Here is a 57,501-nt window from a genome sequence, read left to right as displayed (position 1 = left end):
GCTGAAACGGAACCTGAAGGCTACCATTAAGGAGATGAACGACCAGTTGATGGACACCATAGCGGCTTGTGGCGACGTAAACCGTAATGTGATGAGCCACGCCAATCCGGCACAGTCGCCGTTTCATGCTGAAGTAATTGAAACAGCTAAAAAGATCAGTGCGCATCTTTTGCCAAAAACAAGTGCCTACCACGAAATCTGGCTGGAAAAAAAACTGGTGGCCGACAGTAAAGAGGAAGTGGAGCCGTTGTACGGAAATCGTTACCTGCCACGTAAATTTAAAATTGGCATTGTAATTCCGCCGCATAACGATTGCGATGTTTTTTCGCAGGATTTGGGTTTTATAGCTATTATTGAAAACGAAAAAATTGTTGGCTACAATGTAGCTGTTGGCGGTGGCTTGGGTACTACGTTTGGCAAACCTGAAACCTACCCGAGAACCGGAACTGTGATTGGCTTTTGTACGCCCGATCAGATTGTTGACGTGGCTGAAAAAGTAGTTGCGGTACAACGCGACAACGGCAACCGCAAAGACCGGAAACAAGCCCGATTGAAATACACCATCGACAGAATGGGCGTAGAGGAATTTGTGGCAGAACTGACCAAATATTTGGGTTATGAACTGGAGCCGGAACGCGCATACACTTTAGAGCGAAACGGTGATGATTTTGGCTGGATAAAAGGCAGCGACAAAAAGTGGCACCTCACTTATTTTGTTGAAGGTGGCCGCGTGCTCGACCGGGGTGAATTCAAACTGAAAACGGCTCTTCGGGAAATTGCAAAAGTGATCGACGGTGATATTATCCTTACCGGGAACCAAAACCTGATCATCTCGGGAGTGAGCACCAAAGTGAAAACCCAGGTTGACGCTTTGCTAAAAACTTACGGGGTATCTCCTGAAGACATTTCGGGCTTGCGTAAGAATTCGATTGCCTGTGTGGCTTTGCCGACTTGTCCGCTGGCTTTTGCTGAGGCCGAACGTTACCTGCCTGATTTGGTGTCGAAAATTGAAACGATTCTGAATGAATACCAGTTGGGTAAAGAAGAAATTGTAATTCGTATGACCGGCTGTCCGAATGGTTGCGGACGCCCTTACCTGGCCGAAATTGGCCTGATCGGTAAATCGCCGGGCTACTACAATTTATACCTTGGTGGAAGTTTTAACGGATCAAGATTGAACACGTTGTACAAACAAACCATCAACGAGGAAGAGATACTGAACGAGCTGTGTCCGATAATTGCTGATTTTGCAGCAAACCGCAAGGACGGTGAGCGTTTTGGCGACTTTGTCATCCGCAAAAACTATGTGGAGGAAATTAAAGAAGGCAAGAATTTTAAACACTAATTTGATTGATATTGGATCTTTGGAGCTTTTCTTTCCGTCATTCCGAATTTATTTCGGAATCTAAAAGGTGAAGATGCTGAAACAAGTTCAGCATGACGAGATATCAGAGATAGAGTGATGTTATTAGTATTCGTCCGGAAATGTCGGGCAAGGCAGAAATTATAACTTAAAAAGCAAGAGAACATGAGAAGAACAGTATCGATATTAGGTTGCGGATGGCTGGGAACGGCGTTGGGACGATCACTGCTCCGAAAAGGCTGGAAAGTAAAAGGCTCGGTGGCATCAACGCAAAGTTACAACCGGCTTGAGGTAAGTGGGATTAGTGCATTTTATGTAAAAGCAAAAGCCCAGTCGCTTACCGTGGATTACAATAGTTTTTTTAATACCGATGTGCTTATTATCAGCATTCCGCCAACGCGAACCGATTGTGTGGAGGATTCATTTCCGAAGAAAATTGAGCAGGTAATTGAGAAAGTGCAGGAGCTCAGCATTAAAAAAGTTCTTTTCATTTCTTCAACGTCGGTGTACGAATCGAAAAACACGGAAGTGAAAGAAGGCGATGAGGGAACACCTGAGAAAGCAAGCGGCAGGGCTTTGCTGAAAGCTGAGAAACTGTTGCTGGAGAATCCGGCCTTTCAAACTACCGTAATTCGTTTTGGCGGATTAATTGGTTACGACCGCAATCCGGCACGTTTTGTTCAGCACCGAAATGCCCCGGTTTTTGATTCGCCTGTGAATTTGATTCACCGCGACGATTGTGTAAATATCATCTCGCAAATTATTGAAAAGGATATTTGGGGCGAGGTGTTCAATGCATCGAGTCCGGAGCATCCCGGGCGAAATGAGTTTTATGCGAAGGCGGCAAAGATCAGTGATCTGCCAATTCCGGTGTTTTCAAAAGATAAAGGAAGTTTCAAGGTGATTAACAGCGATAAACTTATTGGGGCATTGGAGTATAAGTTCGTTTATCAAAGTCCGATGGACTATTTAAAAGAAGTGGAAGAGTGGGCCTACAGAATTTAGCGATGGAAAAGTTGGGGAAAGTATATATTGTAGGAGCAGGACCCGGACCGGCAGATTTGCTTACCGTAAAGGCGCATAGTTGTATTAAAAATGCAGATGTGATTTTATACGATGCGTTGATATCGAAGGATGTTCGGGCGCTTTTCCCTGAAAATGCAGAACTTATTTTTGTGGGTAAACGTGCCGGCGATGGCGTTGATGTAACCGAGCGGCAAAGCTCCATCCACCAAAAAATTGAAAAGCACGCCAAACAGGGAAAAGTGGTGGTGCGCGTGAAATCGGGCGATCCGATGATTTTTAGCCGGGGAGCGGAAGAAACCTCATTTCTGCTGGAGAAGAATATCCCTTTTGAAGTGGTGCCCGGCATTTCGGCGTTTAATGCGGCATCGGCTGAATTTGGCGTTCCGTTAACCGACCGGCGTGGAAGTAACTCGCTGCACCTGCTTTCGGGGCGCGATGTGGCCCGAAAACTACTCAGCGTAAAACAATTGGTAAGTATTGTTGAGAACCGGGGAACAGCTGTAATTTACATGGGTACGAAAGTACTGGAAGAAATCTACGAAGCGCTGGATACTGTTCACCGCGAGTGTATTCAGACTACGATTGTGTCGCGCTCCGGCCGGTGGGACGCGCAAAAGTTTAAAGGAACATTGGAAGAAATGGTTTCATTAAATAGTGAAACGCCTGTAAAAACCCCGGCTTTGATTTATCTCCGGATGGAATGTTAAGCGTAAATCGATAACAGCGAAATAGCAATTAGAACAACCGCTATAGAATAGTAGATTAAAACCTTCTTAAACCGACTCTGGCTTTTTTCTGTGAGGAATGAAGATATCAATCCGAGGTTGGCAATAAAAAGGGCAAACAACATAAGAACAATGTGTTCCACGGGCCATAATCTTTTTGCAACCATATTATTGCTTTCATCGGGGATGTACTGAAAATCGAAACCTGATCCCAGGTTGGTAAACATGATCAGCCCTAAAATAAGTTGCAGGTACAACGCCACAATAAAAGCAATGGCCACATACTTATCGGTTTTGGCGTAGGGGAGGTGGTTTTTTATACCTCGAACCGAGCGGTAAATCAAGGTTACCGCCAAAAGTAAAAATGATACACTGACAATGTCGTGTATAATCTTTACAAAGTCGGATGTGATTATGGCACTCAGATTCGTCATTTTTTTAGATTGGAGTAGTTAGTAATGAGTATTTAGATCTGGCGTACTGAATACTTTTCAGTCATTTACCATAATTTCTCACTACTCACTACTATATACTTATTACTAATTGCTCATCTTATCTGTTCCAGTTTGCACTTTTTATCCAATCGACAACGAATTTAGCATTTTCAACCGGAATGCCGGGAACAAATCCATGCCCCACGTTAAAAATCCATTTGTCATGTTCGGCTCCAAACGAAAGGTATTCCTGCAACTTTGCTTCAATTACTTCCTGATTGGCAAACAAAATCCGCGGATCAAGATTTCCCTGAACCCCCATGTCTGCCGGAATCATTTCGCGTGCTTCTTTAATTGGTACCTGCCAATCGACACTGATAAAGTCGGCATCACCGGGTTGCAACTGTTTTAATCCGGTTCCCAATCCTTTTGGTAAGAAAATAGTTGGAGTGCCGGTTTTCATTACTGCCGTTGATATTTTCCGCACAAACGGCATAATCAATTCCATATATAAATCAGCAGGAATAAGTCCGGCGTGCGTTTCAAAAATCTGAAAAGCTGCCACGCCATGTTTTACCTGGTTCAGCGCATATTCGATCGAGAGTTCGGTAATGGCACCTAGCAGTTGTTTTGCCAGTTTCTTGTCTTTATACAGCAGCGAAACTGCATCCGGGAAAGTGTGGTTTGTTCCCAAACCCTGTACCATGTAACAAAGTGTAGTAAATGGCGCTCCGCAGAAACCGATCAATGGAAAATCTGCAGGTTTGGTTTCCTGTATTTTGTCGATTACATCGTAAATGTATTCCAGTTTTGTGGCGTCTGGGTTGATAAGCGTCATCGGATCATCAAGGTCTTTCAACGCCGTGGCAAACCGTGGCCCTGAATCGGTGAAGGTCAACTCCATGCCCATTGCCTCGGGAATTACAAGGATATCGGAAAAAAGAATAGCTGCGTCAACGCCCAAATCGTAAACCGGTAGCAGTGTAACTTTAGCTGCCAGCTCCGGATCACGCATCAGTTCTTTAAAGCTGTATTGCTTTCTCATTTCAAGGTACGAGGGCAAAACTCTTCCCGCCTGACGCATAAACCACACCGGTGGCCGTTCTGTTTTCTCGCCTTTCAGTGTTTTTATAAAGATTCCTTTTTCCATCTATTTTTTGTATTTCTTTCTTATCAACAATGTTTGTGAAACTGTCTGCAAAATATTTTCAACTGGTTTTAAATTGAAAGGATTGAAGGGATTGAAGAGAGATTGAGCCAATCTCCATCAATCTTGAATCAATCTGTTTTCAATCTCGTATCAATCTTTTAGTTCCTTTAACGCGTTTAAATTAGCGTTGATGATGTTGTCGATGTCTTCGTCGGTGTGTGCATACGAAACAAACAAACACTCAAACTGCGACGGCGCGATGTACATACCGCTCTCCAGCGACAGTTTAAAATATTCGGCATAACGTTTAGTGTCTGCACTCATTGCTTCTTCGTATGAGCTCACTTTGTCTTCGTCGGTAAAAAATAAGGTCATCATCGAGCCAACACGGTTCAACACCGCTTTAATGCCTGTTTCTTTCAGGTTGTTGCGAATTCCTTCTTCCAGCTTTTTGGCTTTTCTTTCCAGTTCCGGGTAGAAGTCGGCAGTATTCAGAATCAATTTCAGCATGGTACTTCCGGCAGCCATCGCCAGCGGATTTCCCGACAGGGTTCCTGCCTGGTAAATCGGCCCGTTCGGTGCCAGATGATCCATAATTTCTTTTTGTCCACCGTAAGCGCCAACCGGCAATCCTCCACCGATAATTTTACCCAGCGTGGTAATATCGGGCATTACATTAAAGTACTCCTGCGCACCACCTTTTGCCAAACGGAAACCGGTGATCACCTCGTCAAAAATTAGGAGTGCGCCATTTTTTGTAGCGATTTCGCGCAAGCCTTCCAAAAAGCCTTTTTCAGGAAGAACAACCCCCATGTTTCCGGCAACCGGCTCAACAATTATTGCGGCTATATTTTCTGCGTCTTCACTGAAAAGTTGTTCAACTGAAGCCAGATCGTTGTAGTTGGCCAGCAAAGTATCTTTTGCGTTTCCGGCAGTTACTCCCGGACTGTCAGGCAAACCTAAAGTTATAGCTCCTGAACCGGCTTTGATGAGGAAACTGTCGCCGTGACCGTGGTAATTCCCCACAAACTTTACAATTTTCTCGCGGCCTGTATAACCACGTGCCAAACGAATGGCGCTCATTGTGGCCTCCGTTCCCGAGTTTACCATGCGCACTTTTTCTATCGATGGCACCATCTCAACGATCAGTTCCGCCATTTCGGTTTCGTACAAAGTAGGAGCGCCGTAGCTGGTTCCTTTTTGTGCGGCTTCGTTAATGGCCGAAACAATTTCAGGGTGTGCGTGACCAAAGATCAGTGGCCCCCACGACGACACAAAATCAGTATATTGATTTCCGTCGAGATCAACGACTTTTGATCCTTTGGCACAGTCGATAAATACCGGGTTTAAGTTCACACTTTTAAAAGCCCGAACCGGAGAGTTTACGCCTCCCGGAATACTTTGCTGAGCTTGCTGAAATGCTTCTATACTTCTTAAAAACTGCATGTTCTATCCTTTTATTCCATTCAAAATTTTCGCTGCGTCAACAGCTGAATACGTAATAATAATATCGGCGCCGGCTCTTTTTATCGAGGTGAGAATTTCCATCATAACGCGCGGTCCGTCGATCCAGTCTTTCTCTTCAGCAGCTTTTAGCATCGAGAATTCGCCACTTACATTGTAAGCTGCTGTTGGCATTTTAAATTCTGTTTTTACGCGGTAAATAATATCGAGGAATGATAGCGCCGGTTTTACCATAACAATATCGGCACCTTCGGCAATGTCGAGTTCTACCTCGCGCATGGCTTCGTCTGAATTGGCCGGATTCATTTGGTAAGTAGCACGGTTGCCAAATTTTGGAGCACTTTCGGCAGCTTCGCGGAAAGGCCCGTAAAAACCCGATGCATATTTAGCTGAATAAGCCATGATCGGAATTTTCTCGAATTTGTTGTCGTCCAATGCTTCACGGATTCGTCCAACGCGTCCGTCCATCATATCGCTTGGTGCAATCATGTCGGCACCGGCTTCTGCCAGTGAAACGGATTGAGCAGCCAGCGTTTCAAGCGTAGTGTCGTTATCTACATCGCCATCGATAATTGTTCCACAGTGTCCGTGCGTGGTGTACTCGCAGTTGCACACATCGGCAATAATATATAATTCCGGAAGCTCTGATTTTATGGCGCGAATGGCTTGCTGAACAATGCCGTTGTGTTGACAGGCAACAGTTCCGTCTTCGTCTTTTTCGGCAGGAATACCAAACAAAAGAACGGCTTTCACACCTGCTGCCGCAACATTTTTACATTCTTCAACCAGGTTCTCTACCGAAAATTGAAAGTTGCCCGGCATTGAGCTGATTGGATTGCGAACGTTGGTGCCGGCACAAACAAAAAGTGGCATCACCAAATCGTCAACCGATAGCTTTGTTTCGGTTACCATGTCGCGTAAAACCGAATTATATCTTAATCTTCTTAATCTCGTTTCAGGAAACATCATATAGCGTAGTTTTTATTTTGTTTGATAATAGTCGATTATAGCTTTGTAAAGTCCTTCTGCATTTGAACTTTCTGCCGTAAGCAGTGGCTCGGCACCACCTTGTCGGATAGCTTCAGAAGTTACTTCACCAATGCTGGCCATCTTCACTTTTGAAATGTTTTCGGTGCCATAAAAGTGGCAGAAATTATGAAACGTAGATGGACTTGTAAATACGATCAGATCGTAGTTGTCATTCGAAATCGCATCCAATATCTTTGGGTCAGCCCCCGACGGTTTTACCGTTTGATAAGTATTTATGCGGGTAACTGAATTGGCTTGTGATAATTCTGTTTCCAGTTTATCACCGGCCAGGTTTCCGAGTGCCAGCAAAATATTCTGGTCTTGCAGATGGTGTTTCTCCTGTAATTCTTTCAACAGGCCGTCGGAAGTATTTTCATTGGCTGTAAAATACGGAGCATAACCGTAATAATCCAGTTCTGCCGCCGTGTTTTTACCAATTACGGCAATCTTTAAATCAGTTGGCAAAGTAGTGTTGCCTAAGATTTCTATCATTTGTTTGAAGAAACTAACAACGCCATTTTTGCTGGTGAAAATTACCCACTGGAATTGGTCGAGATTTTGTAATGATTTTTCTTCCGCAGCAGTAAGTTGTGTCTGCTCAATCCGGATCATGGGCAACGAAACAACTGAAGCACCTGCTTTTTTTAGGAGATCGGGAAGATCATCGTGAATATCGGCCGGACGTGTAGAAATAATCACCTTGTCTTTTAACGGAAGCGCAGTGTTTGCAACAGGCAAATTCTCGGTGCGGATGGCATCAAGAATTTCTTTTCCACCGGCATTGAATAATTTATTGGCCAGGTTTCTCGCCATTTCATTGGCCTCTTCAACCGGTCCGCTAACTGTTTCTTTCAGAAACTGACTTCCGTCGATGCTGGCAACAAATCCCGTGATTGTTACCTGGTCGCCTTCAACTTTACAGGTACTTCCCACCGGAATCTGGCAACCGCCTTCCAGTGTATTCAGAAATACACGTTCGGCAGAACTTGTTATCATTGTTTCGCGGTGATTGATCTGTGCAATAATCGCTTCAATCTCCGGATTATTGTCTTTTATCTCGATGGCAATGGCACCTTGTCCGCAGGCGGGAATCATGGTTTCCGGATCCAGTATTTCGGTGATCGCTTCATCCATTTCCAGGCGTTGTAATCCTGCTCCTGCCATGATCATGGCGTCGCAGTAACCTTCATTCATTTTGCGGATGCGCGTGTTTACGTTACCTCGGATTTCAACGATATTAAAGTCGGGATTCAAGCGCAGTAATTGCGCTTTGCGGCGTAAACTTGACGTTGCGATGGTATGCTCCGAAGTGAGTTCCGAAAGTTTTAAATGATCTTTGCTTACCAATGCATCGTTAACGGTGCCTCTTTCCAGTACGGCACCCAATTTTGTTCCTTCAGGAAAAATAGTGGGAAGGTCTTTTAAACTGTGCACGGCCATGTCGATTTCATCGTTGAACATGGCTACTTCCAGCTCTTTCGTAAAAAGGCCTTTATCGCCGATTTTTGATAGTGGAACATCCAGAATTTTGTCGCCTTTTGTTTTAATAACGACAATCTCAAATTGCTTTTCAGGGAATTTTGGTACCAGTTCGTCTTTTACCCGATAAGCCTGATATAAGGCCAGTTTACTGCCTCGTGTACCAATGCGAATTATATTTCTCATGGGGCTATTTTGAACAGATCGTTAACCAATTCGATGTATTCTTTTTTACGTCCGTTATCGGTAATCGATTTTACGTTTTTTATCATCAGACGAATAAATTTATTGGTAATATGATCGGCATACATCGAGGCTTCTTCGGTATTATCTTTCGCCTGACGTTTGATAAAACCTTCGAGTTCGGCTTCATTTATTTTCTTGAAATTATCGCTTATGCTTTGGAAAGTCGGAGTCAGGTTACGGGTGTGTTGCCAGTCGCTAAAGTCAGCAACAAATTCGGCAATAATTTTTTCGGCTTTTTCAATTTCACCACGGCGTTTTCCGAAAGTGCGTTCAACAACGGCTTGCAAATCGTCAACATCGATAACAAAAACATTTTCAATTTCTGTCACTTCAGGAGCTACATTGTGAGGTACGGAAAGATCAACAAAAAACATTGGTTTATTTTGTCTTTCAATCATTACCTGTTCCACCATTTTTTTTGTAATAAGTGGCTTTTTCGATGCGGTTGATGTAATTACAATGTCGTTGGTCACCAGTTCGTTTTGCAGTTCCGAGAATTCTTTTGCTACGCCATTGTAGCGTTTCGCCAGTTCCTGAGCTTTTTCGGCTGTGCGGTTAATGATGGTGAACTTATCACAACCTTTTTTCAACAGGTTTTGCAGTGTAAGTTCGCCGGTTTGACCCGCTCCAAGCAACAATGTTGGATGAGAAGTCAGGTTGTGCAATTTTTCATTGGCCAGTTCAACTGCCGCGTAACTAACTGAAACCGCTCCTTTTGAAAGTGCAGTTTCTGTTCTTACCTTTTTGCCTGCCTCGAAAGCTTTGTTAAACAGGCGAATTAAAGTTGGAGTATGCAACTCGTATTTGTCGGCAATGGCAAAAGCATCTTTTAACTGACCAACAATCTGGTATTCGCCCAACGCCATGGAGTCGAGCCCCGATGCCACACGGAACAAATGTTGCGAAGCTTCGTCCTGGAATTTGTGGTAAAAATGTGCCCCCACACTTTTATCCGCTTTTCTCCAATCAAAAAGCATTTTGGCTAATGTTGATGTGCAATCAAAAATGTCTTTTTCCGTGTAGTCGAAATATATTTCGGTACGGTTGCATGTTGAAACAACGATTGCACCGTTTATTCCTGCGTCGATTAATTGCGGCACAAAACGCTTCACATCCTCTTCGCAAAAAACAAATTTTTCGCGAACTTTTATCGGAGCAGTTTTGTGGTTTAATCCAAGTAATCCTATCATGAATGAATCGATTAAGTCTTGATTTTGAAACAATACTATTAAAACAATCTGTAGAAAATCTGTAGAAAAAAACAGATTTGCATGTGTATTGAACAAAGGATTGTAAGCATAGTGTTTAATGCATTGGAAAACAGCTGGGTAGGTGTTTTCCTGACTGGGGGATTCAGGCTTCAAAATTGTTTGTATCCGGGGTGAAAATTATGCTAAAATTGTGCCGGTTATTTTCATAAGAATAAAGGGCCTTAAAACCCGAAACTTCGCATATTTTCTGAACAATGGCAAGGCCTAATCCAACCGAACTGTCGGACGATGATGATTTGTAAAAACGTTTAAAAATATCGTCGGCGGTTCCCTGAATTTTTTCTCCGCTGTTGGCAATCGTGAGTTGTTTTTCGTTTGTAATTATTGCAATTGTTCCGTTTTTATGATTGTGACGGATAGCATTTTTTAACAAGTTGGAAATCAATATGTCAGCCAGGTAAGGATTCATTTCAACAAAATAAGATTTGTCCGGGGTTTCCACTGAAATTTTTTTGCTCGCAATAACATCTTCAAGGAAAGATAGTTGTGTGTTTATGATTTGTGTTAAATTGATCTTTTTTACTTCCGGAAATTGCCGGTTGCCAATCTTTGAAAGAAGCAGTAAGGTATTTGTTAAGCGAGATAGTTTGGTGGATGCTTCATGGGCATCACTAATCGTTTTTAGTTCTTTTTCCTGCATACAATCCGACTGCAGCAAAAGTTCCATTTTCGAAATAATTACAGCAATGGGAGTCTGCAGCTCGTGCGAGGCATTTTCGGTATATTCTTTCAGGTTGAGGTAGTCGTCTTTTATGCGTTCTGTCATCGAAGTCAGAACCTTGTTCAGGTCGTTGAATTCCTTAACGTCGGTTTCTTTCAATTGAAAATCTTCGTGCGCATTCAGGTCGTATTTTTTGATTTTGTTTATAGTGTCGTAAAACGATTTTAGTGTTTTTTGCGAAATATGCCGGTTTAGCACCAGCAATCCTAAAATAAGTGCCACCACCAGGAATGTCATCAATAAAATGATGCGGACAATAAGGTTGTCGGTTTCGGCATGCGATTTAAAAATTTTTACCAGGAATTTTTGCCCGTTAATCTCTGAAACAAACTGCAGCTGCCGATAAGCTGTGTAAGTGCCTGTTTTTTTGTCAACGATAAGTGTATCGGAATAGCCTTCAGTTGGAAATCGGTTTGCTGGAATTGGTGTTATTTCAACTTTTTTATCAAAGTCGGTTGGTGCGGTGGCAGCCGAGTGTGCCGATTTTAATTCGTTCTGAATGCTGGTTTGCCGTTTTTGCAACTCAACATTAATATTTTGGTTTACCTGCTGGCGAAGTACAAAATAAAAAACCACTAAGCCAGTAAGGAAAATGAAAAGCGAAATGGAGAGGAAATTGAGACTTATTTTGGTAAGTAGTTTCATACTTTTTGCATGTCTGATCTATATTTTTCAAATAGAACACAAAGTCACTAAGCCATAAGGCTAAATGAAAAAAAACACACTGTTTTGTGTCTTTGAGTCTTTGTGTTTAATCTTCACAATAATCATTATTCTGTATCGAATTTATAGCCAACGCCGTAAATGGTTTTTATATAATCGGTGCACCCTTTTTTTATTAGTTTTTTACGCAGGTTTTTAATGTGTCCGTAAATAAAATCGTACGAATCGGCAATGTCCATATAGTCGCCCCAAAGGTGCTGTGCTAAACCTGTTTTGGTAATTACCTTGTTTTTGTTGGCCACAAAAAACTGAAGCAGCTCGTACTCTTTTTTAGTGAGTTGCAGTTCGTTGTCGTTTACGAAAACCTGGTGCGAATCGGGAAGGATTTTTATTTCGTTAACGAGAATATGATTGTCGCCATCGAAATTTATACGCCGGTTTATCGATTTCAGGTGGGCGTTTAACTCGGCCAGGTGAAAAGGTTTGGTGAGGTAATTGTCGGCACCAATTTCAAGTCCTTCAATTCTGTTTTCCACCGAATCGCGTGCCGAAATAATAATGATCCCCATTTTTTTATTGTCTTTTTTTACCTGCCGGATAAGATCGAGCCCGCTGCCGCCCGGTAAATTAATATCCACCAGAATACAATCGTACGAATGCAACTCGATGTTTTCTGCTGCCGTGTTGTAATCGTAGGCAGTTTCGCATACGTAACCTTCTTCGGTCAGGTACTGAAAAATGGCGTCGGATAAGGCTATTTCGTCTTCAATGATAAGAATTTTCATCTATGCTTGTTTTCAATTTGCAATATAATAACTTTTAATGCTTGTGGTGTTATTTATTCCCGATGAGTTGGTTTTTATGGTTATCTTGCGCTATGCTAAAAAATAAACTTTGTTGCCGTATTTATCCGGTAGTAATTATTTTGGTTTCAGCCTTTATTTCTGCTGCCATCTTTTATTTCAGGGATGAAGTGGGCCAATTTCGTTTTCTGACTGAAAAGGGAGCATTTTTCGATTTTTTGGGAATAAGTATGGTGATTGCTGTGCTTCCGGTTGCGCTGTTTTATTATTTAACCGAGAAAGAACGGTTTCAGGATTCTACACGGCCATTATCGTTGCTTGGTTTTGTACCCGCTTTGGTTTATCTGGCCTTCTTCTTATTCTAAATTGAACCTGAAAGTCTATATCTAAACATAAATTTTTTTCTATCTTTCCGCAACAAAATTAAGTTATGTCGAAGTTCCCGTTTTATCAGCAGTTTGATGCAATGGATTGCGGCCCTACCTGTTTGCGTATGGTGGCTAAATACTACGGGAAGCATTATACCACCGAGTTTCTTCGCGAGAATTCCTATATCACCCGCGAAGGTGTGTCGTTGTTGGGAATCAGTGATGCTGCCGAAGCAATCGGAATGCGCTCGATGGGCGTGAAAATTACTTTTCAGCAATTAAAAAACGAAGCACCACTACCGTGTATTGTGCATTGGGGGCAGGAGCATTTTGTTGTTGTACATCAGTTTAAAAAAGGGAAAGTTTGTGTGGCGGATCCGGCTTTTGGGCGGATTGAATACTCCGAAAAAGAGTTTTGCGAAAAATGGATTTCGACCGTTTCGGGTGGTGAGGAAAAAGGCATTTGCCTGCTTTTGCAACCTACACCCGATTTTTATCAAAGCGAAGACGACAAAGTTAAACGTACCGGTTTTCAGTTTGTATTTAATTACCTGAAACCCTATAAAAAACTGGTTATTCAGTTAATTCTTGGTTTCCTTCTCGGAAGTTGTATTCAGCTGGTATTGCCGTTTTTAACGCAAAGTGTTGTTGATATCGGTATTAATAATCAAGACATTGGTTTTATTTATCTGGTATTAATCGCACAATTGGTGTTATTTATAAGCCGAATGTCGGTAGAGTTTATTCGCTCGTGGATTTTGTTACACATTAGTACGCGCATTAATATTTCTATTATCTCCGATTTCCTCATTAAATTGATGAAATTGCCATTGGGCTTTTTCGATTCAAAAATGATTGGTGATATTTTGCAGCGCATTGAAGATCACGATCGGATTGAGCGCTTTCTTACGGCGCAGTCCATTGGCGTGTTGTTCTCGGTTTTTAGTTTGGTGATTTTTGCCATTGTGCTGGCCATTTACAGCTGGACGATATTCTTGATTTTCATTATTGGTTCGGCTCTGTATTTCGTGTGGATTTACATTTTTATGAAACGCCGCCGAGAACTCGATTTTAAACGTTTCAGCAAGCTGTCGGAAAATCAGAGTAAGCTTATTCAGATTATTAACGGAATGCAGGAGATTAAACTGAACAACTACGAAAAGCAAAAGCGCTGGGAGTGGGAGCGTGTTCAGGCCGGGCTGTTTAAAGTAAGTGTAAAAAGTCTTTCGCTGCAGCAGTATCAGGATGCCGGTTCGGTATTTATTAATGAAACAAAAAATATTCTCATCATAATCATTTCTGCCACGGCAGTGGTTAATGGCGAATTAACCCTTGGTATGATGCTGGCTATACAATATATAATAGGGCAGTTAAATACACCTTTGCGCCAGTTGATTAATTTTATGCACACCGCACAGGATGCCAAGATTAGTTTGGAGCGCCTGGCCGAAATTCACGAGAAAAAGGATGAAAGTGAAGCCGGTAAGTCGTATGTGAGAAATCTGCCTGAAAATAAAGGAATAACGATTAGCGATTTGGTTTTTCAATATGAAGGGCCACGTTCGCCAAAGGTTTTAAATAATATCAATCTCGAAATTCCGGAAAAGAAAACAACTGCAATTGTGGGAACCAGCGGCAGCGGGAAAACCACATTAATAAAATTGTTGCTTGGCTTTTACCCACCGGTTGCCGGCGATATTAAAATAGGTGGAACACGCCTGGCAAATTATTCACCGCAAATGTGGCGCGACAACTGCGGCGTGGTAATGCAAGACGGTTTTATATTTTCCGACAGTATTGCAAAAAATATTGTGGTGAATGATGAATTGGTTGATCAGGAGCGCTTGCTGAATGCCGTCAAAATGGCGAATATTCAGGATTATATTGAAGCTTTACCGTTAAGCTACAATACAAAAATAGGACAAGAGGGAGTTGGGTTAAGCCAGGGCCAGAAGCAACGAATACTGATTGCCCGCGCAATATATAAATCGCCTGAATACCTGTTTTTCGACGAGGCAACCAATGCGTTGGATGCCAATAATGAGAAAATGATCATGGAAAACATGGACAAATTTTCGGCAGGAAAAACTGTTGTTGTGGTGGCGCACCGTTTAAGTACGGTAAAAAATGCCGATCAGATTGTGGTGCTCGATACAGGGGAAATTGTAGAGCGCGGAACCCACGAAGAACTGATTGCAAAACAAGGAAAATATTATCAACTGGTAAAAAATCAGTTGGAGTTGGGGAATTAATGGCTAATGACAAGTGACCAATGGCTGATGACAAAAAAATAGAGATCCGTTCCGGCGAAGTGCAGGAGATACTTGGCGGAGTTCCGTCGCGCATTGTGCGATACGGAATTCTTGTGTTTGTGGCTATTTTTTCGCTGATCATTATTTTTAGCTTTATTTTTTATTATCCCGATATTTTGCGCTCCAATATTGTGGTTACCACCGAAAATCCACCGGCTACACTGGTTGCCCGTGCAACAGGTAAAATCGAGAAGTTATTTGTGGAGGATAAAGATCGGGTGGCAGCCGGACAGACAATAGCTTTAATCGAAAACCCGGCAGATTATAACGATGTGCTGGAATTGGAGCAAATGATAGACAAAGTTCAGCCGGCTTTTGATACGCTTAATTTCACCGTTTCGCAACGTTTTAATAAAAGCCTGCAGTTGGGAACTGTGCAGGAGTATTATTCGCAGTTTTTAACCCGCTACGAGGAGCTGAATGAATTCTACCAACGTAACTATTATATTTTAAAAGAGGAATCGTATAAAGAGCAGTTAAAAAATGCCCGGATTTTGTACGACCGCCTTTGGGAGCAAAAAGTGGCTATTGATAAAGAATACCAGATTAAACAACGGAATTATGAACGCCAGAAAAAGCTCTTGGCCGGCGAAGTGGTTTCGTCAACGGTTTTGGAGCAGGCCGAATCGGAAATGTTGAGTAAAAAATCGGAGCTTGATGGAATTCGCTCAACTTTGGCCGAAAAGCAAATCGATATCAGCGAGCTGGATCAGAAAATTATTGAAAACGAAAAAGAATACCACGATTTTAAAATCCAATACGAATCGGCGCTGATTGAGGCTTTTAATAACCTGAATAGCCAGGCCAGCGATTGGTTTCTGACTTATGTATTGCGATCGCCAATTGATGGGGTAGTTACCTTTAATAAATTTTATGCCGAAAACCAGAATATTACTGAGGGCGACCGTGTTTTAACCATTGTGCCCGAAGATGTGGGCGAGGTAATCGGGAAAGTGGAGTTGCCTGTTCGTGGATCGGGGAAAGTAAAAGAGGGGCTGGATGTAAATGTAAAATTCGACAATTACCCGTACATGGAATACGGTTTGGTCCGGGGTAAAGTTAAAAGCGTTTCGCTGGTGCCCGAAGACAGTTTTTATATGGTTGAGATTACTTTTCCCAATGGTTTGGTTACCAACTACGATAACAAACTGCAAATGCAAAGCCAATTAATGGGGCAGGCCGAAATAATTACCGAAGATTTGCGTTTGATTCAGCGAATTTTTAATCCTTTAAAAGCACTTTGGAAAGAGCGGGTGAAGTAAGTGCGGAGTTCAGAGTTCAGAGTAGTCTCGTTAGTGCTGTTTTGTAATCTGCTGAAATGGCCTTGGAAAGAGCAGGTGAACTGGAAAATTGAACGGATTGGTTTAATCCCAAAAATTTCATGCTTACAAAATCGAAATTCCATAACTACGTTTTTCCAATTTCATGCTTACGATTTTTTTTCATAGGCATGAAATTTATGCCTCTTGCAAGGCAGTGGTGATAAGGGGTGCAGAAATGCCAGTTAAACCTGCGAAAATACATCGTATCAGTGCAAAAGGATCTCAACTGAGAGCTATTAAAATAGAACGGTATTGCCTCTTCAATTAAATAAATTACAAATCTGCGCCAGCGAGAGAATATGCTTACTGTATTTTGTTTATTGCCTATTTTCTTTGAGTCGCTTCAGTCTTCTAACTTCCCTCTGCTTCAATTCATTCCAATCTTAATTTTTTCAAAAAAAAGGTAGAAACCTATTGTTCTTAAATAATAATTCGTACTTTTGCGAGCCGTTTTTAGGGGAAAAGTGTGCTTTTCCGTCTCGAAACGATTGATAATTAAGGATTTTTGCATAATTTTGCAGTCCATTTTGGATAATGATTATTAACTATATAAAAAACAGGTAGTTATGCCAACTATTCAACAGTTAGTTAGAAAAGGAAGACAGACTAAAGTTGAGAAAAGTAAATCTCCGGCTTTAGATTCATGCCCACAACGTCGTGGAGTATGTGTTCGTGTTTATACCACTACACCAAAGAAACCAAACTCGGCAATGCGTAAAGTTGCAAGGGTAAGGTTAACCAATGGTAAAGAGGTGAATGCTTACATTCCTGGTGAAGGCCACAACCTTCAGGAGCACTCAATTGTGCTTGTACGTGGAGGTAGGGTAAAAGACCTTCCGGGTGTACGTTATCACTTAATTCGCGGTGCGCTGGATACTGCGGGTGTTGAAGGACGTTTACAACGTCGTTCGAAATATGGTGCAAAAAGACCGAAAAAATAAGAAAAGTAAAAAAGAGTAATTAACTACGTTATTTTCAGTGGTTTGGTTGAGTAAGGGATTCTCTCTATTGTCTTCCGGAGATGAACTGAAGACCGCCTTAGGGCAGCCGATTTAGATAACACTAAAAAGTTTTAAAATGAGAAAGTCGAAACCAAAGAAGAGGATCCTTTTACCGGATCCAAAATTCAACGACACTTTAGTAACCAGGTTTGTAAACGACCTTATGGTTGATGGTAAAAAATCAACAGCATATGCTGTGTTTTATGAAGCCATGGATATGGTAGAGAAACGCATGAAAGATGCTGAACAATCACCTCTTGAAGTTTGGAAAAAAGCATTGGAGAACATTACTCCAAATGTTGAGGTTAAGAGTCGCCGTGTAGGTGGTGCTACTTTCCAGGTGCCGATGGAAGTTCGTCCGGAAAGAAAAAACGCCATCAGTATCAAAAACATGATTTTGTTTGCCCGTAAACGTTCGGGAAGATCTATGGCTGATAAATTGTCTGCTGAGATCATTGCTGCTTTCAACGAAGAAGGTGGAGCATACAAAAGAAAAGAAGATACACACAGAATGGCCGAAGCTAACCGTGCATTCGCACACTTCAGATTCTAGGATAGTTTAGTAAAATTGGTAATAGAAAATAGGTTAAAAATGGCTAAACAAGATCTGAAATATACCAGAAATATTGGTATTATGGCGCACATCGACGCCGGTAAAACCACTGTATCAGAACGTATTCTGTTTTATACGGGTTTGACTCACCGAATTGGTGAGGTGCACGATGGTGCCGCTACCATGGACTGGATGGAGCAGGAGCAGGAAAGAGGTATTACTATTACTTCGGCTGCAACGACTACATTCTGGAAGCACAATGATATTGAGCATAAAATTAACATTATTGATACTCCGGGACACGTTGACTTCACTGTTGAGGTTGAGCGTTCGCTGAGGATTTTGGATGGTACTGTTGCTTTGTTCTGCGCTGTTGGTGGTGTAGAAGCTCAGTCTGAAACGGTATGGCGTCAGGCTGAAAAGTACGGCGTTCCTCGTATTGCTTTCGTAAACAAAATGGACCGTCAGGGTGCCGATTTCTTTAACGTTTACAACGAGATTAAAGAAAAGTTAGGCGCTAACCCGGTTCCTATGCAAATTCCTATTGGTGCTGAAGAAACTTTCGAAGGGGTAATCGACCTTGTAGAAATGAAGGCTATCCGCTGGGAAGACGACGGAGCAAACGGAACCAAATATGTTCTGGATGAAATTCCTGCTGATTTAGTTGAACAAGCTGAAGAGTGGAAAGAAAAGTTAGTTGAATCGGTAGCAGAAGTTGATGACGCAATTTTAGAGCGTTACTTCGAAGACCCGGATTCAATTACCAAAGAAGAGATGTTGGCTGTTATCCGTAAAGCAACGCTGGAAGGAGTAATCATTCCAATGATGTGTGGATCGGCCTTTAAAAATAAAGGTGTTCAGCGTTTGCTGGATGCTGTTTGTGAGTTCTTACCATCGCCGCTTGACAAAGAGGAAATTGTTGGTATAAACCCATTAACAGACAAAGAAGTTGTACGTCATCCGGATGCAGATGAGCCTTTGGCTGCATTGGCATTTAAAATTGCTACCGACCCATTCGTAGGTCGTTTGGCATTTATTCGTGTGTACTCAGGTACATTACATGCCGGCGATACGGTTTACAACTCGCGTACAGGTAAAAAAGAGCGTATCTCGCGTTTGTTCCAGATGCACTCGAACAAGCAAAATCCAAAAGACTCTATTTCTGCCGGTGATATTTGTGCCGCAGTAGGTTTCAAAGATATTCGTACAGGTGACACACTTGGCGATCTTAAAAACCCTGTTGTTCTGGAAAGTATGGACTTCCCTGAACCGGTAATTGGTATCGCTATTGAGCCTAAGTCGCAAAAAGACGTTGACAAACTGGGTAACGGTTTGGCAAAACTGGCTGAAGAAGATCCTACATTCGTTGTAAATACCGACGAAGATTCAGGTCAGACTGTAATCCGTGGTATGGGTGAACTTCACCTCGAAATTTTGGTTGACCGTTTGAAACGTGAGTTCAAAGTTGAATGTAACCAGGGAGCACCTCAGGTTGCCTACAAAGAAGCAATTACCGAATCTGTTGAATTACGCGAGGTATTCAAGAAACAGACTGGTGGTCGTGGTAAATTTGCCGATGTTATTGTAAAAGTAGAACCTGCTGAAGAAGGAAAAGACGGTTTGGAATTTATCGATGCTGTAAAAGGTGGACGTATTCCTCGTGAATTTATCCCTTCAGTTGAAAAAGGTTTTAAAGATGCATTGTCAAATGGTCCGTTGGCAGGTTTCCCTGTTGACAGCTTGAAAGTAACACTGCTCGACGGTTCGTTCCACCCTGTGGATTCAGACCAGTTATCGTTCGAGATTTGTGCGCGTCAGGCATTTAAAAGTGCTGCATCGAAAGCTAAACCAGCGCTTCTTGAGCCAATTATGAACGTTGAGGTTGTAACTCCAGAGGAGTACATGGGTGATATTATTGCCGACCTTAACCGTCGTCGTGGCGAAATTGCAAGCATGGATAGCAAGGGTAACGCAAAAGTAATCGAAGCTAAAGTTCCACTGTCAGAACAATTTGGTTACGTAACAGTATTGCGTACACTTTCTTCGGGGCGTGCTACTTCATCAATGGAATTTAGCCATTATGCAGAAGTTCCACGTAGCCTTGCTGAGAAAGTATTGGCAGATTGTAATGGAAAAGTTGATTTATTAAAATAATTTATAACAATTTTCTCTTATGAGTCAAAAGATCAGGATTAAGCTTAAATCGTACGATCACAACTTGGTAGACAAGTCGGCTGAGAAAATCGTTAAAACAGTAAAAACTACTGGTGCTGTAGTAAGTGGTCCTATTCCACTTCCTACTCACCGTCGAGTTTTCACCGTTTTACGTTCGACCTTCGTAAATAAAAAATCGAGGGAGCAATTTCAGTTGTCATCTTACAAACGTTTGATCGACATTTACAGCTCAACCGCTAAAACAATCGACGCACTAATGAAGCTGGAGCTTCCAAGTGGCGTTGAAGTAGAAATTAAAGTTTGATAATTTAAAGTAGTCGAAAAAAATGGCTGGTATTATTGGAAAAAAAATCGGAATGACATCCGTATTCAGTGTTGAGGGGAAAAACATCCCATGCACTGTGATTGAGGCCGGACCTTGTGTAGTTACACAAGTGAAAACGGCAGAGACCGACGGCTACGAAGCGCTTCAGTTAGCTTATGGCGAGAAAAAAGACAAGCACGCCACTAAAGCTGAAGTTGGCCACTTTAAAAGGGCTGGTGTTTCACCAAAGCGCAAAGTAGTAGAGTTTCATAACACCTATCAGGAAGAGTTTGAACTCGGACAAGAAATTGACGTAAGCATTTTCAATGAAAAAGATTACGTTGATATTGTTGGAGTTTCAAAAGGTAAAGGTTTTCAGGGGGTAGTAAAACGTCACAATTTCCGTGGTGTTAACGATGCTACACACGGTCAGCACAACAGGCTGAGAGCTCCTGGTTCTATCGGTGCATCTTCATGGCCTTCACGCGTATTTAAAGGTATGCGTATGGCTGGTAGAGACGGTGGAAAAACAGTTACTATCGAAAACCTCGAAGTAGTAAAAATTATTCCTGAGAAGAATGTATTAGTGGTAAAAGGTTCGGTACCTGGAGCCAAAGGTTCATACTTAATTATTAGAAAACAATGGAACTAAGTGTACTGAATAAAGAAGGAAAAGAAACCGGAAAAAAAGTCACTTTAAACGACCAGATTTTCGGTATTGAGCCCAGCGACCACGCCATTTATTTGGACGTAAAGCAATATATGGCGAACCAACGCCAGGGTACGAGCAAGAGTAAAGAACGTGGTGAGATTGCAGGTAGCACCAAGAAGATTAAAAGACAAAAAGGTACAGGTACAGCACGTGCAGGTAGCATTAAGTCGCCAATCTTCCGTGGTGGTGGTACTATTTTTGGCCCACGTCCGCGTAACTACGGTTTCAAGCTGAACAAAAAAGTGAAGCAATTGGCCCGTAAATCAGCTTTAACTTACAAAGCAAACGAAAAGAGCATCGTTGTTATTGAAGACTTCAATTTCGAAGCTCCAAAAACAAAAGAGATGGTAGCATTGCAGAACAATCTGCAAATTGCTGAAAAAAAGGCACTTTTCGTTTTACCAACTGAAAATAATAATATATATTTGTCGTCGCGAAATTTGCAAGACGTATCGGTTGTAATTGCTTCAGAGTTAAGTACTTATCAGATTTTGAACGCAAAAGCCATTGTGCTTTGTGAAGGATCTGTTGCGAAAATTGAAGAAGCATTTAAACTTTAACGGATAAAAAAAGATGGAAATTTTAGTAAAACCATTAGTTACAGAAAAAATGACCGACCAGTCGGAACGTTTTAACCGTTACGGTTTTGTGGTAGCTCGCAATGCAAGTAAACCTGAGATTAAAAAAGCGGTTGAGAATCTTTATAACGTTTCGGTTGAAAGCGTTAACACCATGGTTTATGGTGGTAAAGTAAAATCGAGATATACCAAAGGTGGTATTATTACCGGTAAAACAGCAGCCTACAAAAAGGCTATTGTTACTTTGGTTGAAGGAGATAGTATTGACTTTTATAGTAATATATAATAGTATATAATTAATTAGTATTATGGCAGTAAGAAAACTGAAACCAGTAACTCCGGGTCAAAGGCACAAAGTAATCGGTGCTTTTGATACCATTACTGCATCTACACCTGAGAAATCATTGTTGGAGCCCATTAAAAAGTCCGGTGGTCGTAATAACCAGGGACGCATGACAATGAGGTATATAGGTGGGGGACATAAACGCAAATACCGTATTATCGACTTTATGCGCGAGAAAGACGGTGTTGCAGCTGTTGTCGATTCAATTCAGTACGATCCAAACCGTACTGCTCGTATCGCCCTTCTGAAATACGAAGATGGCGAAAAACGTTACATGATTGCGCCTAACGGGTTGCAAGTTGGCCAAACTGTAAAGAGCGGTACCGGAATCGAACCTGAAATCGGGAATTGTCTTCCCCTTGCTGAAATACCTCTGGGTACTTTGGTTCACAACATTGAACTTCACCCTGGACAGGGTGGGGTGATGGCACGTAGTGCAGGTGCTTATGCACAATTGACCTCACGTGATGGCAAATATGCAATTTTAAAATTGCCATCAGGCGAATCTCGTATGGTACTTACGTCCTGCAGGGCTACAGTAGGTACGGTTGGAAATACAGAACATAACATCGAGAAATCGGGTAAAGCCGGTCGCTCTCGTTGGTTAGGAAGAAGACCTCGTGTTCGTGGTGTTGTAATGAACCCTGTCGATCACCCAATGGGTGGTGGTGAAGGCCGAAACTCAGGAGGACACCCAAGATCTCGTAAAGGTTTGCTTGCGAAAGGTTATAAAACCCGTTCGAAGAAAAAAGCTTCCAACAAGTATATTGTAGAACGTAGGAAAAAATAGTAAAGAGGAATAAATTATGAGTCGTTCATTAAAAAAAGGCCCATTTATCGATTTCAAGTTAGAACGCAAAGTTTTAGCTATGAATGAATCGAACAAAAAATCGGTTGTGAAAACCTGGGCCAGAGCATCAGTAATTTCTCCTGATTTTGTAGGACACACTATTGCAGTACATAATGGAAACAAATTCATCCCGGTATATGTCACCGAAAACATGGTGGGACACCGTTTGGGCGAATTTGCTCCAACCCGTACATTCAGGGGGCATGCTGGTAATAAGAAAAGATAGGCATTAATATTTAAAAAGTAAGTACAATGGGTGCCAGAAAAAGACTAGCAGCTGAGAAAAGAAAAGAAGAGAAAAAACAACAATATTTTGCTGTTTTACGCAACTGCCCTACATCACCGAGGAAAATGAGGCTTGTAGCCGATATGATCCGCGGAATGGAGGTTAATAAAGCCTTAGATGTATTGAAGTATTCTTCAAAAGAAGCATCACGCAGGGTAGAGAAACTTCTGCTTTCAGCCATTGCCAATTGGCAGGCTAAAAACGAAGGAGTTCGTTTAGAAGAAAGTGAACTTTACGTATCACAAATCATGGTAGATTCAGGTCGTATTTTGAAACGTTTGCGCCCGGCTCCCCAGGGTCGTGCACACCGCATCAGAAAACGCTCGAATCACGTGACTATTTACGTAGATAGTAAAGAAAGTGTTGTTGAAGAAAACCTTAATTAATATTCATGGGACAAAAAGTAAATCCGATAGCAAATCGTTTGGGATTCATCAAAGGATGGGATTCAAACTGGTTCGGTGGTGATAATTACGGCGACAAACTGGTTGAAGACCAAAAGATCAGGAAATACCTGAACGCTCGTTTGGCCAAAGCCAGCATTTCAAGAATCGTTATTGAACGTACCTTGAAGCTGATCACCATCACCGTTCATACTTCTCGCCCTGGTATTATTATTGGTAAAGGCGGTCAGGAAGTTGACAAACTGAAAGAAGAATTAAAAAAGATTACCAAAAAAGAGGTTCAAATCAACATTTTCGAGATCAAACGTCCTGAACTTGATGCTAAGATCGTTGCAAATAACATTGCACGTCAGCTAGAGGGTAAGATTGCTTACCGCAGGGCAGTTAAGATGGCCATCGCTTCAACCATGAGAATGGGAGCCGAAGGAATCAAAGTATTGGTTTCAGGTAGGTTAAACGGAGCAGAAATGGCTCGTTCTGAAATGTATAAAGACGGCCGTACTCCGCTTCATACTTTGCGTGCAGATATTGACTACGCATTGGCAGAAGCATTAACAAAAACCGGACTTATTGGAATTAAAGTTTGGATTTGTAAAGGTATGGTATACGGAAATCGCGACCTTTCACCTAACGTTGGACAAAAGTCTGGACGTCCGGGTGGAAACAGAGGTGGTGGTGCAAACCGTAACCGTCGTAGAAAATAGTGGTTTAACACTCACAATCTAAAAAAGGATGTTACAGCCAAGAAAAGTAAAATTTAGAAGAGTACAGAAGGGTCGAATGAAAGGTAACGCTCAACGCGGAAACCAATTAGCATTCGGTTCATTTGGAATAAAGTCGTTGGAAGAATCGTGGCTTACCGGTAGGCAGATTGAAGCTGCCAGGGTTGCGGTAACACGTTATATGCAACGTCGAGGACAAATTTGGATACGCGTATTCCCCGATAAACCGATTACCAAAAAGCCAGCCGAAGTAAGGATGGGTAAAGGTAAAGGTGCTCCTGAAGGATTTGTTGCTCCGATAGCTCCGGGTCGTATTATTATTGAAGCAGAAGGCGTTCCTATGGAAACAGCAAAAGAAGCTTTAAGACTTGCCGCTCAGAAACTACCGGTAAAAACAAAGTTTATGGTTAGACGTGATTATGTTGAAGAATAAAATTAGGTGAATCATGAAAGTAAGTGAAATCAAAGAAATGGCGAGCAACGAAATCGTTGAACGTCTGCAGATTGAAAAAGAAAATCTTGTTCGCCTAAGATTGAATCATGCCGTGTCGCCGCTTGAAAATCCTAACAAGTTAAAGGAAACGAAAGCAACGATCGCACGTTTGAATACAATTCTTCGCGAAAGAGAATTAAACGAAAATCAGAAGTAATTCAACGATGGAAAATAAAGTAAGAAATCTCAGAAAAGAGAGAATCGGGGTCGTTGTTAGTGATAAAATGGATAAATCGATTGTGGTTGCCGAGAAACGTAAAGAGAAGCACCCAATCTATGGTAAGTTCGTTAACAAAACTACCAAATTCCATGCGCACGATGAGAAAAATGAATGCAACGTTGGCGATACAGTAAGGATTATGGAAACTCGTCCTTTAAGTAAAACCAAATGTTGGAGAGTAGTTGAAATAATTGAAAGAGCTAAGTAATCATGATACAACAAGAATCAAGATGTTCGGTAGCCGATAACAGTGGAGCAAAAGAAGTTTTAGTGATCCGTGTATTAGGCGGAACACGTAAACGATATGCTACATTGGGCGACACTGTAGTGGTTACTGTAAAAAGTGCACTTGCCGGTGGCGAGATGAAAAAAGGTACTGTATCACGCGCTATTGTTGTTCGTACGAAAAAAGAAAACCGTCGTCAGGACGGTTCTTATATTCGTTTCGACGATAACGCAGTAGTACTTCTCAACAACGCCGGAGAAATGCGTGGAACACGTATTTTCGGGCCTGTAGCACGTGAATTACGCGAGAAGAATATGAAAATTATCTCACTCGCACCAGAAGTATTGTAATAAGAAAAGAGCTCAAAATGCAGAAAAAGTTACACATAAAAAAAGGTGACACTGTGGTTGTGATCGCTGGAAACAGTAAAGGCCAAAAAGGGCGTGTACTGGAAGTGATCAGAAAAACCGACAGAGCAATAGTTGAAGGTGTTAACATGATGAAAAAGCATACCAAACCTAACGCGGAAGCGCCACAGGGAGGTATCATTGAACGAGAAGCACCGGTGCATATTTCTAACCTTATGTTGGTTGATCCTAAAACAGGTGAAGCTACACGTGTAGGAAAGAAATTGAATGATGATGGTAAATTAGTTCGTATTTCGAAAAAAACAGGAGAGGAGATTAAGTAATGGCTTACGTACCAACTCTTAAGAAGAAATATCAGGAAGAAATAATCCCTGCTTTAAAGAAAGAGTATGATTACTCTTCTGTAATGCAGGTTCCGAAATTAGAAAAGATCATCCTTAACCAGGGTGTTGGAGCAGCAATCGCCGACAAAAAACTGATCGACGTAGCCCAAACCGAAATGACAATGATCGCCGGCCAGAAAGCCGTACAAACTTTGTCAAAAAAGGATATCTCTAATTTCAAATTGAGAAAGAAAATGCCAATTGGCGTGCGCGTTACATTGCGTCGCGACCAAATGTATGAATTCTTGGATCGTTTAATTGCTGTGGCACTGCCACGTATTCGCGACTTTAAAGGTATCGAAAGCAAAATGGACGGCCGTGGAAACTACACTCTTGGCGTTCCGGAACAAATTATTTTCCCCGAGATCGTACTTGATAAAGTAAGTAAGATCAACGGAATGAATATTACCTTTGTCACTTCTGCAAAAACCGACGAAGAAGGTTTTGCTTTGTTGAAAGAATTAGGTTTACCATTTAAAAACGTTAAAAAGAACTAGTAATGGCTAAAGAATCAATGAAGGCACGCGAAGTAAAACGTGCAAAATTAGTTGAGAAATACGCCGAAAAACGTGCCCGACTGAAAGCAGAAGGCGACTGGGAAGGTTTGCAAAAACTTCCTAAAAACTCCGCCAAAGTACGTTTACACAACCGTTGTAAACTTAGCGGACGTCCGAAAGGATATATGCGCCAATTCGGTATCAGCAGGATTGATTTTAGGGAAATGGCATCAAATGGCTTGATTCCCGGAGTTAAAAAGGCAAGTTGGTAATCGTTAAAAGAAACTTGAAAAATGAGTAAAGTAACAGATCCAATAGCAGATTATCTGACAAGGGTAAGAAATGCAATTATGGCGAAAAACCGTGTAGTTGACATTCCTGCTTCAAATATTAAAAAAGAGATGACTAAACTTTTGAAAGAAAAAGGTTACATCTTAAACTACAAATTTGAAGAAGGTGTTGGCGTTCAGGGTAACATTAAAATTGCGTTGAAATACAATCCAGAAACAAAAGTATCTGCAATAAAAGCGTTAGAACGCATTAGTAAACCAGGTCTGCGTCAGTACTGCGACACAAACAGTATTCCACGTGTACTAAATGGTTTAGGCATAGCAATAATCTCTACCTCAAAAGGTGTAATTACCGATAAAGAAGCTCGCGAGCTTAAAGTAGGTGGAGAAGTTTTATGTTACGTGTATTAATAGGGAGGAACAGTCATGTCAAGAATAGGAAAATTACCCATTTCAATACCAGCAGGAGTAGAAGTAAAAGTTAACGAGAATATCGTTAGCGTAAAAGGTCCTCTGGGTGAATTGACTCAGCAAGTTGATCCGCTTATCGAAGTAGCTGTTGAAGATGCAACTATCGAGGTAAAAAGAAACGGCGAATCAAAACGCGAAAAGTCAATGCACGGACTGTACCGCTCTTTGATCAATAACATGGTGGAAGGCGTATCGAAAGGATACGAAATTAAGTTAGAGTTAGTAGGTGTAGGTTACCGTGCAGAAGTTCTGCCAGATAACGTACTTGACCTTGTATTAGGTTTTGCTCACCATACTTACCTGCAACTTCCAGCAGAAGTTAAAGTAGAGGCATTATCTGATAAACGTAGCACTCCGTCAGTGACCCTTAAAAGTCACGACAAACAATTAATCGGACAAGTAGCTGCCAAAATCAGATCATTCCGCAAACCTGAACCTTACAAAGGAAAAGGTATTAAGTTTGCAGGCGAAGTATTGAGGCGTAAAGCTGGTAAAGCAGCCGGTAAATAATTTTTAAAAAGATTAATTATTATGGCATTAACAAAAGTTCAAAGGCGAGCAAGAATAAAAAGTCGCGTACGCACAGTTGTTTCCGGCACAGCAGAACGTCCTAGATTAAGCGTTTACAGAAGTAACAAGCAAATCTACGTTCAGGTTATCGACGACCTGCAAGGAACAACTTTATTAGCAGTTTCATCATCAGATAAAGGTATTGCTGACGCCAGCGGTACAAAAACTGAAAAAGCTGCAATGGTTGGTAAAGCAGTTGCCGAAAAAGCACTTGCAGCCGGAATTACTGAAGTTGTATTCGACAGAGGTGGTAACTTATACCACGGTAGAGTAAAACAATTAGCTGACGCTGCCCGCGAAGGTGGCCTTAAATTCTAATACATTATGGCGAAAGTAAGTAATAAAGTAAAAACAAGCGACCTGGAATTAAAAGACAGGTTGGTAGCCATTAACCGTGTAACCAAAGTAACAAAAGGTGGACGTACGTTCAGTTTCTCTGCCATTGTTATTGTGGGCGACGAAAAAGGAATAGTAGGCTGGGGACTTGGTAAAGCAAGCGAAGTAACTACTGCAATTGCTAAAGGTGTTGACGCAGCTAAAAAGAACCTGGTAAAAATTCCGGTAATTAACGGAACTATACCACACGAACAAACCGCTAAATTCGGCGGTGCAAACATCCTGTTAAAACCTGCTTCGTCGGGTACCGGTCTTAAGGCTGGGGGTGCGATGCGTGCTGTACTGGAAAGTGCCGGTATTCACGACGTTTTGGCTAAGTCAAAAGGATCATCAAACCCACACAACCTGGTAAAAGCTACAATGACAGCTTTGACCGAGTTAAGGGATGCTTATACAGTAGCAGAACACAGAGGTGTTTCAGTTGAAAAAGTTTTTAAAGGATAACACAGTTATGGCACAATTAAAAATAACACAAGTAAAAAGTGGTATCGGTTCAACAAAACGCCAAAAAGCAACTTTGGAATCGTTAGGTTTGAAAAAACTGAACCAAACTGTTGTTCACGAAGCTACTCCTCAAATTGTTGGCATGGTTAACAAATTGAGACATTTACTGAGTATTGAAGAAGTTAAGTAATATTTCAAACTATTGAAATTATGAAACGGGTCTCGAGCACTCGAGACCCGTTCCATCTTATTCAATTGAATATAAAAATATTTAATAAGATGAATTTAAGTAACTTACAACCTGCAGAAGGATCGACTAAAACTACAAAACGAATTGGTCGTGGTCAGGGCTCGGGCCGTGGCGGTACATCAACTCGTGGTCACAAGGGTCAAAAGTCGCGTTCAGGTTACTCAAGAAAAATTGGTTTCGAAGGTGGTCAAATGCCTTTGCAACGTGTAGTTCCAAAAATGGGATTTAAAAACATCAATCGTGTTGAATACAAAGCAATCAACCTTGATGTACTTGAGAACCTCGCAACTAAAAAGAACCTGACTGTAATTGACAAAGAATCCTTGGTTAACGCAGGCATCGCGTCGAAAAACGACAAGATCAAAATTCTTGGCGGAGGTACTTTAACTAAAAAATTAGAAGTTAAAGCCGCTGCATTTTCAAAAAGCGCGAAAGAAGCAATAGAAAAATTAGAAGGAACAACCGAAATAGCTTAAACCGCAATGAAACGATTTATTGAGACCCTAAAGAATATTTATAAGATTGAAGATCTAAGATTCAGAATTGGAACAACACTGTTTTTCCTGTTAATTTACAGGTTAGGATCGTTTGTTTCGCTTCCGGGTATTGATCCGGCACAGTTACAAAACCTGCAAAGTCAGACTTCTGATGGATTGCTGGGATTGATTAACATGTTTTCGGGTGGTGCATTTGCACAGGCTTCTGTCTTTGCTTTAGGAATCATGCCGTATATTTCTGCCTCAATTGTTATCCAGTTAATGGGTATCGCAGTTCCCTATTTCCAGAGGTTGCAGAAAGAGGGAGAGTCAGGAAGAAGGAAAATAAATCAGATTACACGTTATTTAACCGTGTTAATTCTGATTCCGCAGGCATCGGCATATCTCACCAATTTACACATGCAGTTACCCGATTCGGCTTTTGCAATGCAAGGAATATGGTTTAACGCCCCTTCCATTGTGATTTTAACAGCCGGGTCGATGTTTGTGTTATGGTTAGGAGAACGTATTACTGATAAAGGAATCGGTAATGGTATCTCGCTAATCATTATGATTGGTATTATTGCCCGTTTACCAATGGCCGTGGTTCAGGAATTTGGATCGCGAATCAATGGTGGAGGTTTAGTAATGTTCCTGGTAGAGTTTGTTATCCTGTTTATCGTATTTATGGCATCTATTGCCTTGGTGCAGGGAACCCGTAGGATTCCGGTACAATATGCGAAACGAATTGTTGGTAACAAACAATATGGCGGAGTACGTCAGTACATCCCTCTGAAAGTTAATGCCGCAGGTGTAATGCCTATCATTTTTGCGCAGGCAATTATGATGGTGCCTATTACAATTGTTGGTGTTGCAAATTCTGAAAATCTGCGTGGTGTGGCGGCTGCCTTATCAAACATCACAGGTTTTTGGTATAATTTAACACAATTTTTATTAGTGGTAGCTTTTACGTATTTTTACACCGCTATTACTATTAACCCAACCCAAATGGCAGAAGATATGAAGAAAAACGGTGGTTTTATTCCCGGGGTTAAACCTGGAAAGAAAACGGTAGATTTTCTTGATACGGTTATGTCGCGTATAACATTGCCAGGTTCTATTTTCTTAGGATTGGTAACTATTATGCCAGCCTTTGCCATGATGATGGGAATCAGCCAGTCGTTTGCCCTGTTTTACGGTGGTACATCGCTGCTAATTCTTGTTGGTGTTGTGTTAGATACCTTACAGCAGATTGAAAGTCACCTGTTGATGCGCCATTACGACGGTTTGATGCAATCAGGCCGGATTAAAGGTCGTCCGGGACTCGGAGGAATGTAAGACAAATTGTAAAAGAGATATTTAGTATAAACTTATTCAAAAAAAATTAAAAGAGAATTTTATGGCAAAACAACCTTCCATAGAACAAGATGGAACAATTATAGAAGCATTATCAAACGCAATGTTTAGGGTTGAACTGGAAAATGGTCATGTAATAACAGGGCACATTTCAGGAAAGATGAGAATGCATTATATTAAAATTTTGCCAGGGGATAAAGTTAAAGTCGAAATGTCTCCTTACGATTTAACTAAAGGTAGAATTACGTTTAGGTACAAAAACTAAAGATTGTATATGAAACGAGTCCCGACAAACGTCGGACATCGATACAAAAAATTAAAAAAATAATTAAGATGAAAACTCGTGTTTCAGTTAAAAAACGTAGCGAAGACTGCAAAATTATACGCAGAAAAGGACGTTTGTATGTGATTAATAAAAAGAACCCTAAGTTTAAACAACGTCAGGGTTAATTAATCTTTTAAAAAGAAGAATTTTATGGCACGTATAGTAGGTGTTGATATTCCAAGTAATAAAAGAGGTGAGGTTGCACTTACCTATATTTATGGTATTGGCCGCAGCAGAGCCATCACAATCCTTGAAAAAGCAGGTGTAGATAGTAACCTGAAAGTACAGGATTGGAATGACGAAGATTTAGCAGCTGTACGTGAAGTTATCGGTGATAACTTCAAGGTAGAGGGTGAGCTAAGATCTGAAGTTCAGATGAACATTAAGCGTTTAATGGATATTGGTTGTTACCGTGGTATCCGTCACCGTATCGGTTTGCCGGTTCGCGGACAGAGCACAAAAAACAACGCACGTACCCGTAAAGGAAAACGTAAAACTGTTGCTAACAAAAAAATGGCCACTAAATAAGGAATTTGAGTTATGGCAAAAAAAACAGGATCAAGTAGAAAGAGAACTGTGGTTGTTGAAGCCAATGGTATGGCTCATATCCACTCGTCTTTCAACAATATTATTGTTACGCTGACAAACATGAACGGAGAGGTGATCTCTTGGTCGTCGGCTGGGAAAAAAGGATTCCGTGGTTCGAAAAAGAATACTCCTTATGCTGCGCAGGTAGCTTCAGAAGAGTGTGCTAAAACTGCTTATGACCTTGGACTACGTAAAGTTAAGGTATATGTTAAAGGACCTGGTAACGGTCGTGAATCAGCAATCAGAGCTATGGCTACCATTGGTATCCAGGTTACTGAAATTATTGATGTAACACCGCTTCCGCACAACGGTTGCAGGCCTCCTAAAAGACGTAGAGTTTAATTTTAAAACGAAAAGGAAATGGCAAGATATAGAGGACCAAAATCTAAAATCGCTCGTAAATTCGGAGAACCTATCTTCGGACCGGATAAAGTTTTCGAACACAAAAACTACCCTCCGGGGATGCACGGTTTAGCGTCGAAAAGAAGAAAAGTTTCGGAATACGGGCAACAGTTAAAAGAGAAACAAAAGGCAAAATATACTTACGGTGTATTAGAAAGACAATTCCGCACACTTTTCAAAAAAGCGCAAGCTTCTAAAGGTGTTACCGGTGAGGTTCTTCTTCAGTTGTTAGAGTCTCGTCTCGACAACGTAGTATTCCGTTTGGGTATTGCTAAAACACGCGCTGCGGCACGTCAGTTTGTATCACACAAACATATTACGGTTAACGGAAAATTAGTAAATATTCCATCGTACACGGTTAAGTCTGGCGACGTTATTGGTGTTCGCGAGAAATCAAAATCGCTGGAAGAAATTACAGGCTCATTGCAATCGCGCAGAAGCTCACAGTACGAATGGTTGGAATGGGACGGCGCTCAAATGGCCGGAAAATTTCTGAACCGTCCGGAACGTGAAGAAATTCCAGAAAACATCAAAGAGCAACTAATCGTAGAGTTGTATTCAAAATAATAAAATTACTTAGAATATTATGGCAATATTAGCATTCCAAAAGCCTGACAAGGTAATAATGTTAGAATCCGATGACAAGTTCGGACAATTCGAGTTTCGTCCCCTGGAACCGGGATACGGTATTACAATTGGTAATGCACTTCGTCGTATTCTGTTATCGTCGTTGGAAGGCTATGCAATTACAACTGTTAAAATTGAAGGTGTTGACCATGAGTTTTCTACGATTAAAGGAGTTATTGAAGATGTAACTGATATTATCCTTAATCTGAAGCAAGTTCGTTTTAAAAACGAGGTGGAAGATTTTGACAGCGAAAAAGTATCTATTTCAATTACCGGTCAGGAAGAATTTACTGCCGGCGATATTAACAAATTTATGACCGGTTTCAGAGTACTGAATCCTGAGTTGGTAATTTGCAGAATGGAGCCCGATGTAAAAATTCAAATGGAATTGCAAATCAGCAAAGGACGTGGTTACGTTCCTGCTGTTGAAAACAAGCCGGTTGAAGAAGAATTTGGTGTAATTCCGATCGACTCGATCTACACACCAATTAAAAAGGTAAAATACGCCGTTGAAAACTATCGTGTTGAGCAAAAAACCGACTACGAAAAACTAGTTCTGGATATTGCTACCGATGGTTCGGTTCACCCAAAAGATGCATTAAAAGAAGCAGCTAAAATTCTGATTTACCACTTCATGCTATTCTCGGATGAAAAGATCACTCTTGATACGGATGAGAAATTTGCAAACGAAGAGTTTGATGAAGAAGTACTGCATATGCGTCAGTTGTTGAAAACCAAACTGGTTGATATGGATCTGTCGGTTCGTGCTTTAAATTGTTTGAAAGCTGCGGATGTAGATACATTAGGCGACCTGGTTACCTACAACAGAAACGACCTGCTGAAATTCAGAAACTTTGGTAAAAAATCGTTAACCGAATTGGATGACCTTTTAGATAACATGGGACTGAATTTTGGAATGGATATTTCCAAGTATAAACTTGATAAGGAGTAAAAGGCAATGAGACATAATAAGAAATTTAATCACTTAGGCCGTAAAGCGCCACATCGTAAAGCGATGTTGGCAAACATGGCAAGTTCACTTATCGCGCATAAGCGGATTTCAACTACTGTTGCAAAAGCGAAAGCATTGCGTATGTACGTTGAGCCATTGATTACTAAGGCAAAAGAAGATACTACACACTCGCGCAGGGTAGTTTTTAGCTACCTGCAAGACAAAGATGCTGTATCGGAATTGTTCCGCGAAGTAGCTGTTAAAGTTGCTGACCGTCCGGGAGGATACACTCGTATTCTTAAAACCGGTAGCCGTTTAGGCGACAACGCCGATATGTGTATCATCGAGTTGGTTGACTTCAACGAAGCTATGTTGGCTGCAAAAGAAGAAGCTGCTGCACCTAAAAAACGTCGTTCGCGTCGTGGTGGTGCTAAAAAAGCTGACGCTACTGCACCTGTTGCAGAGGCAGAAGTTGTTGAAGAAGTTAAAACTGAAGAAGCTCCGGCTCCTGAAGATGCAACTGAAGAGCCTAAAGCTGATGCATCAGCTGACGAAGCAAAGAAAGAAGACTAATAATTTTCTTTACCATATTGAAAAGCCGGATTGCATTTGCAGTTCGGCTTTTTCAATTTTATAGAGTGTCAACTGGTTGATAATTGGAATGTGTGAGTGAAATCCTGAAAAATACTTCTGCCTCCGAAACCGCTTTCCCTATTCAGGTATTATAATTCTCAATTTTATAGCAGTCCCGGTCGGATCAATATCATCAATTGAAAAATTAATTTTATATCCATGGTATTTCTCAAATAACTGATAGAACTCATTCATAATATTAACCCCATTTCCTGAGTTGGTTTGATATACGGACGCTGCTTTTCGTCCCATGCCATTATCTTCTATAGTGATTGATATACCTCGAGAAACAGATTTAACGCTGATTCTAAGGCGACCGCCAGCCTTAGTGTTGCGAAAACCATGTTTTATGGCGTTCTCAACATAGGTATGGATACACATTTTAGGCACCTGAAAATCAAGATTCACCTCCGGGTCAATCTCAAATATTGCTTTAAAGCAATTTTTAAAACGATGTTCCTGAATACTCACGTAGTCCTTAGTAAATTGAATCTCATCTTTTAAAGAGCGTTTCACCTCTTTCGCATCATTCATCACCCGCTGTATCATACGCGAATTAAGTGATAAAAAGTCGTACGCTTCGTCTGATTTATTTTCGTTAATCATCAAAGCCACTGAATTCAACGCATTAAACAAAAAATGTGGATTCAACTGGTTTTTCACCGAATTAAACTGAAGCTCGATTAATTGTTTTTCGGTATTGCATTTTCTTTCAATAATTGTTTTTTGAAAATAAAACATTAATCTTATCAGACCCGAAACGGAAATGAACAGAAATAGATAAATTAAGTACAGAAGGAAATACATTTTGTTTCTGGAATATTCTAAAAAGATAAATCCTCCCACGGTAGTAACCGCATGTTTAGTTATTTTCCCATTTTCATAAAACGGGTAGATTTTTAATCCATATTTTATTGGAAATGGGAATTCAAATTCAACCTGATCATTGGTTTCTTCATCATAGATTATAGCTCGGGATTTCATATCCCAAAAAAGCAACTCTGACGATCCATCTCCGCTAAAATCATAGAGAGTCGGAATGCTAAGAAGAGGATCTTCTTCTGGTTCGAGATGATCTGGTAACCGATAAATCCCTTTATCTAAACGAAGCCTTCCAATGTCTTTAATAATCAGATAGGGTATTTTATTAATCGTATTTAGATCAACTTCCAGATTTTCAGGATTAGAGATGTTTTTCCACTTTTTTTCTGATATTAACCGACCTTCCGTATTTAACAGCATAAGTCGCAGTGGCACACAGCTGGTGGAACGACAGTAATGACTCACTAAAAAAGTAGAATCATTGGTGTTGGGAATACACTTTGTTGAAGAATACCTGCCTTGCATTGGAATAGGATCAAATACAGGTGTCAGATTATAATCCAAAACAGTTACATAACTGCATGTGTCCGAAAGTATATTTCTATCGCTTGAATTATTCGGAGCGGAGGTTGTACATAGTATTTCAGTTGTGCCATCCATAAAAAAATCGACAAAATTGATAGCCTTTACTAACATGTGATCAGTGGGAGAGGCTGATAGTTTTAAAGATGGGAATTCAATCTTAAAAACCCCTCGGGGATACAATCCAAATCCGGCATCGAATACAAAAAACAGCTCATCAATCCCGTCACTATTAAAGTCGCCGAAGTGAAAGAACTCTGAAGCGTAGGCATAGTTTTCTCTCTTTCTCTCAAAAGTATTGAAATAATGATGATCGATTGATAACTGGAATGACTGCAAATTAATCGCATTGAAGAAAATTGAATCATTTCTCACCGAAAAGAATAACAATTCTTTTATTCCATCTTTATCAATGTCGAAGATACGTGGTGTTAAAGAATAATTCCAGTTTGAGCTATTATAATGATAATGATCCAATAGATTGCCATTGTTATCGTAAGCAACCAAATCCAATGTGTTAGTATGTGGGGCATTGAAACATCTGATTCGTTCGCTATTCCCGTCGCCGTCAAAGTCATCGACAAACCATAGTACGTCTTCTGTTGTATATCGATCTAAAGGATCGACCTTTACGTTATATCTTTTTATCGGCGCATCCCAAATCGAATACACCAAAAGGATTACCAACGCACCTACAAGTGCCGATTGCAGGTGCGTATTGGAAATGCTGTTTTTTAATTTGATTTTCACCTTGTGTTGGATTCTGGATACTTGATTCCGGATACTCGATTTTGAATTCCGGATATGAAAACTGGTGGCTGCTCCTGTTAGCTTAACTCTTGTTTTAAATCCCTCATCTTAATACTGACTTCCAGCTGGCGTTCTATTTCGTTGTTTGAAACAATACAGTATCGTTTACAAAAATTCATAAACAAGAGGTAGTTTTTGTTGATGATATGCTTGCGGCTTATGCGTACAAATTCAGTTTTGGGAAACTGTTTGTGTAATTTTCCCAGGTTTGTGCTCAACAGCAAGTTTTTTCCATCTTTTAATACCAGTTTGGTATAATTGCTGTCGGCTTCCAGGTACAATATCTGTTCTGTGGCAATATAATGGTGTCCTTCGGCGGTCTTTAATAATACTTTTGACTTGGCGGGGGGTGATTGCTGTTTCTCGCTGTTAAATGCATTTATAATTTTATAAACTACCCGGCGTAATTCCGCTTTCGAAACAGGTTTATAAATATAATCGAATGCGTTGTTATGTATAGCCTCCAGAACATAATCCTTAAAAGCGGTAACAAATACCACTTTTGTGTTTGGCGAAAACGTGTTAACCTGTTGCAAAAACTCCAAGCCCGTGATTTCTGGCATGTCAATATCCAAAAAAATTACCTGTGGCTGTCGTATAATTACCGCATCAAGTGCATGCAATGCATTGGTAAATACTTCTTTTATCTGTATAACAGAATACTCTTTTAATAAATTCTGTAGTAGAAGCCCGGCATCGGGTTCATCGTCGATAATAAAAATGTTGAGGTCGGACATTAATCTAGAACTTAATTGGGTTATTTGTTTTTTATCTTATGTTTCTCGCAATTTAATAAATTATTTATTGAATAAACAACTGTTCGTTGGTGAAAATGCATAGGTCAATAGTAAAAAAGGCGGTGGCGCTAAACTGAACAGATGTAATATTGGCCATTACTAAAATCTTGATATGTGTATTGTAACCGGTTGGTTGTTAGAAACCATCGGTTTGATAATGAAAACCATCGCTTTAATAAATAGAGAATTTTATTAACTCATCTTAAATGTTGACTCGCTATTTTTATGACAAGTATAAAATCAAAATCGTTTTAACACTTGAATCAAATATCGAATACCAATCAGAAACTGTTAAACACCCCCGGCTTATTAATTCGGGGCAATTGTTTTACCAATGGAAGCAGCGAACAACTACATGGTAATTATCAGCTGTTGAAAGGCATCAACCGGTTATTAACTGGGGCCAATTGCTTAGTAACAGGCACCAATCAGTTACTAAATGGTGCCAATCAGTTGCTAAATGGTGCCAATTAAAAACAAAGAGGACTATCATAGCTATTAAAACCCGCGTGATTAAAGGATTTTGCGAAGAAAGTTGAAATAAATAACCCGAAATAACTTACAACAACCAAAAACAAAAAGATTATGGCACGACACACCGATTACATTCCAAGCGACAAATTTGAACTGGAATCGTGGGCAAAACAGTTTGCAACAACCGTTACCAATAACGTAGGTTCTTATGGTATTACCCAGGAACTGGCCGACGATGTTAATGCGGCGGCACAAGCTTATTCGGGCGACCTGGTTACCGAGCGGCAGCTAATCGACCAGAAAAAACAACAGGTAAGCAAAACCCGCAACGACCGTAAACAACTGGTTAACCTTTGCCGCAGTATAGCACAATTTGTTAAAAGTAATCCGGGCTATACCGAACAAACCGGCAAAGAATTCGACATTACCGGCACCGAAGTAAACCACAATATCGACAAAGCACAGCCGGTACTTAAAACAACGAAAAATGCCCATGGCTGGGAGCTTGCTTTTGGACTGGAAGGCTATTTTAACGGTGTAAATATTTACCGTAAACGCCCCGGAGAAGAAAGCTTCTCGTACCTCGCTACCGACACCCGCAGTCCATACATCGACAACCAACCCATGGAAAATGGAACACAGTACTACGCCTGTTTTATCCTTGGCGATACCGAAGTAGGATTACAAAGCGATATTGTTGTTGTTGAGGTGTAGGCTCCCGGATTAGCTATTGAATAGGCAGTCGAAGCTTGTGGTTTCCGCCGGAAACCTGAAGTATATGCTTTCTACAAATTAAACATAGTTGGCTCAATGAACAAGACTTAATAAATCAAAACAACATCATTTCCTTCTCTTTCCTGAAGTGCATTCAGCAACTGTTGTGGGGCAGGAAATTACGAAGCAGATAGGCAGCAGTAAAGCACAAAAGGTTTGTAATGTGAAATGATAGCGTACTGATTAAACCGACGAAAGGGATAGCTCACGTTGTTGGGCAAAATTGAATTTTTTAATGTATAAAAACTTAACAAATCATGAAGATGAAAAATTATTTTGGTTACAAGTTACTAACAGTTATTTTGGCTGTAAGTGTATTATTAGGCTCGTGTGTTGACGACGAAGTCGCCCCTGAGGTAAGTGCGCTTCGGCAAGCACAAGTAGATTTGCTAAACAGCAAAACAGCTATGCAGGATTTAGAAAATGCTGCACAAGCTATTTTAAACAACTTTAACGAGGCCATGAATGCCCTTAAGTTGCAATCGGAAGAAAACCAAATTGCCCAGCAGGAAATGGCCCTTACGCATCAGGAGGCTTTAAATGCATTGGCTATTTTGAGGCTTACTGAACAAGATGCCTATATGGCGGCAATGAATGCTTTAAATCTTCAGGATAGAGAAGCCGATTTGGCATACGATGAAGCGATGCTGGCATTAAGATTGCTTAGCCAGGAGCAGCAAGTTAGCTACGACGCTGCAATCGATTCTATCAATATTGCAAGAATGGAACTTCAGCTTGAGGAAGACCTTGCTTGGTTTGAAGTAGAATCAAAACAAGCTGAGGAGGAATTGGTACAGGCTGAATTGGATTTGGAAAAGGCCCTGGCCGATATGGCAAAATATGTGGCAACCAGTGGTCTTGAAGAAGCCGGCGAATACTTGGATAAATACGGTTGGGCTATGCAAGATTATTATATGCTGGCTCAACAAGTTGTTGGTAAACAGACCGATATTGCTCAAATGGAATTACTGTTAGGGGAAAACCCTGATGTAACAGGATATTTTGAAGGTATTGCCGAAATGATACAAAAACAAGTAGACGTGCAATCTTCTGAGTTAACAGCCGTGCAAGCATTGCTCACTGGTCTTGAAGCGGTAGCTACCGACCCAAGTGCGGCCGAAGCAGCAATAATTGAAGCAAAAGCGAAAATACTAAGCCTAGAAAATGCCAATGCCCAGTTACGTGTCGACCGCGAGAAGCATTTGCAAGATGTAGTACAAGTGGCACAAGACGAATTAGACGAAGCGAACAATACCATTAATAGCTTCAACAACGCAAAATATGATATTGGAGAACGCGAACAATGGATTGAAGATTACGAGGGATACATCGAAAACAACGAGGGGCAAATTGAATACGCTGAAACCTGGATTACCCGTTACGAAACTGAATTAGTAAACCGTGAAGCAATTTTAGCTGCCAATATAGCTGAATTCGAAAAGCAGGATGCTTTGAAAGAAGAAGCAGGTGCTGCAAGAAATGCTTCCGACGAAGCCAGAGCATTAGCCATGAATAATTTAGAATTGGCAGGAATTGCTAACCAGGCATTGTGGAATGAATATATGCAGGCAAATGATAAACGTTGGGACGCGCAGCAAAAATTTTGGGATGCAGAAGGCGAATTAAGTATGGCCGAAAACGAGTTAGTCAATGCTAACGATGATTATGATGCGGATTATGCAACTGCTGTTACCGACCTCGAAACTCTTGAAACTGCCGAAGCTACTGCTTTAATAGCACTAAATACAGCACAAGATGCTTTCGATGCAGCACCTACAGCTGCAAATTTAACTGCATTAGAAAATGCACGTTGGGGCTATGCCAATGCACAAAACTTGGTTACTTGGCAACAAGATTATGTTGACGGGTTAAGCGAACGCTTAAGCGAAGCCGAAGCGGCTTTACCTGTGGCTAAAGCTACATTAGCTGCTGCTACTACAAACCTGGAACTTGCAGAGGCTGCACGTGATGCGGCATCCCAAGCGTATTATGAAGTGGGAACACCTGCACAGCAAGCTGCGCAGGAAGCTTATAATGTGGCAGACAATGCTTACTGGACTGCAGATAATGCTTATATGCAGCAGTATTGGCTAGTACGCGATGTAGAAGTTTTGAGGGACAATGCCCAGTACGAGGTAGATTGGCGGAAAGACCGTATCGCGAATTATGAAAATGACATAGAGAATTATAAAGAGTGGATTGCTTATGATGAAATAAACATTATGCAAGCCACACAGGAGATTGAAAACTTTGAAGCAATTGTAAGTGAGTTACAAACTGCTTTTGATGCATTAACACCAGAAGCCATGTTTGACCTACAAGTTGCACTTAATATGGCATGGGAAGCTAATGGCGAATTGAATAACGAAATTTCTGCTAACGATAATATGATCTGGGCTCAAAACAACTTAAAGTGGGTATTAGAAGATCAACTTCGTGATATAAACGGACAGATAGAGTTTGTTGAAAATCAGATTGAAAACCTAATGAGCAGTATTGCCGACAAGAAAGAAGCCTTGGCCGATAATGCCATTGACAAAGCAGAAGCTATGGCACTATTAGAGCTGGATAAAGAAGAACTGGCAGTGCTTGTTTCGCGAAGAGATGCAGCGATGGAGTTGGCTACAAAGTATATGGCGCTTTACGAAGCAGCAATTGAATAATCCTTCTTTAGGAAATATAGAGAGTATTGGGGCTTGTCCCCAATACTTATCAACTTTAATAATAATTTTATCCTAAAGAAAGACAATATGAAAAAATATATTTTATACACGTTTGTCCTCTTGGCAAGCATTGGGCTTGCCCGGGCACAAGACGTAAACAGCGAAGTTTCGGGTTTTGCGCCCACTAAGGGTAATTTTACGGCTTCACTACTATTTGGTAAAGGCAATGTGCTCACAGCTGGTTTGGTAAACACTATGCCAGCCGGAACCAATGCCAACTGGTCGGTTCCCGGAGATGCTCCATATGCAAATATGGTATCAATGGATGACAACAATGCTACGAATATGATTGGAGCAGAGGCAAGGTATTTTCTTTCCGACAAAATTGCATTAAAACTAAGTGGTTTGGGGGTTGTTAGAAATACGCCATCGCAAGTAAATATTCCCGCAACCATCGATCCTGATTCGCCCAATTCAACATGGATTCCGGGATACGATGCCGTAGTGGCCGATGATGAACTTAACTTTAGTATTATTTTGGGGGGCGAATACCATTTTACTACCCCAATAGATCGTTTACAACCCTATTTGGGAGTGAATGCCGCCTACTATTACGGTCGAGAGTCGGTTTACGACCCGACCATTGAAGATATAGCTGGTGAACCTGTTATTATGGACGTTGGAATAAGAACTGTGGAATTAATTGGCTTGGGTGGCGCTGCCGTTGCCGGAGTTGATTATTACCTTATGGAAGGTTTTTATTTTGGAATGGAAATAAAGCCGGTAAACTACTTGTATGCTTACAATGCTAAAAAACCTGGGCCCGGACTTGAAATGCTTGATGCGAAATCGAATACGTTTTCGTTTTTTACTCAACCATTTTTAAAACTAGGCTTTAAGTTTTAAATAATTGGCAGATTCTAATTAAAAAGACCGTTGCAAATGTATTTTTGCAACGGTTTTTATATGACTAGCCCTCATATCAGTATGCCAGCGAAGAAAGACTATCTTTAGAAAACACAAGCCGCCTGATGAATGCTTTATACGCATACATAATGCCTAATAATAAATCCCAAATTTGAATTCCCGTTTACAAGAGTTTATGTATTTTCCATATCTCCAATGGTACAAATCAATAGAGACAGAATCTGTTTTGGTATTGGCGTTGGGCAAATGATAGGTTTATTAAGAAACAGAAACTATTAAGTACAACCACAAGATGGTGCAGGATTGCTTTGGTGAGTACAATTAACAGTTTTGTACTTAATTGTTCGAATTCAAATGTTTTTTAATTACCGCAAGCAACTGTTCGCGGGAAAGAGGTTTACCCACAAAATCGTCGCAACCGGCTTCAAAAGCTTTTTCTTTGTCATCGTTGGAAACGTAAGCTGTTTGTGCAATTATTTTAATTCCGGGAGCAGCCGATTTTATTTTTTGTGCAGCCTCGTAGCCACTTATGTCGGGAAGCCCAATATCCATAAGCACCAGTGTTGGTAACTTCGTGCAGGCTATATCAACGGCTTCTTCCCCAAACTCGGTACATAGTAGTTTGAGGCCGGTATCGGCAAGCATTTTTTCTATTAGGCGGGTGTTGGCAAGGTTGTCTTCCACCAGCAAAATGGTTTCGTTGTTAAACTGGTATTCTTTTTCGTTAATGGTAGTAGTTGTTTTTGCGGTATTTTCGGCGGCTTTTTGGTAAGGAATATTAAAATAAAAGGCAGTTCCTCCGCTTTCCCCATTTGTGCCGTTTCTCTGAACCGACTCCAGAGTAATTGTTCCTCCCATCAAATCCAACAAGCCTTTTACAATCGACAGCCCTAGCCCCGTACCTCCGTACTGTTTCTTTTTATCGGTATGTAACTGGGTAAACCGTTCAAAAATGGCTTGCTGTTTATCGGCCGCGATACCAATTCCGGTATCACGTACATAAAACTGTATAGTATCTTTATTTACTGTGCAGCCAACTTCTATTGTTCCTTCATTGGTAAATTTAAAGGCATTACTGATCAGGTTAATCAGTATTTGCCTCAGTTTGCCTTTGTCGGTGACAATGGTGTCGAGTTGGCACGAGCAGGGTTTTAAATCGAATTGTACGTGCGATTTGTTAAGCTGGCGTTGGTATTCTTTAAAAAAGGTTTTTAATTCGGTAAACAGCTCGTTTAAAGAAAAAGATTCTTTAAACAAAGGCAGTTGCCCCGATTCTATTTTGGCAATTTCAAGAATATCGTCGATAATACCCAACAGGTTGTTCGAGCTTTGATTAATAATATCGGAATATTGTAGCAATTGTTCTTTGTTGTTGTACGAGTGTGGCAGTAACGACGAAAAACCAATAATAGCATTCATGGGGGTGCGTATTTCGTGGCTCATATTTTGCAAAAATGCGGTTTTCAGCCGATTGCTCTCTTCTGCCTGTTCTTTGGCAACGATTAATGCTTTGTCTGTCTTTTTGCGTTGGGTAATATCGTGTATAACCGAATGGAAAACGATTTTGTTATCGATCTCAACCCGGCTGCTAAATACTTCCACATCGCGTATTTCGTTATTTTTTAAGCGGTGCCTGAATTCAAAACGGATACTCCCTTTTTCTTTCAGATTGGCAAATTCTTTTTTGATATCTTCATCCGCGAGGGTATTGATCTCGTTTATTGTCATATTCTGAAGTTCCTCTCTGGTCCATCCGTAAAATTGGATTGCCGACTTATTGGCATCAACAATTCGCGACGTTTCGGGGTCGATCAATAATTTTATTGCTGAATGATCTTCAAATAACTTTCTGAATTTCTCTTCGTTTTTTTGTAATGTTAATTCAGCTTGCCGTCGTTTCTTCTCTACTTTTAAAACGTTTCTCACTTTTGCCAGCGAATAAAAGTAGAATGCCAGGGCAAGCAGCAATAGAAAAAAGGCGATAAAAGAATGATTCCGGAAACGGGTGAGTGCATTAAAAATATCTGCTTCGCGCGATGAAATAAGGATGGTCCAGTAGGTATTTCCCAGCTCAGTGCGGTAAAAGGTTACGTATTGTTCTTCAATAACGGCTTCTCCGTAGGTGGTATCAGCACTATGGTAACTTTTAACAACTCCGCTGCTGTCGCGGGTTATCGTTGTCATTAATTGTTCGGCAAGTTCCTGGTGTTGGTTGTTAGCTGCAAATGTTCTTCCGGTGTGCTCTTTTACCGAGCAATAAATCTCGGTGCCGTTTTCGCTCAACAGCCAGGTTTGCCCGGTTCCCCGGGTTTTTATTTTGCCCAGATATTGGTTTCCTAATTCATGCATTGGGATAAGAATAGCGATGCTGCCCGCAAAGGTGGATTGGTTAAATACCGGAACATGATAGGCAATACTTAGATAGCCCTGCGCCGACATAAACACATCGCTGATAACGGGTTGGTGCGTTTTTATAAGTTGTTTTACATGATTCTGGTGCGAGATATCAGTACCGATTATCGATGGATTTTCGGGATAGGTTGACACTATCAGGCCCGAAGAGTCGATTCGGGTGATAGCCGCCAAAATAGCGCCGTGTGCATTATAGTAACTTTGTAATATTTCTTTGCTGCGGTCAGTTACCAGAATAACATCTTCAAGGCTTGACAGGAATTTTAAATCGGCCTCCGAATCGGTAAAAAACGAGGAAATTCCCATCGAAGCTGTCCGGGCCAGAATGAGTTGCTCGTTATTGAATTCGTTAATTGTGGTGAGTTTAATATTTCGATATACTAAAAAGAAAACGATGGAGAATAACGTGAGCAGAACAGGAATAAACAAATAACGGTGAATCGATTTTATTTTTGTGATTAGCGAATATTTCATGGTCTTTGTTTTCTAACCCATTTTCATGCTGTAATATGGGTAAAGGGTTGTTGTTGAGACTTTAAATCTATATAGAATTATTGTGGTAAACAATACCGGACAAATAAATTTGTGTTCATTTCAGTACTCCCCGCAAATAAACAAAGCCATTCTACGAAAGAGTATCGATAGTTGGGTATTTTATAAATCAATTAGCGAGTTATACCAATTGTATTTCAAAGTGAGCCTTTGAAATTACAATGGTTAATGCCGATAGAAAATTAAAGAGCCTTTGGGAGTGAGCGAACCAAAGCCTCAGTTTTATTTCAAATCGGTATTATAATAACGGAGTAAAAATGTTTTCATCCATCTTTTCAATCTAATTCAATCTCCATCTGTCTTTTTAGAAATTAATCTCCAAAACGCCGCCTTTCACCAAATCGGTGTGGTGAATGAAGAACGACTTTTGCTTTTTACCGTTTAGTGAAATGTCTTTTATTTTATCGCCTGCTCCGCTTTTTTTGATAATAATTTCCGAACCCGGATAGAAATTCTGATCCAGTTGAATTTTAACTTCATCGAAAACAGGCGAGGCGATGGCATAATTCATATCGCCCGGTAAAACGGGGTAAATGCCCATCATTGCATAAACAATCCAGGTCGACATGGTTCCGGTATCGTCGTTGCCGGGTAAGCCGTCGGGTGCATTTTTAAAGTAGGTGGCCATTAAACGGTTCAGTTCTTTTTGGGCACGCCACTCTTCGCCTTTTATGTAGTTAAACAACCACGGGTAATGAATATCGGGTTCGTTGGCCATATCAAAATGGCCATCGTCGAAAATGGCCTGTAGTTTTGTTACAAAGTTCTTTTTGCCACCGTTTAAGGCGATCATTCCGTCCATATCGTGGTGGGCACAAAATGTATATTGGTAGGCATTTCCTTCGTGGAATCCCGGGCTGGGTTCAAAATTCTCTCCCTGGCGCGGATTAAAACCGGGCATAAATTCACCGTTCTGCAACTTCGGACGGATAATGCCAAACTCCGTATCGTAGTAGTTTTTGTAACCTCTCGATTGTTTCAGGAAACGTTCGTAATCGGCGTCTTTACCCAGTTCTTTTGCCAGCTGTGCCAGGTTCCAGTCGGCAATGTAATATTCCAGGGCATGCGACACCGAATTGTCGAATTGCGACATTAGCGGCACATAACCATGCGAAATATAATGGTCGATATCGGGGCGGATTTTGTTTTCGGCACCGGGAGTGGTTGCCGATTTGTACATGGCCTCGTAAGCCTTTTCAATATCAAAATCGCGGATGCCACGAAACCAGGTGTCCACAATTACAGGCAATGCCGGGTCGCCTTCCATAACATGTGTTTCGGTGCTGTTTAGTTCCCAGCGCGGTAGCCAGCCGCTTTCGTCGTACATTTCCAGCATCGATTGTACCACATTCAACTGCTGTTGCGGGAAAGCCAGGCTCATAAAAGGATGCAAATTGCGGTAAGTATCCCACAAAGAGAATGTGGTGTAGCGCTCGCCATTCGGGTGTGTTTTTATCTCAAACGATTCCATGGCCGGATACTGTCCGTTTACATCGCTTAAAATATTTGGGTGAATTTGAATGTGGTACAAACCGGTGTAAAAAACTGTTTTCTGGTCATCGGTTCCACCTTTTACAGTAATGGTCGACAGCGCTTCGTTCCACTTTTCTTCGGCCTGTTTACGGGTGGCTTCAAAATCAAAATTCTGTGATTCGAAGTTCAAATTCAATCGGGCATTTTCAATGCTTACGTATGAAATACCCACTTCAACCAGAATTTCTTCGTTGGCTTTGGTGTTAAACGTAAACCAGCTGCCAATGCTGTCTCCGGCCATTTCGGCCTTGAAATTTTTGTAGTATTTTATTTTGTTGCTTGTTGCCGACCACGCTGCTTCGGGGCCCATTTTTGGCATTTTTTTCCAAACGCCAAACTCTTCGGCAGGTTTGCTAAATCGAGCCACAAAATACACGGGGCGTTCAGTGCCGTCGTTATAGCAGAAAGTTCCGGTCATTCGCCAGCCTTCAATTTCGCGGTTGTTTACAATTTTAATGGAAGCGCCGCTTTCGTTGGTCAGTCCGTTACCCAGGTCGATTAGTATATTCGATTGCCCCGCCGGAAAGGAAAAACGGCTAATCCCTGTTCGTTCTGTTGCCGAAACTTCAGTATTAATACCGTATTTATTCAGATAGGTGGAGTAATACCCAGGGTGGGCTACCTGCTCGCTCATCTCCGATCCGTATTCGCGGAAATCGCCGTTAACAGCACCGGTTGTTGGCATCAACAGAATTACTCCCAACTCGGGGCAGCCAACACCGCTAAGGTTTACGTGCGAGTAACCTGTAAAGTATTTATTGTCCCACGAGTAGGGCGTCGACCACCAGCCATTGTCCTTGTCGGTTTGGTTTAACGGCGAATTGCCACTAACATTAAACGGCACTACCGATACCATTCCGCGCGGAACTACAGCTCCGGGATTGGTTGTTCCGTAGTTGGTTGTTCCGATAAATGGATTTACCCAATCGGCCGGAGTTTGCGCAGAAATTGTATGGGCGCAAAACAAAAATGCGAATAATTGCAGCGCTATCTTTTTTAGATTATTCATTTTGGTGTTGCAGTTTTTAAATATTTTACAAAGAGCAAATATAACCATATCTTTAACCATTATATTAAAAGCGTAAATTATCATGAACAAGTTAATTCCATTTTTAATCGCCTGCATAATTTTTGTTTCCTGTGGAATACAAAAAGAGGCGAAAGATGATTCTTCAGCAGCAGTAAACGTTATGGCCTACTACGTTCCGCGCGAAGGTTACATGCCCGATCAGTTGCCGCTGGAACAGTTAACGCACATCATTTTTAGCTTTAGTAAAGTAATTGATGGTAAAATGCAGTTTCGGAATGAAAATGCCGATTCAATTATGAAACAACTGGTGGCACAAAAGGAAAAGTATCCGCAGTTAAAAGTTATGATTGCTTGTGGCGGCTGGACTGCGGACGGTTTTTCAGATGCAGTTTTTTCCGAACAAAGCCGGACGAAGTTTATCGCCAGTACAATCGATTTTATTGAAAAGTACCAGTTGGATGGCGTGGATATCGATTGGGAATACCCGGCTATTCCGGCAGGGGGAACAAAAGCACGCCCCGAGGACAAGGAAAATTTTACCCTTTTGATGAAAGGTTTGCGTGAGGCGATGGATCAACTCGATCGTCCGCAAACGCTAACTTTTGCATCGGCAGGATGGAAACGCTACTATAAAAATGTGGAATTGCTGGAGGTGATGAAATACGTTGATTATATGAATGTAATGACCTACGACCAGGCCGGTGGTGGAACAACGTTTGCCACACACCACACAGCCTTGGGGCACCGTTCGCTGGCAGATATTGCCGAAACACCACTTGGCGTGGCTATGACACAACAAAATGCCGAATTGCCCGAAGGCGAGGATTTATGGGAACCACAGTCGGCCGAAGAAATTATTTGCTTTTGTGTGGATAAAGGTGTCGATCCGAAGCAGATTGTAATTGGTGCCGCATTTTACGGCCGCGGCTGGAAAGGTGTTCCGCCTGAAAATAATGGATTGTACCAAACCAATACTGGTCCGATTAGTGGAGGAACTTCCTATTCGGTTCTGTTAACTGATTTTACGGAAGACGATGGTTATGAAAAACACTGGGATGCGGCGGCTAAAGCTCCGTTTCTTTATAATCTCGCCGACAGCATATTTGTGACCTTCGACGACACCGTTTCGGTAAAACTAAAAACACAATACGCCAAAGAAAATAATCTGGGTGGAATAATGTTTTGGCAGCTTAGCAGCGATAGCAAAGACGAAGCAAGTTTATTAAAGGCCATTTATACCGAGGCATCAAAAAAGTAAGTTCAGGCATGGCGCATCGGTTTTTGATTGCTAAATTTGTGCGAGAAGCTATAGCCACATGGAGGATTTTTCTGTACTATTTTCTTATTTCGAAAAAATTGGTAATCGCAAACTGACGGATACCGAAAAAGCGGAGATTGTTTCAGTTTTCAGGAAAGAAACGTTTAATAAGAAACAGCGGATTTTTAATGCCGGCGATGAAAATACGCGTCATTACTATATCGAAAAAGGATTGCTTCGTATGTATATTATCGACCAAAGCGGGAAAGAGTTTAACCTGCTTTTTGGTAAAGAGCGGCAGTGGCTGGGCGATTTAGGAACGCCTGCAACTACGTCGTATTATTTAGAGGCCGTGGAGAAAACCACCGTGTTTTCTATTTCTGAATCGGCATTTGCGGCTATTATGAGCAAGTACACCGAGCTGAGTTCTAATATCAGGCGCTCGTATATCTTTCTTCAGAAACGTTTTGTGGCCATCCTTTCAAAAACCGCCGAAGAGAATTACGAGGAACTTTTAAACAACGATCCGGATCTTGTTCAACGCCTTCCACAATACCACATTTCATCGTACCTGGGAGTAACTCCCGTGTTTTTAAGTAAGATTATTGCCAAAAAAGCAAGAAAAAGAGACTAAAAGGTGTTTTTCTTAAACTAGTTTATTTTTTTCATATCAAATCTCCCGTATGTTTGCAGTAGAAAATTATTAGTAAACATTAAACAAAATTGAAAATGAAAAAATTAGCTACATTATTAGTACTTGTAATAGCAATTGCAACAGCAGGATTTGCATCGAACGGAAAGGACGACAAAGCAACATACAGCGTTGACACAAAAGCCAGCAAAGTATATTGGACAGGTAAAAAAGTTGCAGGTGAACATACCGGATATGTGTTAATTGAAAGCGGAAAAGTACACGTTAGTAATAACGCAGTAACAAGTGCCGATATTAAAATGGACATGACCTCGATTGAAGTAACCGATCTTGAGGGAGAATGGAAAGACAAGTTGGTTGCCCACCTGAAAAATGACGATTTCTTTTCGGTTGATAAACATGCTGAGGCAGAATTTAAAATTACTTCATTCGAGAACAATAAGGTTGTTGGCGACCTTACCATTAAAGGAATAACAAACGAAGTATCGTTTCCGGCGGAAGTGAAAATTGAAGGAAACGAGTTAACCGCATCGGGTACTGCCTCTATCGACCGCACAAAATGGGACATCAGATATGGGTCCGGAAAATTCTTCAGCGGGCTTGGCGATAACATGATTAAAGATGAATTCGAGATTAAATTTGAATTGAAAGCTACAGCTTCTGAAGAGTAATCTTTGGGGAAGTAAAATAATACGCCATAAGAAAACAAAAAAACAATTAAGGTTCGGAAGAAGGGAGTTAGTGAGGAGTTTGTGAAGGAGAGAACCTTGGCCGGTGTCTGAAAATGTGCTTAAAGCATTACCGGGCACCGGCTTTTTTTTCAGAAAGTCAGTTCAGAGACAACAATTTTTTTGATCCCTCCAAACTTTCCGCTAACTGGCGGAGAGGGATTATCCCCTTTGGGGGACGAAAGGGGGCAGAAGCACAGGATTAATCTGAGAATGCTTCATTTGAACGGCAGTAAGTAAAGATATGATTCCCAGACAAAATGAATGTTAAAAAAAAGAAAGCAATGAAAACAATAGTATATAAAGCAGATTCAAGAGGATATGCCAACCACGGTTGGTTAGAGGCACGACACAGTTTTAGTTTTGCGAATTATTTCGATCGCGAGCGAATGAATTTCGGAGTGCTGCGTGTGTTAAACGACGATGCCATTGCCGGAGGGCAGGGGTTTGGAATGCACCCGCACGACAATATGGAAATTATTACCATTCCGTTGGAGGGCGATTTGGAACACAAAGACAACATGGGCAACCAGGCCGTTATTCGCGAAGGCGATGTGCAGGTTATGAGTGCCGGAACAGGCGTTTACCACAGCGAGTTCAACCATCATCCGGATAAAACACTAAAGCTTTTCCAGATATGGTTGTTCCCCAACAAACAGAATGTGCAGCCGCGTTACGATCAGATCTCGATTCGCGATGTAGCCGAAAAAAATAAACTGTACCAGGTGCTTTCGCCTAACCCTGATGATCAGGGCGTTTGGATTCACCAGGATGCCTGGTTTTTCCTGGGTAATTACGATGCCGGAAAAACAGATTCGTACACCATTAAAAAACCGGGAAACGGAATTTATGTAATGGTGATAGACGGAGCGGTGAACATTTCGGGAGCTGAATTGTCGAAACGTGATGCAATTGGAATTTGGGACGTTGAATCGATTGAAATTAGTGCTACAACGGATGCCCGGATTTTGTTAATGGATCTGCCCATGCAGATTGACTAAAGATAAAAAAAGAGATAGTGTAATATGGAAGTTATGAAGAAGTATGAGATCCATCCATTATTAGAAGAAAGATGGAGTCCGCGGGCCTTTTCGTCCGAGCCCATTGCCGAAGACGATGTTAATGAGGTTTTTACAGCTGCATCGTGGGCTGCCAGTGCAATGAATGAACAGCCGTGGCAATACGTTTATGCCATGCGTGGCACACCGGGTTTTGATGCCCTTTGGGATTGCCTGGCAACAGGAAATAAACCGTGGACGAAGCAGGCGGCTGTATTATTTGTTGCCATAAAAGTTGACACATTTTCGGAGAATGGTGAGCCCAATATATGGGCGATGCACGATGTGGGTATGGCCAATGCACAGTTGTTGCTTCAGGCAACCAGTAAAGATATTTATGGCCACCTGATGGCGGGTTTTGGCAGCGACCAGGTTAAAGAGCTGTTACAACTGGATGAAAACCATACTCCGGTGTGTATGGGCGCCCTGGGGTATTTGGGCGATGCCGATTTGCTGGATGAACCTTACCGCTCGAGAGAAAAGGCGCCACGAACCAGAAAAAATTTAAAAGAATTTGTGAGGAAGATTTAGAGTAGATAGAAGGTAGTATATTTCACGAAAAATCCCGGTTTGTTTTCAAGCCGGGATTTATTTTATGATTTATAAAAGAGTGTTTTTCTTTACTGATTCAAATTCAGTTTACAATTTTCTGATTTTAATGTTTTGGAACCATACGGTATATCCATGGTCCTGCAAACCGATAAAACCATCTTTTGCAATTCCTTCCTGGAAACCTTCAAAACTTTTGAATTTGCTGTTTTCTACCAGCTGGTCCCATTCATCGGTCCAGTGGCTGTACGAAACTACCTCAGTACCATTCATCGATACCGTTACTTTTCCGTCTTTAACTTTAATTACACAGGTATTCCATTCGCCTGCCGGATTAACGGTTTCAGGATCAGCCGCAATCATATCGTACAACGAACCTGCCAGGTGGCTGTCTATTTTATTGTCGGTAGCGTCTTTATTGTCGAGTACCTGAATTTCCGGAGCAGCATAATAAATTGGTTTTCCGGGCAACTCGCGTACGTAATAGAAAATTCCTGAGTTGGCCATTTTCCCGGCTTTCCAGTCAATCGAGAATTCAAAATTGTTGTACTTCTCTTTCTCGAAAATAATATCGCCACCGGCTCCGTGCCCCGGTTCTTTCCCTTCTCCGGTAAAAACTTTCATGGCACCATCTTCTATCTCCCAGTTGGCAGGCATGGCTGTTCCATTGTATTGACGCCATCCGTTGAAATCTTTTCCGTTAAACAGCAAAACCCAGCCTTCTTTTTTCTCTTGCGATGTTAGTTTGTTTGCTTTTTTCGAAAACGCTGGATTGGCAATCAACAATGCTGCCATCACAGCGAAAGTGTAAAAAATACTTTTTCTCATGATAAATTTATTGAAATTACGGTTTAATTGATTGGCCATAAATATAGCAAAAACAATTCGGCTATTTTTATTCCCAGGTGAATTCCATATCCTTGAATTCTATCTGAGCTGATTCGCGGGGGCTTTTGCAAGCGACCGCCAAGCCGACTAATGTGTATTTCGGCATTTTTTGCTCGTGCACTGCGCAGAGGTGCCAATTTGAATTATCGAGGCTAAAGTAGGATTTGAAAATGTTACCGCGTCGTTGCAATCTGATCCATGTATTTAAGGAATCATTAAGGAGAATGTTTTCATTTTTCAGGGGATTTGTTGAGATCAATTGGGGTTGTTTTCTCTTGTTATTACGGAACAATAACCTTAATTTTTCAGAATTAGTTTCGTTTGCAGATTCTCCGGTTTTAATATGAAAAAATACGTAATGTGATTTTTTGCTCAAATTAGTTCTAACCATAATTCCCGCCATCGCTTGTACCTGCTCAGGCGAGAGGTTTGTTGCCTGAACACTCACATCGAAATCGCCGTCCATTTGCATAAATGCCAAATAATAATCATCATTTTTTCCTTTACTCTGCACGAAAACTTCCAGCCGTTCGGGATTGATGATCTTTCTGGATTTTGTTCCCAGATTAAATTCTTTTAGGTTAGGAAATGGAATTATTGCTCCGCTACTGTATAGTCGTTTTAAGCCTTCTTCTCCAAAATTGTTTAACAGCTCGGGGATTTCATTTCGTGTAATAATTCTTTTATTGTTAAAAGCGGAGTAAATGTCTGATTGGTTGGTGTTTTCAGGTGTTGTTCCTGGTTCTTGTACCCACCAACACCATAAAATTCCACTTGTATTCATTTTTTCAACTGGTGGTATCCGGGTAGAACCGGCAAAAATCAGAGGTGTTGATGATTCATCTGTGTTTTCAGAAAAAGGGGCAAATAAATCATCATTGCGTGCTACGCTATAGTCGTCAGAACTTATTCTAATCATATCTACGTATTTATTTCCTGCAAATCGATTTCCCTCCATATTTTCACCAAAACTCTGAATCCATATCAGGTTGTTTAACTGGCGCTTGTTTGTAAAATAGTTGAACATGGTTTGCCAGAGCTTATTTAACTGATCCGGCCTTAGTTTGCTCCACCAAAATCGATTACTGTTTATATCCGCGAAAGGATTCCACAGCACCGGGACTCCGGCATCTTTTAACTTTTCAAGGTGATCTGCAGTTCTATCCAATTCCTGGTAAAAAGCTTCATGTTCAGCAGTGCCATCCTGAAAACACTGCGCAATATCTGTTTCCTGTGTAGCAGAAGTATTGTTATTCTTTATAGGAGATATTTGCCAATTCCATGTAACCAGGGGGATATTTCCGCTTGTATATCGGTCGATTGTATTTCTGATCCTGATTTCATTTTCTCTTTCCAGTCCAAGTTCAATACCAAAAATTGCCGGCTTTTTACCGGTTAAAATATAGAGGTATTCATGCTCGTTGTCAGCATCGGAGTTATACATCTGACCGGTGAGAATCTTTTCACCTGCTATAAACTGAAGATACTGGTACAGCGCCTTCACCTCAGGTGTAGGATTGATGGTACATAATTGTCTGGAAACCGATGAGATTGAACCGGGTATTTGTGTGTTTTTGCGATCTTGTGCCTTTGCCGATAGCGAAAATACTAAAAAGCAGATTGCGAGTAAACGGGGCACACCGGAGGTTATACTGTTGCGTTGTATTTGAAAATTTAGCATACTCTTATTTTACTTGTTTACAGATGTATAATCCAAACTCAATACCAAAACGTAAAGGCTTGTTCCCTTTTGAAGTGGACAATGGATTATACGCATAATTGGTACGAAACTTACTTATTGGTTCCGAAATTGTATTGTCATTATTTATATTCTTACCATTACCGATACTATTGATTCCCTTATATCCGGCAATTCCCACTTTGAAAATCAGGACACCTGAAATTGGGAGGCTTATTCCGGCACCGGCACGGATTGAAAGGATATTCTTCTTTAAAGTTAATTCCGTATCCAGGGCTCTGTCAGTGTAAAAGCCCAGTTCCGGGATATTCTCAAGTTTTACGCCCCACTGCGGGTAGTATCCTGATGTACTGTATGTTCCTGATGTTGTGTTGTTTTCACTTATCAGATACGAATATTCAAAACCAATGTCGATGTAATAGCCTAATTGCGAAATGTTTACCGTTCCGTATTCTACACTCACAGGTACATTCAAATAGATAGGATTGATGGTATGTTCGGCAGATAGTATTTTAAGGGTTTCAATATAGGTATCGTTGTCGATGTCAACCAGCGGCTGAGAAACGATTTCTCCGCTACCGGTAAGCGTCGTTTTATAACCTGAAAGCCCGAAGCCTGCTTTTATTTTTAGCATGGGGGCAATTTCGCGAAAATAGCCGGCGCTAAAAGTATAGGCCAGGTTAGCATCCGATTCCCAAACCCCGGATGTTGCTCCTTTGTTTTTAATTTGTATTAATCCGGGCGAAGCTTCGGTATAAAATCCCCATATCGGATCGATTGTATTTCTGATAAGAGGCTGTTTTGTGGTGGTTTCTTCGTTTTGATTTGTTTTATTTTTAATCTCTTTGCCTAAGGCCATAACCCTTGTTGGAAAATTAACTATTGAGACAAAGAGAATGAGGCAAATTATGGATATCGATCTGTTCATATTGTTCACTCTTTAGTTTTGGGTGATTGAAAGTTTTTTTGCCTGTAACCATTGTCCATTATTGTATAAAATAACAGAGTAAATGCCTGGTCTCAAGTCTTTGGTGTCAATACGTTGCGGGATTTGAGTAATGGGAACTTCTATAGTGCAAACACCGCTAATCGAAAATACTTTAGCCGTCAGGTTTTGTATATTTTGTATTTGCCTCGTATCAATTGCCAGAGTAAAACTGGTACTTGCAGGATTGGGGAATATGCTGAAAACGGTTTCCGTTTCGGTAATACCGGATTTATTGTCAGCATCAATAGTTCCCGAACTTTGATTCCCTGTATAGTAATAATTAAATTTTGAAGAGTGGCCATCCGGGAATGTAACCTCTATCGTAAAAATATTACCATTTAATCTGTCGGATTCAAATATGTAATAAAATTGGTTGGTCGCATTTAATAGCTTTTCATCGTTCATATACCATTGATATTGTAATGAGTCGGTGGCAAAAATAAGTACTGCAACATTACTATGTGGCTTTCCAATAATAGTTGTATCAATGGCAATTGTATCGGTATCCATTCGAATTGTGAGCGTGACAGGAGTTCGGCCTAAGCTGATACATCCGGTAGTGGTATTGAGCGCTTCAGCAAAGTACGTAACGGTACCGATTGTATCCAAAACCGGCGATGTAATTTCTTCCCCGCCGCTGTCATTCTCAAACCATACAATAACCGTGTTGGGATCTGAAATTGCCTCTGCTGTTAAAGGTATAATTGAATCAGCATCAGTTACGATACTTGTTTGATTATTCGCAACAGGCAGCGAAGGTATGGCATAAGGCGTAACGGTAACAGTTGATTCCAGACTTTTACAATTGTTGTTTTTTTGCCAAATGGTATATTCACCTTCTTCTGAAACTTTAATACTTGAATTTTCGGTGCTATCAGTTTGGTTGTTGAATTTCCATACAAACCATGCGTTCTCTTCCAGATTCTGCATTGTTATTGTTGATTCACCACAATTATTTAGCACCTCAATTTCGGGTAACAGGGTACCGTTTTGAGGTGTGGCAAGGATAGAAGCAGCATCGCTCATGCATCCGTTTACGGTTTGTGTAACCGAATAGGTGCCGGCAGTGGTAACAGTAATACTTTCTGTTGTTTCTCCGGTACTCCAAAGCAACGTTCCGGTATAGTTTGATGCTGTAAGTACAGATTCGCCGCAATTATCCTGAACCGAAACAGTGGGTGCCGGAGGCGGATTTGGATCAGCAAGACTTGCATTAACATCCATGGCCGAGGCGCAATCGTTTACTGTAATGGTAAGATTGTTATAGGCGCCGGCTGCTGCGGAAACAGTTGCTGTATTTCCTGAAACGATAACCCCGGAGAAGGTTCCGGCGTCGTAAGTAATTGAATAGGTTCCATCTGGTACTCCTGTAAACGTAAAATTGAGTGAGCCCATTTCGCCGCACTCAAGCGGATCTGTTTTTGTTACGGCCAAAGTAGGTACTGTTTTTGGGGCAGCGGTAACCGAAGCTGCGTTACTGATGCATTCATTCAGCATCTGGGTTACCGAATAGCTCCCCGCTTCGGTAACAATAATACTTTCAGTTGTCTCTCCGGTACTCCAAAGCAGTGTGCCGGTATAATCGGAAGCTGTAATAACACTCTCCCCGCAGTTGTCCTGTAATGCAATGGTGGGAGCCGGAGGTGGGGTAGGTTCTGCAAGGCTTGCATTAATTCCCGCGTCAGAAGTGCAGCCATTTACCGTAATCTGTAAGTTGTTATAGGTTCCTGCAGCAGCGGTAACCGAAGCGGTTCCCGAGGAAACAGTAACATTGTTGAAAGTACCATCATCATAGGTAATTGTGTGGTTCCCATTGGGTACATCGGTAAATGTAAAATTCAGCGAACCGTTTTCGCCACAGGCAGTAGGATCAGTTTCAGTGATTGCTAATGTAGGTATTGTTTTTGGCGTAGCTGTGGCCGAAGCAGCATCGCTCATGCATCCGTTTACGGTTTGTGTAACCGAATAGGTGCCGGCAGTGGTAACAGTAATACTTTCTGTTGTTTCTCCGTTACTCCATAGCAACGTTCCGGT

62 protein-coding genes (1 of these 62 only partly in view) are annotated in these 57,501 nt (G+C 41.2%); 46 read left to right on the top strand and 16 right to left on the bottom strand.

Annotation, left to right across the window (positions count from 1 at the left end; all coding sequences use genetic code 11):
- The 3 genes from cysI to cobA form a co-directional block, all read left to right on the top strand.
- Positions 1-1,345 carry the 3' portion of an assimilatory sulfite reductase (NADPH) hemoprotein subunit gene (gene cysI / locus BMW53_RS03800; protein WP_038558944.1) on the top strand. Its footprint begins 356 nt before the window's first position, so the window shows 1,345 of its 1,701 coding nt (coding positions 357-1,701); its start codon lies off the left edge, out of view; it ends in the stop codon at positions 1,343-1,345.
- Between the two features lie 183 nt (positions 1,346-1,528).
- The gene (locus BMW53_RS03795; protein WP_038558946.1) at positions 1,529-2,368 is read left to right on the top strand and encodes a Rossmann-fold NAD(P)-binding domain-containing protein; all 840 of its coding nucleotides are present in this window, start codon (positions 1,529-1,531) and stop codon (positions 2,366-2,368) included.
- A 2-nt stretch (positions 2,369-2,370) separates the two neighbouring features.
- A complete protein-coding gene (cobA, locus tag BMW53_RS03790; protein WP_038558948.1) occupies positions 2,371-3,096 on the top strand; it encodes a uroporphyrinogen-III C-methyltransferase in 726 nt (241 codons plus the stop codon).
- Here the strand turns inward: cobA and BMW53_RS03785 are convergent.
- From BMW53_RS03785 to BMW53_RS03750, 8 genes are all read right to left on the bottom strand, one after another.
- The gene (locus BMW53_RS03785) at positions 3,093-3,548 is read right to left on the bottom strand and encodes a hypothetical protein (RefSeq protein ID WP_038558950.1); all 456 of its coding nucleotides are present in this window, start codon (positions 3,546-3,548) and stop codon (positions 3,093-3,095) included. The genes cobA and BMW53_RS03785 overlap by 4 nt on opposite strands.
- A gap of 118 nt (positions 3,549-3,666) precedes the next feature.
- Positions 3,667-4,698 (bottom strand): uroporphyrinogen decarboxylase, encoded by a 1,032-nt coding sequence (hemE, locus tag BMW53_RS03780; RefSeq protein WP_038558952.1) that lies wholly within the window; start codon positions 4,696-4,698, stop codon positions 3,667-3,669.
- Between the two features lie 150 nt (positions 4,699-4,848).
- Positions 4,849-6,144 carry a glutamate-1-semialdehyde 2,1-aminomutase gene (hemL, locus tag BMW53_RS03775; RefSeq protein WP_038558955.1) on the bottom strand — a complete coding sequence of 432 codons (1,296 nt, stop codon included), beginning with the start codon at positions 6,142-6,144 and terminating at the stop codon, positions 4,849-4,851.
- Positions 6,145-6,147: 3 nt separating this feature from the next.
- Complete coding sequence (hemB, locus tag BMW53_RS03770; RefSeq protein ID WP_038558958.1) at positions 6,148-7,131, bottom strand: porphobilinogen synthase; 984 nt, start codon at positions 7,129-7,131, stop codon at positions 6,148-6,150.
- A 12-nt stretch (positions 7,132-7,143) separates the two neighbouring features.
- Positions 7,144-8,856, bottom strand: coding sequence for a hydroxymethylbilane synthase (hemC, locus tag BMW53_RS20885; protein WP_074780222.1), 1,713 nt, complete (start codon positions 8,854-8,856; stop codon positions 7,144-7,146).
- The gene (gene hemA, locus BMW53_RS03760; RefSeq protein ID WP_139178015.1) at positions 8,853-10,106 is read right to left on the bottom strand and encodes a glutamyl-tRNA reductase; all 1,254 of its coding nucleotides are present in this window, start codon (positions 10,104-10,106) and stop codon (positions 8,853-8,855) included. The genes hemC and hemA overlap by 4 nt, the downstream gene beginning before the upstream one ends.
- A 163-nt stretch (positions 10,107-10,269) precedes the next feature.
- Positions 10,270-11,553: a sensor histidine kinase gene (locus BMW53_RS03755; protein WP_074780219.1), complete on the bottom strand. Its 1,284-nt coding sequence runs from the start codon at positions 11,551-11,553 to the stop codon at positions 10,270-10,272.
- 125 nt (positions 11,554-11,678) lie between these two features.
- On the bottom strand, positions 11,679-12,356 hold the full coding sequence (locus BMW53_RS03750; protein ID WP_038558966.1) for a response regulator transcription factor: 678 nt from the start codon (positions 12,354-12,356) through the stop codon (positions 11,679-11,681).
- A 92-nt stretch (positions 12,357-12,448) separates the two neighbouring features.
- On the opposite strand from BMW53_RS03750, the gene BMW53_RS03745 reads away from it, so the two are divergent.
- The 35 genes from BMW53_RS03745 (at position 12,449) to rplQ (ending at position 34,211) form a co-directional block, all read left to right on the top strand.
- A complete protein-coding gene (locus BMW53_RS03745; RefSeq protein ID WP_038558969.1) occupies positions 12,449-12,739 on the top strand; it encodes a hypothetical protein in 291 nt (96 codons plus the stop codon).
- A 65-nt stretch (positions 12,740-12,804) separates the two neighbouring features.
- A complete protein-coding gene (locus tag BMW53_RS03740; RefSeq protein WP_038558972.1) occupies positions 12,805-14,994 on the top strand; it encodes a peptidase domain-containing ABC transporter in 2,190 nt (729 codons plus the stop codon).
- A 20-nt stretch (positions 14,995-15,014) separates the two neighbouring features.
- A complete protein-coding gene (locus BMW53_RS03735) occupies positions 15,015-16,316 on the top strand; it encodes an HlyD family secretion protein (RefSeq protein WP_038558975.1) in 1,302 nt (433 codons plus the stop codon).
- Positions 16,317-16,942: 626 nt separating this feature from the next.
- Positions 16,943-17,317: a 30S ribosomal protein S12 gene (gene rpsL / locus BMW53_RS03730; protein WP_038558978.1), complete on the top strand. Its 375-nt coding sequence runs from the start codon at positions 16,943-16,945 to the stop codon at positions 17,315-17,317.
- A 136-nt stretch (positions 17,318-17,453) separates the two neighbouring features.
- Positions 17,454-17,930 (top strand): 30S ribosomal protein S7, encoded by a 477-nt coding sequence (gene rpsG / locus BMW53_RS03725; protein WP_038558982.1) that lies wholly within the window; start codon positions 17,454-17,456, stop codon positions 17,928-17,930.
- Positions 17,931-17,969: 39 nt separating this feature from the next.
- Positions 17,970-20,084: an elongation factor G gene (gene fusA / locus BMW53_RS03720; protein WP_038558985.1), complete on the top strand. Its 2,115-nt coding sequence runs from the start codon at positions 17,970-17,972 to the stop codon at positions 20,082-20,084.
- Positions 20,085-20,103: 19 nt separating this feature from the next.
- Positions 20,104-20,409, top strand: a complete 306-nt coding sequence (gene rpsJ, locus BMW53_RS03715) for a 30S ribosomal protein S10 (RefSeq protein ID WP_038558987.1) — start codon at positions 20,104-20,106, stop codon at positions 20,407-20,409.
- A 22-nt stretch (positions 20,410-20,431) separates the two neighbouring features.
- The gene (gene rplC / locus BMW53_RS03710) at positions 20,432-21,061 is read left to right on the top strand and encodes a 50S ribosomal protein L3 (RefSeq protein WP_038558990.1); all 630 of its coding nucleotides are present in this window, start codon (positions 20,432-20,434) and stop codon (positions 21,059-21,061) included.
- Positions 21,052-21,681 (top strand): 50S ribosomal protein L4, encoded by a 630-nt coding sequence (gene rplD, locus BMW53_RS03705; RefSeq protein ID WP_038558993.1) that lies wholly within the window; start codon positions 21,052-21,054, stop codon positions 21,679-21,681. The genes rplC and rplD overlap by 10 nt, the downstream gene beginning before the upstream one ends.
- Positions 21,682-21,694: 13 nt before the next feature.
- A complete protein-coding gene (rplW, locus tag BMW53_RS03700; RefSeq protein ID WP_038558996.1) occupies positions 21,695-21,985 on the top strand; it encodes a 50S ribosomal protein L23 in 291 nt (96 codons plus the stop codon).
- Positions 21,986-22,007: 22 nt separating this feature from the next.
- The gene (gene rplB, locus BMW53_RS03695; protein ID WP_038558999.1) at positions 22,008-22,832 is read left to right on the top strand and encodes a 50S ribosomal protein L2; all 825 of its coding nucleotides are present in this window, start codon (positions 22,008-22,010) and stop codon (positions 22,830-22,832) included.
- Between the two features lie 16 nt (positions 22,833-22,848).
- On the top strand, positions 22,849-23,118 hold the full coding sequence (rpsS, locus tag BMW53_RS03690) for a 30S ribosomal protein S19 (RefSeq protein WP_038559002.1): 270 nt from the start codon (positions 22,849-22,851) through the stop codon (positions 23,116-23,118).
- Positions 23,119-23,144: 26 nt separating this feature from the next.
- On the top strand, positions 23,145-23,564 hold the full coding sequence (gene rplV, locus BMW53_RS03685; RefSeq protein WP_038559005.1) for a 50S ribosomal protein L22: 420 nt from the start codon (positions 23,145-23,147) through the stop codon (positions 23,562-23,564).
- Between the two features lie 5 nt (positions 23,565-23,569).
- Positions 23,570-24,286 carry a 30S ribosomal protein S3 gene (gene rpsC / locus BMW53_RS03680; protein WP_038559008.1) on the top strand — a complete coding sequence of 239 codons (717 nt, stop codon included), beginning with the start codon at positions 23,570-23,572 and terminating at the stop codon, positions 24,284-24,286.
- Positions 24,287-24,314: 28 nt separating this feature from the next.
- Positions 24,315-24,737 carry a 50S ribosomal protein L16 gene (gene rplP, locus BMW53_RS03675; protein WP_038559011.1) on the top strand — a complete coding sequence of 141 codons (423 nt, stop codon included), beginning with the start codon at positions 24,315-24,317 and terminating at the stop codon, positions 24,735-24,737.
- A 13-nt stretch (positions 24,738-24,750) separates the two neighbouring features.
- Positions 24,751-24,954 carry a 50S ribosomal protein L29 gene (gene rpmC, locus BMW53_RS03670; RefSeq protein ID WP_038559015.1) on the top strand — a complete coding sequence of 68 codons (204 nt, stop codon included), beginning with the start codon at positions 24,751-24,753 and terminating at the stop codon, positions 24,952-24,954.
- A 7-nt stretch (positions 24,955-24,961) separates the two neighbouring features.
- On the top strand, positions 24,962-25,225 hold the full coding sequence (gene rpsQ, locus BMW53_RS03665; RefSeq protein WP_038559018.1) for a 30S ribosomal protein S17: 264 nt from the start codon (positions 24,962-24,964) through the stop codon (positions 25,223-25,225).
- A 2-nt stretch (positions 25,226-25,227) separates the two neighbouring features.
- Entirely contained in the window at positions 25,228-25,593 is a 366-nt protein-coding gene (rplN, locus tag BMW53_RS03660; protein ID WP_038559021.1) for a 50S ribosomal protein L14, read from the top strand.
- Between the two features lie 17 nt (positions 25,594-25,610).
- Positions 25,611-25,934, top strand: a complete 324-nt coding sequence (gene rplX, locus BMW53_RS03655; RefSeq protein ID WP_038559026.1) for a 50S ribosomal protein L24 — start codon at positions 25,611-25,613, stop codon at positions 25,932-25,934.
- On the top strand, positions 25,934-26,491 hold the full coding sequence (gene rplE / locus BMW53_RS03650) for a 50S ribosomal protein L5 (RefSeq protein WP_038559032.1): 558 nt from the start codon (positions 25,934-25,936) through the stop codon (positions 26,489-26,491). Before rplX ends, rplE begins: the two co-directional genes overlap by 1 nt.
- A 2-nt stretch (positions 26,492-26,493) precedes the next feature.
- Positions 26,494-26,763: a 30S ribosomal protein S14 gene (gene rpsN / locus BMW53_RS03645; RefSeq protein ID WP_038559037.1), complete on the top strand. Its 270-nt coding sequence runs from the start codon at positions 26,494-26,496 to the stop codon at positions 26,761-26,763.
- A gap of 21 nt (positions 26,764-26,784) precedes the next feature.
- On the top strand, positions 26,785-27,192 hold the full coding sequence (gene rpsH, locus BMW53_RS03640) for a 30S ribosomal protein S8 (RefSeq protein WP_038559042.1): 408 nt from the start codon (positions 26,785-26,787) through the stop codon (positions 27,190-27,192).
- A 15-nt stretch (positions 27,193-27,207) separates the two neighbouring features.
- On the top strand, positions 27,208-27,762 hold the full coding sequence (gene rplF, locus BMW53_RS03635; RefSeq protein WP_038559047.1) for a 50S ribosomal protein L6: 555 nt from the start codon (positions 27,208-27,210) through the stop codon (positions 27,760-27,762).
- 21 nt (positions 27,763-27,783) lie between these two features.
- On the top strand, positions 27,784-28,140 hold the full coding sequence (gene rplR, locus BMW53_RS03630) for a 50S ribosomal protein L18 (RefSeq protein WP_038559052.1): 357 nt from the start codon (positions 27,784-27,786) through the stop codon (positions 28,138-28,140).
- Positions 28,141-28,146: 6 nt separating this feature from the next.
- Positions 28,147-28,662 carry a 30S ribosomal protein S5 gene (gene rpsE, locus BMW53_RS03625; RefSeq protein WP_038559055.1) on the top strand — a complete coding sequence of 172 codons (516 nt, stop codon included), beginning with the start codon at positions 28,147-28,149 and terminating at the stop codon, positions 28,660-28,662.
- Positions 28,663-28,669: 7 nt separating this feature from the next.
- Positions 28,670-28,852, top strand: a complete 183-nt coding sequence (gene rpmD / locus BMW53_RS03620; protein WP_038559058.1) for a 50S ribosomal protein L30 — start codon at positions 28,670-28,672, stop codon at positions 28,850-28,852.
- An 89-nt stretch (positions 28,853-28,941) separates the two neighbouring features.
- A complete protein-coding gene (gene rplO, locus BMW53_RS03615; RefSeq protein WP_038559061.1) occupies positions 28,942-29,388 on the top strand; it encodes a 50S ribosomal protein L15 in 447 nt (148 codons plus the stop codon).
- A gap of 6 nt (positions 29,389-29,394) precedes the next feature.
- A complete protein-coding gene (secY, locus tag BMW53_RS03610; RefSeq protein ID WP_038559064.1) occupies positions 29,395-30,726 on the top strand; it encodes a preprotein translocase subunit SecY in 1,332 nt (443 codons plus the stop codon).
- 61 nt (positions 30,727-30,787) lie between these two features.
- Entirely contained in the window at positions 30,788-31,009 is a 222-nt protein-coding gene (gene infA, locus BMW53_RS03605) for a translation initiation factor IF-1 (RefSeq protein WP_038559066.1), read from the top strand.
- Positions 31,010-31,077: 68 nt separating this feature from the next.
- Positions 31,078-31,194, top strand: a complete 117-nt coding sequence (gene rpmJ / locus BMW53_RS03600; RefSeq protein ID WP_074780216.1) for a 50S ribosomal protein L36 — start codon at positions 31,078-31,080, stop codon at positions 31,192-31,194.
- Between the two features lie 25 nt (positions 31,195-31,219).
- Entirely contained in the window at positions 31,220-31,597 is a 378-nt protein-coding gene (gene rpsM, locus BMW53_RS03595; protein WP_038559069.1) for a 30S ribosomal protein S13, read from the top strand.
- Positions 31,598-31,609: 12 nt separating this feature from the next.
- Positions 31,610-31,999: a 30S ribosomal protein S11 gene (gene rpsK / locus BMW53_RS03590; protein WP_038559072.1), complete on the top strand. Its 390-nt coding sequence runs from the start codon at positions 31,610-31,612 to the stop codon at positions 31,997-31,999.
- An 18-nt stretch (positions 32,000-32,017) separates the two neighbouring features.
- Entirely contained in the window at positions 32,018-32,626 is a 609-nt protein-coding gene (gene rpsD / locus BMW53_RS03585; RefSeq protein ID WP_038559074.1) for a 30S ribosomal protein S4, read from the top strand.
- A gap of 19 nt (positions 32,627-32,645) precedes the next feature.
- Positions 32,646-33,638, top strand: a complete 993-nt coding sequence (locus tag BMW53_RS03580) for a DNA-directed RNA polymerase subunit alpha (protein WP_038559077.1) — start codon at positions 32,646-32,648, stop codon at positions 33,636-33,638.
- Between the two features lie 6 nt (positions 33,639-33,644).
- The gene (rplQ, locus tag BMW53_RS21590; protein WP_038559080.1) at positions 33,645-34,211 is read left to right on the top strand and encodes a 50S ribosomal protein L17; all 567 of its coding nucleotides are present in this window, start codon (positions 33,645-33,647) and stop codon (positions 34,209-34,211) included.
- A gap of 138 nt (positions 34,212-34,349) precedes the next feature.
- Here rplQ and BMW53_RS03570 read toward each other — a convergent pair whose 3' ends face one another.
- Both BMW53_RS03570 and BMW53_RS03565 read right to left on the bottom strand, forming a co-directional pair.
- Positions 34,350-36,425, bottom strand: coding sequence for a sensor histidine kinase (locus tag BMW53_RS03570; RefSeq protein WP_139178014.1), 2,076 nt, complete (start codon positions 36,423-36,425; stop codon positions 34,350-34,352).
- A gap of 77 nt (positions 36,426-36,502) precedes the next feature.
- Positions 36,503-37,222: a LytR/AlgR family response regulator transcription factor gene (locus BMW53_RS03565; protein ID WP_038559087.1), complete on the bottom strand. Its 720-nt coding sequence runs from the start codon at positions 37,220-37,222 to the stop codon at positions 36,503-36,505.
- A 645-nt stretch (positions 37,223-37,867) separates the two neighbouring features.
- On the opposite strand from BMW53_RS03565, the gene BMW53_RS03555 reads away from it, so the two are divergent.
- From BMW53_RS03555 to BMW53_RS03545, 3 genes are all read left to right on the top strand, one after another.
- Complete coding sequence (locus BMW53_RS03555; protein ID WP_038559098.1) at positions 37,868-38,470, top strand: hypothetical protein; 603 nt, start codon at positions 37,868-37,870, stop codon at positions 38,468-38,470.
- 317 nt (positions 38,471-38,787) lie between these two features.
- Entirely contained in the window at positions 38,788-41,193 is a 2,406-nt protein-coding gene (locus BMW53_RS03550; RefSeq protein WP_139178013.1) for a coiled-coil domain-containing protein, read from the top strand.
- 87 nt (positions 41,194-41,280) lie between these two features.
- Entirely contained in the window at positions 41,281-42,099 is an 819-nt protein-coding gene (locus BMW53_RS03545; protein WP_038559120.1) for a BT1926 family outer membrane beta-barrel protein, read from the top strand.
- 357 nt (positions 42,100-42,456) lie between these two features.
- On the opposite strand, the gene BMW53_RS03540 is transcribed toward BMW53_RS03545, so the two are convergent.
- Together BMW53_RS03540 and BMW53_RS03535 are read right to left on the bottom strand one after the other, a co-directional pair.
- On the bottom strand, positions 42,457-45,006 hold the full coding sequence (locus BMW53_RS03540) for an ATP-binding protein (protein ID WP_074780209.1): 2,550 nt from the start codon (positions 45,004-45,006) through the stop codon (positions 42,457-42,459).
- 382 nt (positions 45,007-45,388) lie between these two features.
- Positions 45,389-47,626, bottom strand: a complete 2,238-nt coding sequence (locus BMW53_RS03535; protein WP_051568167.1) for a GH92 family glycosyl hydrolase — start codon at positions 47,624-47,626, stop codon at positions 45,389-45,391.
- Between the two features lie 82 nt (positions 47,627-47,708).
- Here BMW53_RS03535 and BMW53_RS03530 point away from each other — a divergent pair, with 82 nt between their 5' ends.
- The 5 genes from BMW53_RS03530 (at position 47,709) to BMW53_RS03510 (ending at position 51,874) form a co-directional block, all read left to right on the top strand.
- Positions 47,709-48,905, top strand: a complete 1,197-nt coding sequence (locus tag BMW53_RS03530; protein WP_038559130.1) for a glycoside hydrolase family 18 protein — start codon at positions 47,709-47,711, stop codon at positions 48,903-48,905.
- 58 nt (positions 48,906-48,963) lie between these two features.
- Positions 48,964-49,539, top strand: coding sequence for a Crp/Fnr family transcriptional regulator (locus BMW53_RS03525; protein ID WP_051567858.1), 576 nt, complete (start codon positions 48,964-48,966; stop codon positions 49,537-49,539).
- A 95-nt stretch (positions 49,540-49,634) separates the two neighbouring features.
- Complete coding sequence (locus BMW53_RS03520; RefSeq protein WP_038559133.1) at positions 49,635-50,228, top strand: YceI family protein; 594 nt, start codon at positions 49,635-49,637, stop codon at positions 50,226-50,228.
- Between the two features lie 341 nt (positions 50,229-50,569).
- On the top strand, positions 50,570-51,286 hold the full coding sequence (locus tag BMW53_RS03515) for a pirin family protein (protein ID WP_038564750.1): 717 nt from the start codon (positions 50,570-50,572) through the stop codon (positions 51,284-51,286).
- 33 nt (positions 51,287-51,319) lie between these two features.
- Positions 51,320-51,874 carry a nitroreductase family protein gene (locus tag BMW53_RS03510; RefSeq protein ID WP_051568168.1) on the top strand — a complete coding sequence of 185 codons (555 nt, stop codon included), beginning with the start codon at positions 51,320-51,322 and terminating at the stop codon, positions 51,872-51,874.
- Between the two features lie 108 nt (positions 51,875-51,982).
- On the opposite strand, the gene BMW53_RS03505 is transcribed toward BMW53_RS03510, so the two are convergent.
- From BMW53_RS03505 to BMW53_RS03490, 4 genes are all read right to left on the bottom strand, one after another.
- Entirely contained in the window at positions 51,983-52,720 is a 738-nt protein-coding gene (locus BMW53_RS03505) for a 3-keto-disaccharide hydrolase (RefSeq protein ID WP_038564752.1), read from the bottom strand.
- A gap of 67 nt (positions 52,721-52,787) precedes the next feature.
- Complete coding sequence (locus BMW53_RS03500) at positions 52,788-54,461, bottom strand: glycosyl hydrolase (protein ID WP_038559139.1); 1,674 nt, start codon at positions 54,459-54,461, stop codon at positions 52,788-52,790.
- 4 nt (positions 54,462-54,465) lie between these two features.
- Positions 54,466-55,338 carry an outer membrane beta-barrel protein gene (locus BMW53_RS03495; RefSeq protein WP_038559142.1) on the bottom strand — a complete coding sequence of 291 codons (873 nt, stop codon included), beginning with the start codon at positions 55,336-55,338 and terminating at the stop codon, positions 54,466-54,468.
- An 81-nt stretch (positions 55,339-55,419) separates the two neighbouring features.
- On the bottom strand, positions 55,420-57,501 hold a 2,082-nt coding region (locus BMW53_RS03490; protein WP_139178012.1), incomplete at its 5' end, for a T9SS type A sorting domain-containing protein.

Origin of the sequence: Draconibacterium orientale (assembly GCF_900111425.1) — a bacterium.
In the GTDB taxonomy this organism is placed as follows: domain Bacteria; phylum Bacteroidota; class Bacteroidia; order Bacteroidales; family Prolixibacteraceae; genus Draconibacterium; species Draconibacterium orientale.
The sequence above is the reverse complement of the archived record's forward strand: the minus strand, read 5'-3'. Positions and strand labels throughout refer to the sequence as shown.

Bases quoted from the DNA above. Each gene is read 5' to 3' on its own strand.
- BMW53_RS03795 (WP_038558946.1), top strand. From the start codon at position 1,529: ATGAGAAGAACAGTATCGATATTAGGTTGCGGATGGCTGGGAACGGCG.
- cobA (WP_038558948.1), top strand. From the start codon at position 2,371: ATGGAAAAGTTGGGGAAAGTATATATTGTAGGAGCAGGACCCGGACCG.
- BMW53_RS03785 (WP_038558950.1), bottom strand. From the start codon at position 3,548: ATGACGAATCTGAGTGCCATAATCACATCCGACTTTGTAAAGATTATA.
- hemE (WP_038558952.1), bottom strand. From the start codon at position 4,698: ATGGAAAAAGGAATCTTTATAAAAACACTGAAAGGCGAGAAAACAGAA.
- hemL (WP_038558955.1), bottom strand. From the start codon at position 6,144: ATGCAGTTTTTAAGAAGTATAGAAGCATTTCAGCAAGCTCAGCAAAGT.
- hemB (WP_038558958.1), bottom strand. From the start codon at position 7,131: ATGATGTTTCCTGAAACGAGATTAAGAAGATTAAGATATAATTCGGTT.
- hemC (WP_074780222.1), bottom strand. From the start codon at position 8,856: ATGAGAAATATAATTCGCATTGGTACACGAGGCAGTAAACTGGCCTTA.
- hemA (WP_139178015.1), bottom strand. From the start codon at position 10,106: ATGATAGGATTACTTGGATTAAACCACAAAACTGCTCCGATAAAAGTT.
- BMW53_RS03755 (WP_074780219.1), bottom strand. From the start codon at position 11,553: ATGAAACTACTTACCAAAATAAGTCTCAATTTCCTCTCCATTTCGCTT.
- BMW53_RS03750 (WP_038558966.1), bottom strand. From the start codon at position 12,356: ATGAAAATTCTTATCATTGAAGACGAAATAGCCTTATCCGACGCCATT.
- BMW53_RS03745 (WP_038558969.1), top strand. From the start codon at position 12,449: ATGCTAAAAAATAAACTTTGTTGCCGTATTTATCCGGTAGTAATTATT.
- BMW53_RS03740 (WP_038558972.1), top strand. From the start codon at position 12,805: ATGTCGAAGTTCCCGTTTTATCAGCAGTTTGATGCAATGGATTGCGGC.
- BMW53_RS03735 (WP_038558975.1), top strand. From the start codon at position 15,015: ATGGCTGATGACAAAAAAATAGAGATCCGTTCCGGCGAAGTGCAGGAG.
- rpsL (WP_038558978.1), top strand. From the start codon at position 16,943: ATGCCAACTATTCAACAGTTAGTTAGAAAAGGAAGACAGACTAAAGTT.
- rpsG (WP_038558982.1), top strand. From the start codon at position 17,454: ATGAGAAAGTCGAAACCAAAGAAGAGGATCCTTTTACCGGATCCAAAA.
- fusA (WP_038558985.1), top strand. From the start codon at position 17,970: ATGGCTAAACAAGATCTGAAATATACCAGAAATATTGGTATTATGGCG.
- rpsJ (WP_038558987.1), top strand. From the start codon at position 20,104: ATGAGTCAAAAGATCAGGATTAAGCTTAAATCGTACGATCACAACTTG.
- rplC (WP_038558990.1), top strand. From the start codon at position 20,432: ATGGCTGGTATTATTGGAAAAAAAATCGGAATGACATCCGTATTCAGT.
- rplD (WP_038558993.1), top strand. From the start codon at position 21,052: ATGGAACTAAGTGTACTGAATAAAGAAGGAAAAGAAACCGGAAAAAAA.
- rplW (WP_038558996.1), top strand. From the start codon at position 21,695: ATGGAAATTTTAGTAAAACCATTAGTTACAGAAAAAATGACCGACCAG.
- rplB (WP_038558999.1), top strand. From the start codon at position 22,008: ATGGCAGTAAGAAAACTGAAACCAGTAACTCCGGGTCAAAGGCACAAA.
- rpsS (WP_038559002.1), top strand. From the start codon at position 22,849: ATGAGTCGTTCATTAAAAAAAGGCCCATTTATCGATTTCAAGTTAGAA.
- rplV (WP_038559005.1), top strand. From the start codon at position 23,145: ATGGGTGCCAGAAAAAGACTAGCAGCTGAGAAAAGAAAAGAAGAGAAA.
- rpsC (WP_038559008.1), top strand. From the start codon at position 23,570: ATGGGACAAAAAGTAAATCCGATAGCAAATCGTTTGGGATTCATCAAA.
- rplP (WP_038559011.1), top strand. From the start codon at position 24,315: ATGTTACAGCCAAGAAAAGTAAAATTTAGAAGAGTACAGAAGGGTCGA.
- rpmC (WP_038559015.1), top strand. From the start codon at position 24,751: ATGAAAGTAAGTGAAATCAAAGAAATGGCGAGCAACGAAATCGTTGAA.
- rpsQ (WP_038559018.1), top strand. From the start codon at position 24,962: ATGGAAAATAAAGTAAGAAATCTCAGAAAAGAGAGAATCGGGGTCGTT.
- rplN (WP_038559021.1), top strand. From the start codon at position 25,228: ATGATACAACAAGAATCAAGATGTTCGGTAGCCGATAACAGTGGAGCA.
- rplX (WP_038559026.1), top strand. From the start codon at position 25,611: ATGCAGAAAAAGTTACACATAAAAAAAGGTGACACTGTGGTTGTGATC.
- rplE (WP_038559032.1), top strand. From the start codon at position 25,934: ATGGCTTACGTACCAACTCTTAAGAAGAAATATCAGGAAGAAATAATC.
- rpsN (WP_038559037.1), top strand. From the start codon at position 26,494: ATGGCTAAAGAATCAATGAAGGCACGCGAAGTAAAACGTGCAAAATTA.
- rpsH (WP_038559042.1), top strand. From the start codon at position 26,785: ATGAGTAAAGTAACAGATCCAATAGCAGATTATCTGACAAGGGTAAGA.
- rplF (WP_038559047.1), top strand. From the start codon at position 27,208: ATGTCAAGAATAGGAAAATTACCCATTTCAATACCAGCAGGAGTAGAA.
- rplR (WP_038559052.1), top strand. From the start codon at position 27,784: ATGGCATTAACAAAAGTTCAAAGGCGAGCAAGAATAAAAAGTCGCGTA.
- rpsE (WP_038559055.1), top strand. From the start codon at position 28,147: ATGGCGAAAGTAAGTAATAAAGTAAAAACAAGCGACCTGGAATTAAAA.
- rpmD (WP_038559058.1), top strand. From the start codon at position 28,670: ATGGCACAATTAAAAATAACACAAGTAAAAAGTGGTATCGGTTCAACA.
- rplO (WP_038559061.1), top strand. From the start codon at position 28,942: ATGAATTTAAGTAACTTACAACCTGCAGAAGGATCGACTAAAACTACA.
- secY (WP_038559064.1), top strand. From the start codon at position 29,395: ATGAAACGATTTATTGAGACCCTAAAGAATATTTATAAGATTGAAGAT.
- infA (WP_038559066.1), top strand. From the start codon at position 30,788: ATGGCAAAACAACCTTCCATAGAACAAGATGGAACAATTATAGAAGCA.
- rpmJ (WP_074780216.1), top strand. From the start codon at position 31,078: ATGAAAACTCGTGTTTCAGTTAAAAAACGTAGCGAAGACTGCAAAATT.
- rpsM (WP_038559069.1), top strand. From the start codon at position 31,220: ATGGCACGTATAGTAGGTGTTGATATTCCAAGTAATAAAAGAGGTGAG.
- rpsK (WP_038559072.1), top strand. From the start codon at position 31,610: ATGGCAAAAAAAACAGGATCAAGTAGAAAGAGAACTGTGGTTGTTGAA.
- rpsD (WP_038559074.1), top strand. From the start codon at position 32,018: ATGGCAAGATATAGAGGACCAAAATCTAAAATCGCTCGTAAATTCGGA.
- BMW53_RS03580 (WP_038559077.1), top strand. From the start codon at position 32,646: ATGGCAATATTAGCATTCCAAAAGCCTGACAAGGTAATAATGTTAGAA.
- rplQ (WP_038559080.1), top strand. From the start codon at position 33,645: ATGAGACATAATAAGAAATTTAATCACTTAGGCCGTAAAGCGCCACAT.
- BMW53_RS03565 (WP_038559087.1), bottom strand. From the start codon at position 37,222: ATGTCCGACCTCAACATTTTTATTATCGACGATGAACCCGATGCCGGG.
- BMW53_RS03555 (WP_038559098.1), top strand. From the start codon at position 37,868: ATGGCACGACACACCGATTACATTCCAAGCGACAAATTTGAACTGGAA.
- BMW53_RS03550 (WP_139178013.1), top strand. From the start codon at position 38,788: ATGAAGATGAAAAATTATTTTGGTTACAAGTTACTAACAGTTATTTTG.
- BMW53_RS03545 (WP_038559120.1), top strand. From the start codon at position 41,281: ATGAAAAAATATATTTTATACACGTTTGTCCTCTTGGCAAGCATTGGG.
- BMW53_RS03540 (WP_074780209.1), bottom strand. From the start codon at position 45,006: ATGAAATATTCGCTAATCACAAAAATAAAATCGATTCACCGTTATTTG.
- BMW53_RS03535 (WP_051568167.1), bottom strand. From the start codon at position 47,626: ATGAATAATCTAAAAAAGATAGCGCTGCAATTATTCGCATTTTTGTTT.
- BMW53_RS03530 (WP_038559130.1), top strand. From the start codon at position 47,709: ATGAACAAGTTAATTCCATTTTTAATCGCCTGCATAATTTTTGTTTCC.
- BMW53_RS03525 (WP_051567858.1), top strand. From the start codon at position 48,964: ATGGAGGATTTTTCTGTACTATTTTCTTATTTCGAAAAAATTGGTAAT.
- BMW53_RS03520 (WP_038559133.1), top strand. From the start codon at position 49,635: ATGAAAAAATTAGCTACATTATTAGTACTTGTAATAGCAATTGCAACA.
- BMW53_RS03515 (WP_038564750.1), top strand. From the start codon at position 50,570: ATGAAAACAATAGTATATAAAGCAGATTCAAGAGGATATGCCAACCAC.
- BMW53_RS03510 (WP_051568168.1), top strand. From the start codon at position 51,320: ATGAAGAAGTATGAGATCCATCCATTATTAGAAGAAAGATGGAGTCCG.
- BMW53_RS03505 (WP_038564752.1), bottom strand. From the start codon at position 52,720: ATGAGAAAAAGTATTTTTTACACTTTCGCTGTGATGGCAGCATTGTTG.
- BMW53_RS03500 (WP_038559139.1), bottom strand. From the start codon at position 54,461: ATGCTAAATTTTCAAATACAACGCAACAGTATAACCTCCGGTGTGCCC.
- BMW53_RS03495 (WP_038559142.1), bottom strand. From the start codon at position 55,338: ATGGCCTTAGGCAAAGAGATTAAAAATAAAACAAATCAAAACGAAGAA.